This window comes from Neobacillus sp. NPDC093127 (genome assembly GCF_044754175.1).
Taxonomy (GTDB): Bacteria; Bacillota; Bacilli; order Bacillales; family Cytobacillaceae; genus Neobacillus.
Map to the genome: position 1 here is coordinate 56797 of NZ_JBIVOP010000014.1, position 52162 is coordinate 108958.

Here is a 52162-nt window from a genome sequence, read left to right on the forward strand (position 1 = left end):
AACTTGTTGCTGGGTACGAGACACTGCAGCGTAGCGAGAGAAAATCTGAGAGTAGTTAAATGACACTAGACGGTCATTGATCTCATTCTTTCGGAAAGTATCTTCCCCTTCTGGACGTGGCCGTGCAATAACCTTTAATTCAGCATCTGCAGCGATTGCCTCCGGAGTAGTTGTATCAAACCCACGGGTAACAGTAATCTTATCAGTCGCTTCATCAACGGCAGAAACACGTAATACCTCAAGGCCATTTTGAACCAAAGCGTTCACAGTAAACTTACGAGCCTCACCTGTTTTTAAAGTGATGCTGGTATCTGCAGCTAAAGCAGCCGTCTTAACTACTCCCATATCACTGTTAAGGTAATCATTCTGCCATTCGAATTTTGTTTGCATTAAAGCGTCTCCAGTACCGATTAAACCAAAAAGGACCGGTGCCTTTGCTAAAATCAAATCAACATTTGCCTGCATTTGACGAATTTGTTGTTGAAATTCATACGTTAATTGTACTTGTCCCATAGATAAACACTCCTAAAATTTTTATTTTTTCTTTCGTAATTCCAAAATCTCGTTAAATAGTTTGGTAACTTTTCCTGCCAATCTAGGATTCTTTAAAGCTTGTTCTTTCAGGTCCGCGAGCTCTTTTTCCTTCACAGTTAACTCATTCGGATTCGGATGCTTCGCAGGATTTCCCCCGCCACCTGCATCCGCACCAATTGCCGCTTTAAACATCCAAGGTTTCGTCTCCTTCAAGGCTTTTACGGCCTCTTCCACCCCTTTGACATCTCCCTCATCGTCAATTTCGATAGATGACTTATCAAGGAGTGCCAAGACATCGGTTGGATCATTAGCATTAAGCGCGCGGGCGATACTTTTAATCTCCGTATTTAAAATACGTTGATTAGCTGCTTCTTGGGCCTTTTTTACTTTTTCTTCCGCATCTAACGCTTTTTTATCAGCCTCTTCTTTTTCCAACTTAAGCCGCTCCGCTTCATCCATTTGTGACTTTTTACGGTCTGCTTCCGCCTTCTCAAGCTCTTCTAACTTTTTAGCCTTTTCGTCATAGTCTGCGAACTTCTTTTTTTCGCGGGCTAAACGATCAGCGACAATCTTGTCGAGCTCTTCCTGCGTAAATGTTTTTCCTGGTGGGTCTGCAGGCGGTGGATCAGCTGGTGGGTCGTTTGGATCTTCGGCAAAAAGCTGTAAATCCAAAGGCAACAGAAATGGTGACTTTTTCTTTTCTACAACCTCTTTTTCTTTGGAAAAGAGTAACCAAATACTCATAAAATACGATTTTATTAGCTTCATAACTTCCTCCCACGTTTTTAGTCCGAGTAGACTATTAGATTACTAAGCCGATAGTTTTTCGTCATATCGTAGGACATTATTCGGAACCATTAGAAAAGGCCCAACGACTGTCACGTTAGGCCCGGATTTATTTTATATGAGTACCTTCTACTCCCCGATTTTCTCTGCCCATTGTTCGTTTACGCAACCATAATAAAGCTTCTTCGATTTTAGTAATCGCTAGTGCATTTTCACGACAACGAAATTCACTATTCTGGAAACCTTCAAGTCGGGTTAATACCATAACGAGCAAATCCTCATTAGCGACTCCATTCACGCCGTTTTCTTTGATTGGGCCGCATTGGAAATCAATGTGGGAAAGAATATTCCCTTCATGATCTTGCACACTAAAATTATGAGGTGCGTTGAATAAAATTTTGTCCTGGTTCTCGTGAAAAACCTTAGTATATTTGTTAGTTAATAAATCGTGTTTAACTTCTGTCATTTCTTAACCGCCTCCAGTATTGTTATACGGATCCTGCGACTGCCGCATTAAATTTCGCTCCGCGATAATCTCCATGAGCTTGGCCTCGGCATTCTCTTTTCCAGAACGGGTAATCGCGCCCTTAATTGATTCAATTTGAGTAGCGATTTCCTCACCCAATTGCTCGACTAATGCTTTTTGGTCCTGTGGCAGCGGTAACCCAAAAATGATTTTGCTGTAATAATAATTGTCTACTTGAGCAAGCCACTCTTTGTCGTATTTAAAGCGTGGGTGCTCCTGGCGTGCTTTCATATAACGCAAAATATACTCGTTCAACGTCTGTAAACGAGATTGCCAGATAATCCAGGACCGCTGAGTTTTAGAGATAATAGTTGAGAATAATAGCTTCAATGCCATATCATTAATCCCACCAGTTTTCATATCACTGGTATTAACGACAGGTACTTCACTAATCTCATGCAGCGCCTCATACATACGGTCCAAATAAGCCTCAATGGTTTCCTTAAACTTAAAGCCACTTTCCAGCTTTTTAGCTTCTGGATTGTTGCCATCATCGCCGTCACCAAGGTTCCATTTAGCTGATGGGCTAATTCGTAAAGGGTTTTTCGGGTCCTCGTCTACATTCATTAAAAGCGTTATAGCAAACATCTCAAACCTTAAAGCATCCGAATAATCACTCATTTTCCGGTCAATCTCATCCGCTATATTGATCATTTTCTCCAACTCGGAAAAACCGTGTAAATCACCAGATAACTTTTCCGTAGGAATGGGAATCACAGGGATAAAATCAAGCCCCATCGATGAGCGTTCTACTATACTATCCACAACTTTTAACCCGGAGTCATAAACTGCTTCCTCGATTTCGCAATCATAAGCACCAGTTTCCTCATCGCCCTTCCAAACCAGGTAGTATGAGAGTTTCCACAACTTCGTTCCTTCTTCGTCTAACCAAGCAGAAAAATGGATAGCGTCCAGCTGATCCGTATCCCACTCATTGTAGATGGGAATGACCTCGTAGGAAGGGTGCCACAATATTTTTAATTCGCCGCGCCGCTTATCGTAATGTAAACGCGCATACACGCCAGTCCGAGAAATAGACCGGTCTTTTGCTGCGGCTAATAACTTTTCGTGCATCCGATTGTCATCCCATACCCATTGTATGAGGCGCTCCTTTGCTTTCGCCCGACTGTTTTCTGTTTGTTGTTTAGTGGAGGGCTCATACTCAGGTAACAACATGAGCGATGGGTCATCTAAAACGTCCGGAGCAACGGCGACTTTCGGCTCTTTTTCGAATTGCCATGCAGCTATCGTGTCAACTAATCTTCGTAAATAATTGATGTTTAATTGTGTCGGCTCATAGTCCAGGTCTTTCGGTTTTTCATAGCCTGTCCACACATTAAGTGAGCCTTCATAACGTTTATAAAGCTGTATTTCTTCAACAATTCGCTGGTATTCGTTATAACCAAACGCTATCTGCAAGGGTTGTTCAAAAACAAAGGGGTTCATTAAATTTCTGTCAGCTAAAACGATGGTAATCCCCTCCTTTCTCTAGTTTGCATATCTATAGGATCCGGCGTTACCGGCTTTTCGTTTCTTCCTTCCACCGGCAATAGAAAAAGCCATCTGCAAAGCATCTGGCCCGTCATCGTGATTATGGTTCGGATACAGCTCAAACATTTCGAGTAATAAAAGCTGACTTTTTTTAAATCGTATTTTCCCACTTTGAATATCAGGCAAAAGAGATTCAATCCGAAGCGCTTTTCGTGTTCGCTGCTTAATTTGTTTAAGTCTAGTTTTCGATGGGTAGCCTTCTTTCTGTAGCGCTTCCTCTAACTTTTCTGCCCACCACTCCTGAGCTTGCTGCGCTTCAACAGCCATACCCTCATATTGATATTTAAGAGTCAATTCCACTGATTTTTCTAGTAACCTATCAGGATGTACCCGCTCAATAAAGGCATCAACCACATAACAGATTTGCGTTTTTCGATTTCTGGCCAACGTGATAATCGCACCGTAGTCGCCTTTTTCTTTCCCCATCGCAAAGTCAATTCCGCAGAAATGGTCAAATTCTTTTCCCTCTAAATCTGAATCGACGTAATAAACTATTTGCTCCGGCTTAAATACCTGGGACTCCTCATCGATAGGGTTACCTTGATATTCCTGATTAAATGCCCGGGTACCCATATCCTCTCGTTTTTCCATAAAGTATTTATACGAGTAACGTTGCGGCCATAATACTTTCGTGTCTTTAAGCATCTCTTCTTCGTTTTCTGCATAAAAAGCATCAGCTCGTTCTCTCGAATCTTCACGATCTTCGTTGTACAGCTGTCGCCATTCTTCCCAAAGGTCTCCGCGTTCCGCCCAGGACAAAATAGCTGGAAACTTCCGCGACGTAAAATCTTTACGCTTGGTTAAAACGTGATTTAAAAGCGAATCGTAATGGACGATGGTACCCATATAAATGCACGTACCGCCAAAGCCTAAAGCTTCCAGCATTTCCGACCGAAACCAATGTAAATTCTTTTTTCGCATTTCCGGAGTGCCTGTATTTTCGCCAGATTCTAAATCATCGAGCAAAAACAGATCAGGTCTATAGGATAAATGCCGCAGGCCCCGCATCTGGGTGCCTGTTCCTTTGCCCTCTACTTTTGTGCCAGTTGATGTAATGAATTCGTATTTATTATCGACTTCATTCATCGCAGGCCGTGGATGCAATAATGGACCGAAATCATCTCGAAGTTTTTGATTAAACTTCAGCTGATTTACAGTCCATTTAATAAAGTCCCCCGCTACGTCGGTAGTCTCTGAAACCTCTACAATATATTTTTTATGTCTGAATACGACTTCCTTACACAAATAAGCATTAGAAAGATACGCTGTTTTCGCGTGATTCCGCCCCACTGACCAGCCTACGTTTGTATCAATCGTCCCTCTCGAAATTTCATCAAGGAGCCCGCAAAGTTCCTGATGAAACTCCGCAGCACCCTCTAATGTTTGCCCCGCAGGTATCAAGTTCGATTCATTCTCCGGGTTTCGGTCATCACTAAAATACTCATACGTCATATAAAGCGTATCAAACTCCGCTCGATGTACCCGTTTTAGCTTTTCCAGCAATTCCAAATTAAGTTCCAGCTGATCAAGGTCGAAATTTGTAGCATCTGGACCCGCTATTACTTTCTGAAGTAATTTATTCTCCTCTTCTAGATCATCGATGCGCTGTTGTCGCGCAGGTCGGTCGAGCCAGGTACCATCCACATACGCCAAAACAGCGCACCTCCTTTTTTAGACATCAGTGGCATCGCCATTAGACCCCAGACGCTCCAACAAAGCCGCTTTCCTATCTTCAAACGATACTTCTGAGCGCTTATCATTAATCGTAACCTCACTCTTGTCGTTCAATTCGCCCATACGCTTCAGGTATAATTCGATACCCTTCATCGAGCCGTTTCTGATGCCTTCTACCAATTTTGAGAAGACCAACGGCAGCTGGGAGTCAATAAAACCTGAGGCAAGATGGTTTTTATACGCGATAAAATTCTCGTCTTGCGTATCCCATCGATGGAGCTGCATACGAGTGACGCCTACTTCTTCAGCAATCTGATCTTTTGTTTTTTGCCGTTCTTTCCTCGGTGTAAACTCATATTCCACTAACAAAAGCGCCGCTTGCCGTTGCCCTGGCTTAAAATAACGTTCGTCAAATTTGAAACGTGGATTTACCATTATCCACCGCTCCTTTCTTAATCTGTGTTAACAATTATCTTTGCAGGTCCTTCTATCACAAAAGCGCCGCCTTCATAACTGTTGTCGATTCGAATTTCCGCAGTACCTCCGTGCGCATCGATAACATATCCTTTTACACCTGCACGTTTTGCCAACTCTTCATGCAATTCCGCAGTTGTAAAAAGGCTAATCAATCTGGTTTCTTGCAATGATCTTGTTAATGTATCTAGCCCTTTGATTACCCCATTTGTTTCACGCTTCAATGCTTTTAGCCCTTTTAAGGCATCCGATACATCAACGTCTACCTTTACACTTAAACCTTTGTTCGACTCGCGCTTATCTGCCATGTCACAACATCTCCCTTTCCCAAAATAAAAAGCACCCTTATTCGGATGCCACCAATGTTTTTAATCCGTCCATTCTTACCTTCAACTCGGACTTCATTTTTTCTAAAACCACGTACTGATCATCGATAGCTTTTTTGTACACTTCTTCCGACAAGCCAGTATAGCTTTTCTTTTTTATCTGCTCGTGGAATCGTTTGATTTCCTTCTGCATTTTCCGGGCTTGCTTATCTGTTACGAAAGAAATGTATTTGTGCCCGCAATTCGTGCAGCGAAAATACGTTTCGATGACGTAGCCTTTAAATCTATGGGCTGGATGCTCGAATTCTCGTAAATGGATCGTAAACTCTTTTTCGCATTCGTCACAGGTAACTCGTGTCACTATTTTCGCAGCTCCTTTCTAGTAAAACGCCCCCGAGGTTAAAAATTTTGGTAGAAATGTTCCGGTACCAGGAGAGTCAAAATATGTCGAAAACCGCCCCGGGGGTAATTGTCAGAATATTTTATGATTTAGAAACAATTAGGACGCATGTTTATTCATTGTTTTTGCATGGTATTTTTGCATAAAGATGTATATTGTATTCAACATAATTACGTAAAATAAATCTTTTCTGCAATTATGTCAATACACAAACGTTGATATGACAGCGTTTGTTCATTACGAAATATTATCTGTTATGCAACTTCTTATACACCGTTGATACGGCAGCGTTCCTTTACCCAGTTGCGGTGTTATTTCCCAGCTTTCTTGCATATGCTTCGATACACGAAACATCTATATCTTGCATAGAAAATGTATAGGCAACTCGTCCCACTGATCCAGACCCCCGAAATTTAGGACCTCTCTCCATGGTGAACGCAGAAGTTGATAGGATTGTAACGTTTAATTTTATAGTATGCCTAGTATCTACCTAATTATATAAGGGCTTTTTTACGTCGTTACAACACAAAAACCCCCTTCTATCTTTTGGTAGAAAGGGGGTTTTCATAGTATCTCACACTATCATTATAACTCTTTTATATAGACTTGTATCTGACATCTTTTTGACATGGAACCTAGTCGATAAAACGGATGCCATCCACCCCGAAAACCAATGACGTTAAGGCTTTGACAGCTTCCTTAATATCTCGGTGAACTGTGCGAGTTACGACGTTATGACATTTTGCTATATCTTCGACGGTCAGTTTGTCTTGGCCGATGTACAGTTGGTAGATGGTTTGACACTGCCTTATTTCCTCTTGGCGACCAGATTCTGCTGAAATAATCTCGTAAACTCTAAGCATTTTGTCAATGAATTTTACCATAGCCAGAGTTCGCCGCTTACTTCTTTTGATAGCTTCTACAGCCAGCTCATCTACGTCTAATTCAACAATTAACTCGTCATCACTTAATTCTAACTCGGCCTCTACATTCTTGCAGTGGGAAACGAAGGAACGATAATTCCGCAACAGTAGTTTAGTATTCCGGATACGACGATCGCGCCTTACTTTTTGCTCCTTTTTCTTTTCTTCTTCCAGGTAATCGAATGCTACTTTCACGGCTGTTTCGGCAGCCACTTTTGCAATGTTCTCCATTAGCTTAGGATTTCCTTTAGACATAAAAACTCCTTTCCCAGCCTTTTAGAAAAACTCCTTACATTAGTATTAATAAATACTATATATAACTATATAAATAATAATATTATATATAATATAAATAATATATAAGGTATATAAATCTTTCAGGGGGTATTGCTTTCTCTTTTCAGGCTGTAATCATTTTTTATCCTTAGTTACCCCTACCTTTAAAAAATGCCTTTATATATTTTTTCTCGCTTTACCACAAGCGGATAACCGCTGTAAACTTCCGTATTTCGTCATTTTCACTCGTTTTAGCTGATTTTCATTTCGTTAGTTCCCTAGTAAATTAAGAAAAACAAACTTCGATTTTCTCCCGTTTACTCTGTTTTTCTCCGTTTCTCATTTTCTACCGTACTTCGAATCTAGTTTTTCGCCTCCCATTTAATCATGTGTTACCTCCTACTAAGCGTCCCCCTACTGGCACGGTAACCGCGAGATCCACCGGCCAATGATACTGATACACTCTTCCCTGAACCGTTCCGCGCTTAATGCCGTTCCCTTCCGCGATGAGATAATCGTTTTCTGTAATCTTGGCTTTTCTTTCGTATTTACCTGGCAAGGCACTTGGAAATGCAACAGCCTCATCTGGACGCATCCCTTTTTTAATACGTCGGTAAAACGTAGCCATAGAAATCCCTGCTTTCTTGCACGGATCCTTATATTTCGAAAACAATTTTTTGTAAGACGTTACAGGCTTTGTAACAGCGTCCTCCACTTTCCAGCCGTTTGTGTAAAATCGTTGGTAGGCGAGTTTTCGGCTGATTCCATTGGATTCTGCTTTTCGGTAATCTTCTTCGGTCAAGTAGTTCATACGTCGACCCCTTTCTTCTTTAGAAAGTTTTTCGATACGTCGGTTAACTCGTAGGTGAAGGGTGTTTCGCCTTTCTTGATAAAACCCGCCTTTAACAACTGTGCCATCCATTCGTCTAGCTGGGTGCCGCTAATTGTACCACCAGCTGCGGCGATCGCTCTAAGAAGCGCTTCACTGCCTTTCATACGTCGTTTACAGTCTTTTTTACGTCGTTTTTTGTTGCCGACGTATTCAGGGCAAAGTCATATTTATAATGGCTTTTTCCGTGAAACGCCACACGCAGCAAGCCTTTCCCTTCCATTTCCGTTAATTTATTTATAAAGAACATGGAGGAGACTTTCCCGCCTTCTGCTTTGATGATTTGCGTAATGAGCGCTTCCGTTTTATTCATTACGCGCTGCCTTCCTTGCACTTAGTTACCGTGATAGGATCTATAACAGCCAGGCATTTATAACCACGTAGAGACAATTTCAGTTTTTTTAGTTGAGCCCTTTTTACGTTATCTGGAGTCACGACAATTTTCACCTCATCACCCGTTTTAGGGTGCCTGTACATATACCATTTTTCCATGAGATCACTTCCTTTTCTTAGGTCGGTATTGAATCGCTTTATATTTGGCGAGATAAGCTAGATACATGGCGTTAAACCCTTTTACCAGGTGGTAGTCTTTCGTAGTGCGGCTGCGCCAGTCCCAGAAGGAAGAGACAGCTTTAAAGTATGCTTTCTTGAGCTTGTCCACCTACAGCTTTCCCGCCTTTCGTAGCTTGATAATGCGCATTTCTATCCCTTTATAGGTGCGGTTTAGATTGGTAGCGATGACTTTGTAAGGGATATTTTCGTAGTACATTTTGATTAACAATTTGTCTTCTGTTTCTTGCCAGGCTCCTGCCCATCCTTGTTTCCCTGAACTGAACACGTGCTCCAGCTCTCGCACTCGCTGTAGGAGGGTTTCATAATATCCAGCAACCGGTTCTTCTACCTCGATAGTCGTGAAGCGGTGGCCGCAGGATACACACTCCCTGCGGCGCCTCTTGGTGTCTTTTACGTTTCGGCTGTTAACTGTTCTAAGATGCGATTCTTTACATTTAGGGCAGATCATGATTATTTACCGGCTATAAAATAGTTGCCAAAGGAGTCGCGGTCAGGGAATCCTGAATCAGCTGCCGGACGTTTCTTTAGCTCGGATTCACAGCTGTGACAAGCAATGATCTCTTCCTCAAAAGGCAGGTATCGTTTTCCTTTATTTCCGCAGTGAGGGCAATCGTAGCGGGTACGGTAACACTTAATTCCTTCTTTCAGCTTAATGCCTGTTTCCCAGAAACTCGTATCTTGCTCATCAGTCTTGATTTTGGCAGTTTCAGCAAGGCTAAACGTGTTACGGTCATTTCCTAACGGCAGCTGTCTAGGTCTGCGTTCTTCTTTTTTCTGCGCCTGTTCCAACCAAGAAGATTCAAGCACATTCACGACTGCTTCAGTTACCGGCTTAGTTTCCATAGCGACGACGATTCGGGAAGGATTCCGTAACTCGGTAATAAAACGTAAGTCGTTCACGGTAATGAAATCGAATAGCGCATGAGTGAGACGGTCAACGAGGTCCTCTTTGTTGTATTTGTCCATGCCGTATTCGTGTAAAATTCCATGAATCGATTCATGAAGCAGAACTTTGCTGGCGTATTCCTTTTTCATCTGATCAGAGAGCAGAATTTCCTGTTCCCAATAGCGTATTTCTCCTGTTACGTAATCACCGTTTGGTAGTTCTTTTACCATGCCTTCCATTACTTTAATTTCGTATGGAACTCCGCCGATAGTTAATGATTTTGGTAGATTCATTGTTTTACTTCCTCCCTTTTTTACGTCGATGAATTACATTATTACTTTTCTCCAACCACCTACGTTCGGTATTTTGCATTTATACCCAACGTTAATTCCATAATGTTGAATGTAATAAATACCGCATTTCTTACATTTCCATAGGTTTGATTGTGTAGTTTCATGCTCAGCAATACAGTTATAATCATGTTTACAAAAGCATTGTTTCAGCCCTAACATCATTTCACCTACTTCACCTTTTGTTCGAAGTATGAACTAACTCCACTGCTCAGCCATAGCTGCCGCAATACCTAGATAAGTTCGACTTCTTTCTTTCCACCTGTTTTCACCTGGTGGCATTTTATGAATACGATCTAAACGACCTTCAACAATATTTGTTGGATTTAACAAAGGCAAATTCTTAAGCCACAAACCTGTTTTTTTCGTTTCTCCATGTCCAAATTGCCAAGGCTGAATATATTGATCTGCTTTCCTAATCCGACTTGAAATAATCGAAACAGGGTTCTCTATAGCTATTTTTTCAATAGGTAAAGCCATAAGCCACCTAACAAAATCTAATGCTTCTTGTTGCTCTTTTTGTTTGTCTTTGAACCATCTAGCACCACTAATAGCTAAATGAGTACATGGAGGATGACAGACAGCCAAATCAAATTGACTCCAAAAACTTAAAGGTAGTTCTTTAACATCACCCTGGTAATGTGCTCCAGGTAATTCCGATTCAAGTAAATCAAAAGATACAGCTTCATGACCTAACCTGGTAAAAGCTTCACGAACAGTACCGCTAAATTCACAGATAACAGCAACCTTCATTTTCTTGTCTCCTTTACGCCTAAATTTCCGTCGATTGTGACTTACTTTTTCCGTCCCATTTCACTTAAAAAACCGAAGATGATTACTATCCAAATAGTTGTCCACCAAGGGTGTGCATAAATTACTTCCACTTTTTTCACCTACCCATTAAACTTAGATCCACGCTTGCCATTTTTATAATGAGGTTTCTGAGTCTTAGCAGCTTCATCTTTCAACTTTTTAACAAGTCTGCGGAGCTGTTTCACTTCTCTTTTCATGTTCAGATTTGCCCTTTTAAGTTGCTTATTTTGGAGAGTTATTGCCCCCAGCTTTTCTGTTAACGCTTGGTACGCTAAATCGTCCATGAGCCCAACCCCTTAGACTGTGCTTTATTTATTTGATACATCATCCTCATTAAGCTTTTCGTTTAGCGCCTTTTTCCAGCAATCTTCGCACAGGAAGTTTTGATAAGACGGGACATGACCGCCACATTCAACGCACTTTTTTGAACTATTCATCCAGAATCAACTCCTAGTATTTGATAGAAAATTTGAGTCATTCTAAGATGTTGGCATACATTACCGATTCAGCGGTCCCCTAACAAATTTGATATGGTACTCGCCTTCCGGTACCTCGGTCCACGTAATCCCATAAACGGTAAGCAGCGTTCGAAATTCCTCTGCGAATTCGTGCATGACCAAACAGCTCCCATAAAACATGAGTTCTTCATATCTCCTGCGCTGACGCCTCTCAACTTTTATCACATAACCGACCTCCGCTTTAGTGATTCCAAAAGGCTAAAAGTGACGAGAGTAATAAAACGACGCTAATCGAAAACCAAAAATAGATTCTTTGTTGTTTCTGCAAATACCGCATGTCCTTTATAAGGAAATTACGTTCCATCTTATAGGCTTCTTTCATCTGCTTTTCCGCCTCATACATATTCTTATAAACCTTCGCTTCCATATGAGCCTCTTGAACATCCTCTGTTAGGTTTTGCAGCTGTTGATCGTTTTGCTTCATTCCTTTTAGGCTTCCTTTCCGAACTTCCGGTGGTTGTTTCTTTTTGATTTTAGTAAGCTGGCGCTTGGTATTTTCTAGTTGCTTATCATTCTTACGTCGGTGGTACCCTCTGGCCCAGCTGTGTTCTTTTTTCATAACGCAGCCCTCCGATTTTAAATAAAATACTAAGCTAAAATTGCCTTTCTCCAGTCCTCAGCTGTTACTTTTCCACCCATAACCATTCGAATGATAAGTTTTAACAGCGCATCATTTTGGGAGATACGGCCCTTCATTTCTAGAAATTCAATCCATTCACCAATGTGAAGGCGTACAGCTTGGTTGGTAAAAAGCTCAATTCTTTGGTGTTTCCATTCATTTAAGGTAAATGGTTCGAACCCATAGTTAATAAAAGTGTTAACGAAAATGACGTATTGAACGGTATAGATAAACAGATCATCAACCGAATTACGAATCCCTTCGTCCTTTACTTGGAGCTCTCCACGCTTGATCCAGCTGCGGAGGCGGTCTAGCTTTTTATCCACTTCCCATGCCCAAAGCGTGCGAGCGTCAAGCTCCATCATTCCGCGCATAAAGCGGCTTTCGTAATCCGTATCTTTTTGGATGAACAGCGTAACAGCCTGATTAATGAACTGTGTCCAATTTTCCGCAACCTTTTCGCTTTTCTTCATCCGGTTAAATAGATTTTCATAATTATTTGTAGACATCACTAACCTCCTACCATTTTTTAAAACAGCTGTGAAATAAGCTAGCTTCATATTTTGGGAGACGCGTATTTTTAATCGTTTTCAGCTGGTCGACTACCTGGTTGTAATCTTTCCTAAACGGGCTTACAGTGAAATAAAGAATTAACGGGTTAAATGTTCCTGCCGGGTGATTCTCTGGCAGTCTTTCGATAACCCCGACGATACGACCAGGAGGCTTTTTAACATTACCTAAACGGTCATGCGCTTTATGAGTGGTGGTCAATTTTACGGCATTTTCTTTCATCACCAAAGCCTCCTATTTATAGCCTCGTACAGTTTCGGCCCATTTTGCGGCTACTGCAGATACTTGAATAAGTTCCATATACAAGTTGCTTGCATCGGTTGTCTTTTCCGCAGGGGTCCCTTTCTGCAGAGCCTGGCACACTTCCCCAACCTCTTCTACAAGAACGGCGAGCCAATCGGCATTTTCATTTTTCGATTGATGGCCGTACTTCGCAATTTGTCGCCATCGTTCCGCCGCTATGTCATCAATAACCTTTTGCATGGTACGGAATACTTGATCCGTACTTGGTGTCTTTGCCATTAGCTGTTCATCCTTTCATCTATCCATTTACCGAAATCGTTCTTATCACCCCAGCGGTAGCCTACTGAGGCATCCGCAATAATCGGCACAGGGAAATTCTTTAGAGGTTCTCTTTCCATACAGTCTTTCACCCAGTCACCGACTTTCTTTACCAGCTGTGGATTGTCATCGATTTCGAAAATGATTTCGTCATGGATTTGGGCGATCATGTCGACGTGGCCGTGTTGGAAAATCGATTCATTAACTATTTCACTAGCGGCAGCCTGTCCTAATTTCTGTACTTCTTTTTCCCACTCGCGGGCATTAAAAGTGTCTTCTCCAATTTTGTCGTATACATCGTTCTGAGCACGCTTCATGATATCTGCAGCGCTACCCTGAATTGGTGTGTTTGCTGCCTGCCTTTCCGAACCGCCACGTTCTTTACGGCCAGGGCTGTTAATTCCGGGGAGCATCCGAATGTAGCCGTATATCGTTTGAACGTAGCCTTTTTCCCTGGCATCCAGTACGATGTTCCGCTGGTATTCAGGAATTCGCTTATAGGCGTTCTTAACAGCGTTAACGATTTGTAAACAAGCATCTAAGCTTTTTCGAATTAAGTATTGGGTTTTAAATGTTGTTTGCAACGCGTGCTCCGTGCCGCCATATGAGATACCGAAGTTGCCCGCCTTGGCATCTGTTCGTTCTTTTTTCGTAATTTCACTTTCAGGTTTTCCTGTCATTACAGAGGCGGTACGTCGGTGCATGTCACCGCCTGTATTAAACAACTCTGTCATGACTTCGTCGCCTGATTTCCATGTCATTAATCGAAGTTCGAATCCTGAAAAGTCAATAAAGAAAAGGACTTTACCTGGTTTCGGTATAAAGAAGTTTCTAATTTTAAATTCATCGTTATCAGGTCGCGGAACATTCTGGCCATTCATTTGTTATGGTAGGGCTCTTTATCCCTACCTCTCCGGGTTTCCCAAACGGAGTATCAGACTATATCATCAACTTGTAAACTGCCCTTTTTCATTTCTTGGTCTTGAAGCATCGTGAATTTTCATATGTTCAGACCTATTAACTAGTTCAAGGTTATCGGGGTGGTTGTTCCATTTATCTCCATCAATGTGATGAACGATTTCATGAGGCCGTAATTTCCGACCTAATGTGTATTCCATAACTAATCGGTGTAACTCTATCCGTTCACCATACGAAGAAACCGCCAGGTACCCTTCTTTATGATCAATAACTCGTACTCCTCTGGCTGATCCTCTTCGTAAAATTACCAGCTTCGAAGCTTTGTGCCGAATAGCTGATTCTGTTTTTTCTAATGCCTCACTACAAAACTTGCATCCTTTTAATTCGTAATAATCTTGTAGAAACTTAATCTCCTGTTCTGTCCATTTCATGTTTCTATTCCCCCGAATAGTTATTTACAAGTGCCTGGCGCTCGTGTCGGTTTCTTCCGTTCTGGATTACTTCCGTTAGTCGTTGCACGTTCCCTACATCCCTGTAGGGCTTCGCTCATGATTAGCGTAGCTTCCGCCTTAGCCTTCCATGAATTCACCAGGTTTTCTTATGCAGTCACCCGCATAAGCCCCAATGTAGTTTAGGGTTAAAGCTGTTTGTTCTACTTGTTTCCGTAAACGTACTGTAGCCGGCATGAATACGTCCGCTACGATCATTAAAATACTTCTCTCGGCCTTTGATGTGGCTACTTAAAAGCGTCGAATATTTCTGGATTTTCTTCAGCTGCTCTAACAGCTGAAGTCCTGCGCCTTTATATGGATGTGGCTCCCGTTTGGCTATGCGGATTGACTGCCGTTCATCCTTACTTAAAGTAGGGTCCTGCTCTGGATCGATTTCCTCCCATCCTTTTGGTAGTTTCACACCTAGATATTTTTCTTCATCAATACTCATTAGATTGTTTTCGAGCATGAAGATCATATCGATGAGGCCTTCCTTATCTAGACTTGCGTCACCAGTCTTTTCGGACCATTTCGCGGCCGGAAGTTTCATCACATCAAAGATGACATGTTTTACTTCATTCGTTTTGCCTGCCGCGCCTGTGTTCACTTCTAAGCCGGTAGATTCTTTAATAATTTCTTTGATTTTGTCGGCCGCTTGTTGCTGCATGATTTCCGCTTCCTGCGCTTTTTGGGAGGCTAAATCTTTATCCCATGCCATGCCCCAGTATTCCATTAATCCGATGACCCGTTGGAACGGCATTTCGATTTTATGCAGCCATTTATCATACCGTGGGATCTGCTTTGCAATCTCGCGCCAGTAAAGATAATGCTGCAGACCGTAATCGCTGTCCTCTGCTGAATATAGAAGGCCATCTCCCTGACTTGCATCGATTTCATCGAAGAAATCAGCCTGATGTTTATATAAAAGAGCTGTAAAATCGTTCATGTTTACACCAAACGTGTTCTTTGTCGCCGGTTTTAACCCCCAACCTCTTGAAGGCTTTTTCGGGTCCTGTATTTTTTGCGGTGCTACCACCTGCAAGCAACGTACCCACATCATTAAGGGATCCGCTACAGGACCGACCACGTACCTCCCATAACGAGCCAGGTATTTACTTTCGAACGTGAAGTTAACGGCAATCTTGATAACTTCTTTATTCATCAAAATCATTCGTTCAAACGTATCCATGAAGACCTCACGGGCTTTATCACGGGTTAAGTGTGGCTCAAAGACTTGTCCCTTTTTATGGCTGATTGGAACGACTATTGCTTCATGTGGTTCAGCTGATATAGATGCTGTACAGATTTCGCCTTTCCATGGATCCAATGGAGTCCTAAGATACGCTTTCCGGATATCGTCAATTTCTCCATTTACCTCTTTAATCACAGCCTGCAGTTTTTTAATTTCCTTTGATATGGCATCCTTTTCCTTTTTAGTAGGCTGGGCATCTTCTTTTTTGAGAAGTTCATCCATTTCTGTTTCTAGGACCGCTGTTCGTGAAAGTAATGGTTCCACATCGATTAGATACTGTTTTCTCGTATCTTCATCAGCCGCTGTCTCCCAGTCAAAGCTGGCGAATCCTGTTTCCTGGCATTTCTTGAGATATTCCTCTAATTCATTTACGGAAAGGATAGGTCTGTAATCTTTCACCTGCTGCGGTTCAATTTTTGGCCAATTGATTTTAAATTCTCCTGGGCGCAGCTTGGTTTCCATTACCCCGCCTAGATTACTTTTAGGTGGGCTTTTTGGATTGCTTTTCGTTGTGCTCGCTAAGGTCTTCGGTGTTCCAAACAATGAACCTAATTTCATGAATTGCATCCTCCTTGTTCGATAACTTTTGTTATCACTTTAGGTAAAAAATTTTACCTACTTGGTTCTATTTTTACCTGCTTGTCCATAGAATCTATTAAGCTTTCTTTCTCCTAGCGCTAATTTTGCTGTATATATCAGCGATAACAATCCCAGTTTTGGTCAAATCCGCATCCTTGTGTATCAGGGCGCGCCTGTTTAGCACTGCCAGTTGTTTATTGGTTATGAGGATTAAATTATCTAACGCTAAGTTTTGTTTGTTCTGGTCCGCGAATAGTAAGACGTGTCCACGCGGGATTGGCCCATTAACTTCTTCCCACAGCACTTTGTGTTTATGTCTCCAGCGCTTGTGCCAAGGACCATCATCGGATACTTTGATTAAGAGGTATCCTTCCTGATCAATTCTTTCGCTACCAACAGGTTTATAATTGTTGGGGCGCTGTCCTTTTTTGAATGACGTTTCATTACCGCCGACATTGTACAGACCTTTTGTACCTTTGTTTGGAGGGGCTTTACCCTCGGTTCCTTTTAGCCCGCTTGAAAGTCTGTGTCTGTTCTTCCAAGCCTTGATCTGTTTCGTTGCGACTGATAGATTAAACGTTCTATTTACCAAGTCTGCTAATTCTTGATTAGATAGACCAATCACATTTTCCTGAATAAAAGCAACTTGCTCTTTTGAGAAAAGACGTTCAGGTTCCGTTCTTCTTTTTTTGGGGACGTTGCTTTGAATCTTATAATTAGCTTTAAAGCTTTTTATCTGCCCTTCTGTAACTTGTGCCCCAAACTTTTTATTAAACAATTCTGCGATTTCAGCATTGTATCTGCCTGGAGCAACCTCTCGAATAAAGTCCCGTTGTTCATTAGAGTACTTGTGAGGCATGGTTACCCCTCCAGCATTTTTGGTTTATCTTTTTCTACTACTGTACGCCCATCACCGTTATAAGCTACCTGAGCCTTTAAAACCAAATTGCCGTTTGCAATAACTTGAGAGGCAATTTTTGATACTGCTTCAGCTCTCTTGATTTCTTCAGTTAGCGCCTCACCTATAACGTCCTCGTCGCTTAGGCGCTCAAGCTGGGCGAACAGATGATTGTTCAAATCCCCCAGAGTGTTTTTCATTTATTTCATTCCTTTCTTTGACCGAGTGTTTTTCGTGACCCGTTAGCGGACGCTGCCATTTTATCCAAAATTGGTTTTCTACAAGAGGGGCACAAAACAGTGTATTTCCCCTTTTTTCGAGATAATTTCTTACACTTTTTGCAAGAAAAGAAATAACCCATTCTTGTCACTCCTTCAAAATATCAGTACCTACACATGGCCACGCTTCTTAAAATACTCAAACTGGCCTTTCCGTTTTAACTCATAAGCTTTACTTAAAACAGTTCCGTGTGTCCTACCAAGTGCCATGGCAATATCCGCTTTTTTCATTCCTTCCCAGCTGGAACACAAGAAAGCTAATTCTTTCACCGTAAAAGGCTTCCCGTGGTTCTCATGAAACTCTGGGTTGTACTTCATACGATGATTGGAAGCTGTATACTCGATTCCTTCACGAATATATATTTTCGGCAAACACGGTCACCTCCTCGTAGTTATTTTGCGATTGCCTGTATGGTACTGATCGTTTGTACCAATGATGCCATCGTACATAATCTCGCATTTCATAAAATTGATTGGCTTTATTGAGACAGAAATCTAGAAGATCATTTTTTAATATATACATTCTCCTACCATCCCTACAGTTCTTTTTAACAAAATAGTCGGACTACGTCACAACGCTTTATTTACTTGTTTGAATGTCAATGTCTGGAACAATCGACTCTGGACGGAATATAACTTTGTAGTGAAAAGCGTCCTCATATTTAGCGTCAGTTTGCTCCACGAAATAGCTCACGTTGTCACTCAATCCAAGGTAATGTTTTTTATATTGACCGTCTCCAACCTTACAAGTGACAGTTAGCTTCTTTGCACTATCAGTATTAAGTGAGCATAGTCCCTCAATCGTAAGCAGATATTTGTCGGTAATACCATTAAGGAAAACTATCTTTCTTTGTACTTGAAAATTGTCAGCTGACTTTGATAAGTTTTCTGAAACAGTGTCGGCTTCAGTACAACCGACAAGAGTAATAATTGACATAGCAATTACAAGAGTTATTACGAGTTTCTTTTTCATTTTCATCAACCTTTCGATTTTTATTAATTCGTAATTTCTGTCAATAGTAATCATCATTCATATGATCAAATAACCCCAGCTGCATAGCATAAGCGACAAACGCATTGAAGCGTGGCGTTTTCCGATACCCGCCGCTCGTCATGATGACCATCCGCATACGAACCAGTAAGTTTACGACTTTCTTCGCTTCATCTTTTTCGATAGAAAGCATGGCTTCTATATCTCCCAGTCTCAAATACTTCTGTTGAGCGAATAGTTTAATAAACTCAAAGTATTTATGGTCGCCTTTTAAAGTATCGATGCTACGTAGGTCCTTAGTTAATTTGTCATACCGTTCCTGCGTCATTTCCTCTTCTCGAAGGGCTAACTTCGCATAATAGTTTAGGCCGCACCCAGGGCTATTGTAGAGTGCCTTAAGGTATTCCTTAATAAACTCCACATGACCAGGCCATACTTGAATTCGTTCCCCTGACTCATCGACACTGTGAGTTAAAGCTGCAAGACCTACAACCAACCTGGCAATCTTATTACGCTGATCGGAAGGAGAAACTAAAGGTACGTCGGTCGCATTTCCGTACACCTTACTTAAGTACGTCGATACTTCTAATATTTTTTCGATGGTCCCATCCGTAAATAGAACTTCTTCTGGCGTTCTAGACCAAGCGAAAAGAATATTGTTTTTTAGTGATTGGCTGGTAATCATGTTCGGGTATGTCCCCAGCTGTTTATTATATAGATCAGGACTTACATCACTGGCTCTCATAAAAACAGCGAAATCGAATCGACGTATATCTTCGTTATTAAAGATATCCTTTAAGCTTTCTACACCTTGAGCGTAATCAGCTAACCGTTTTCCCTTAGGTACGTTCCCAGAAAGAATCGCTCGGACCCGGCAAGGTGTTTCTGCAGTAACCGCACGCTTAACTTCTAACTTCCCGTCTGATCTAGCTAAGGTCATTTCCCCGTATTCGTCTTTTGTAATGCCGGTAGCTTCATCGATCCAAATCATTTCTTTATCCGCTAATGGCCATGCTCCCCAAACGATATACCAAGCGCCGCCGCTTCCTGATTGCTCCATTTTGTAGGTTAGCCCGGTACGGCTGGTACTCTCTGCATTTACCCGAGCGCCAAGACCTGCGTATTTCATCATTTTTTCGATCAGAGCACTTTTCCCTGTTCCTGTATCCCCAACGACCTTAAGCTCTAGCCAGCCTCGGATTAAAGCATTATCCCACGGTACTTTAAAACGTAGTACGCTGTGCATCACCATAAGCACGCCTAGAAGGGTTTCATCCCTCTCGACAATATGAGTAACGTTATACGTCAAGTCAGTACAGATAGCACCAAGCTTTTCCTCTATGGCTGCCGCTGTATAATCCGCAGGCTGAAAAGATGCTAGGTCATTTCTAATTTCATCCGTCAATTCAAAGCTTTCCACGACATCCTGCAAGGGCTTCGCATCTTTAACCAGTATCGTGCTTTCCTGATTCTTTGGATGCGGGTACACATAACCGGTTAATTCGTAATATTTATTCTCCGATAAGGAGAGACCGCCAATCGAATAGACACGACGTAAAACATATTTCCCGTCCCCAACGTGTTCTTCTAAGCCCGACTTTTCCTCAGCCATTGGGATAACTAGAAGCTCGTCCACATTGGCATTATCCACGATTTCTGTATTGTATTTTGCGCAATTAGGAATCGTACTGATTTCTCGCAGGATCCCTTTTATGTTATCGTCGCCAATACCTGTCATCTGAATGAGCTCACGGTCCTGAACCCCAAGGTCTTTAAATAATGTATGGCTGGGAATGTCGTATAAAGGACAATGATACTTTTTGCATCCTTCACGCCCCCAGCAATGGTATTCGATTTTTTTCGGCACGATATACGGCGTATGTTTTTTACCGGCAATCATAACCCGTGTTTTGACAACCTTACCTGTTAGATCCGCATTACCTGTTTCCGCAAGGTGCATAAGGTCAGCCGCTTCTTCTGCCTCACTGTTTTTCTTGATGCAAGGACATAAATCACCAGCGCAGGCGACGCGCTCATATTCTTTACTACCTGGCTGCTTTTCGCCATGAAGGGAACGGATAAAGGCACACCCAAAACGGTATTCATTTTCGTCAGAAAAAACAGAGTCTACTACGCTTCGTGTGTTAGCGACACGTTGCTGCTTTTGGTACTCACTGTCTGCTGAAGTATGTTTAACAGCCCATTCTTCTAAAATCTTAAGCGCTTCATCACGCGAATGGCCGGCATCTTTGTAATAGCAAGCAAGCTGTACAGTAGCCTGGTTTCGGTCGCCGTCTTTCTTCCAGCCCCCCTCTAAAATGTCTTGCACACAGACTGGAGGTCTTCCTTTTTTAAAGTTATATTCTTCCTTTTCATAACGAGCGCTTTTAGTTGCTGCAGCTTGCGAGTGTTCATGTTTTTTGTCATTAAAAAAGAAAGATGCTTTTGGTCGTGCATCTAAACCATCACTTCGTTCTTGCCCGGTAAATGGGGCATCTTCTTTATGCCTTGGCCGGTTTGCTTTTTCTTTAATGGTTTCAAGTGGTAATGTTTTTAATTCATCGATACTCAGTTCAATCTTAAATAATTTTGTTTTTTGGTGAATTGAATTCGGTAATCTAAGCATTCGTGGCGCTGTATATACAACAAGATCTAAAGAAACAAGATTTAATCGATGTACTAGATAACCAGCTATGTGTTTAAAAATTTTATGCAGGTCGTTTCGCGGCGTGATCCCCATCGCCTGCGAATTGATTAAGATATGAAAGCCCTTTGACCCTGAAAAGTAGACCCAAATGTCACTTTCTTTTATGTCAAGTTCTTCTGTAAAAAACTCTAATAATTTTATAGCGTCGGCCTGGCTGATAGCGGGGTTTTCGGCATGATCTAAATCGAAGTACAGAGGGGAAATGAACGTTTCCCCTTTTGTCTTCTCCGACTTAGCAAATCGCTGTACGGTTGCGAAACAGTTATAGTTGTAAGCTTCTTCCTGCTGGAAACTTTTTACCTCACCTAACTCGATTCGCTTCCATGGAATACCTTTCCCGTTTTGGTCGCTATACCAGGCGTCGACGTATTTGTAGTCGCTCAGTTTTGGTTCTTTGTTTGCCATACGTAGACGCCCCCTAGGTCTTTACTTAAGCCTGTGCTGTGACAATTCCGTAGTCTTCTGGTTTAAATAATCCGACAGGCTTAAAGTTAAGACCAATCCAGCTTTGACTTGCGTTTGAACGGCTTTTCTTTTCTTCTGTTGTCAAGCGTACAACGATTTTATTAACTGCAGTACGAGATGGGATATTAAGAACTTTAAACTTCCCTTTGTATACGTCGAATGCGAACCTTCCCCAAACGATAGTGTCTGTAGGGCTGAAAGACATTAAGTAAATCTTAGGGAAATCATCCGGTGTCAAGCTGTCTACCGGCACAACATAAGCCATATAACGAAGGCTGATATCAGCAGCGCTATAACGGTCAGCGGCTTGAGGGTTTTCGTTTAACCAGCCGCTAAGTGCTTCTTCTGCCTCATCCTTTGTTTTATGAGCAACGATTAATTGACCGTCCTCCGGGCTTCCTTCTAACCCCCATAGAGACCAGCGCTGTTCACCAAATCCTACTACCACGTCGATTGTATCGCCGTACTGAACAGCCTCATCATCTTTCTCCTGGAAGTTACCTTTCTTGTTAACGGATAACCAGTCACCCATGCGGACGAAATCAAGATCAAGTCCTTGGTTGGCTTCGATAAACCCGTTTTTTGTTTCTTCTAAGATTTGAGTGATGTAATTGCTTCCTGCCTGCTGAACGACTGGAGTTTTTGCTTCCTCTTTTTCAGCGACTTGGTTCGTGTTTTGTTCAGTCATTAGTTATTCCTCTTTTCATTTTTTATATTTAATGAGTTAGATTAAACTATCGGACTTTTAAACAATTAGACTATTTTCTAAAAGAAGACAGCCACCTCCTTAACGGGGTAATTTATTTGAATTGTGTACTAACAATCTGGCAACAAAGAGTGCCATTGAAATTTTTCACAAAACAAATCGAATGGTCGTACCCAGATTTTATAGTTTGGATATAAAGCCATGTAAACAACCATCCATTCTTGCGTTTCGCTGTGAGTTGCAAAATTTACTATCCTATAAAGTTGTTTATTTTTCTTGTTTTTGTACGCGCCATTTATTTGCATATCTTCCCAAGTCATTGATTTCACTCCTTCGCAATATGAGTCAAGAATGACCGAGCACAGGTTTTATTTGTTGGTACTGTTCACTAGTAATAGTCCGAACCTTATTGACATGCTCCCAGTGGCCGCTATCCGTAAAAACCTTACGGAAATACGAACCAAATACCGGCACTAACAATTCAATCTGATCCGCTAGCTGCTCCATTCCCAGCTTCAGCTCCGGATTCGCTTTCGTCAGCTTCGACCGCATGCTGTACACGTACCGGAGGTTGAAGAAATCGATTTTCCATAGGGCATTCGAAGCAATACCTAGCGGCATCAATCCACGCTGCACGTCCTTTGCTAAACCGTTTTTCGCTGGCACCTGCGCGAATTTTTCTAAGACATAACCGAAAGGGGTAAGAATGAATTTTGTCTCGTTGTGGCCCATAAAAACTTCTGCAGGTAAATGATTTTCTAAGACTCCAAGTCTTTTCATAACCTCGTAGATTGGGATTACCTTATCCTGGTACCATTCAGAGAGTTTCACATTATCAATTTCCGCTAGTCTAGTAGAAAAACGAGTAATCCGATTATTGAAGGCAATAGCATGTGCATCCAGGTCATCCTGCGCGCCTCTATGCAATCCTTCTGTAAAGAAACTGATATCGATGTATTTCATTAAGGTATGATGCTTGTCTTCCATGGCTGCTTTAAAGGTTAATTGTAGAAGTCTCTCAAATTCAGCAACATCAGTTTCATAGTCACCCGTTAACTTACCAGGCGCACCGCCTAAGATTTCCATCTTCGCACTGTACTCTTCTTCGCTAGCAATGAAACCTTGCTGATCCGTTACGGCATACACTAGTCGCTGAATGTCTAAGGCGTTACCCCAGCTGTAATACTTCCCTTTTGACATCCTTAGACTCATTATTGCCTCTTCATAACCAGAGACTTTAAATAGTTTAAATTCCATGATTACCGTCCCCCTGAGACTTCTTCAGCTGTTTTATAGATAATCATGGCATTGTGCTCTGTTTTCGGAACCTTCAAGCCTGGAATCGAAACCGTGCTGTATTTAATGTCAATCAATTCCCCGCTTATTTCCTCAAAGAATCCATTCACCAGCTTTTCTAGTATTGCTGGGTGATTTGCGTTTACAACCGAAACTCGTGGCATGTTTTAACCTCCTCTTAAAGTGGTAAATCAAACATTGTACCTGAACCAAGGAAGTCTAAAATTTCATCTCTTTCAGTCCTTGGCTTTTTCGGTACCTTAATTCCTAAACGGGTATAAACTTTACGTCGGCTGTAGTACTGGTCTTTAAAAACTCCAACGTTGTAGTCAATGTAGTCATACCAGACAGCTTTTTTATTTTGGTTTTTTGGGTCAGGACGCATGATCCGTCCGATTTCCTGCTCTACTGCAGAACCGCTTGCATCCCCTTTTCGGTCCCCGCGTTTTGGCATCGCCATATGGCCCACTGTTAAATGCGGCATATCCAGTCCTTCGCGGGCTAACTGGGTAGCGAAAAGGATATCGATTTCTTTTCGGTCACATGCTGCTAAAATGTCTTTTCGTTGCTGACTAGATACTTGCCATCTCTTCATTTCTTCTTCGGTATACTGCTCTACCCTTACTTGCAGACGATTTAGGCGCTTATTCCAGCGGTAATTGTCATCGTTAACCGGAGCGAGATTGGTATTGTCTGTTACACGCCATGTATACCGGCTAATACCTCCATGAACTACAGCGGTTCTTAACGGCTTCGCGCCTGGGAACCGAGCTGCGAACATCCTTTTAACCAATTCTTCTAAAACGAAGCAATACCTAACCGATTCTGTGATGACAATCGCCGGTCCTAAAGGTGCTGCTTCTAAAATGTTTTCTGCGATTAACTTTGCCCGCTTTTCATCACCAATCAAATGCTTTATTAAATCAGAATAGTCGAGGTCATCTCCTCCGGCATCGACACTGTCGAGCGCATTTCGATTGGATGCCGTTTCATAATTAAATTCTGTATAAACGAATTTCAGTTCCGGTTTAATCAGTTCTCTATTGTCGTAAAGCGTATCCCGTTCTACACGGTGGAGCTGGGGGCCAATTCCTCGGTAGAGATAACACTGCAGCCCATCTTTTCGCTCAGGGGTCGCTGTCAGCCCAATCATCTTCGCCGCCCTAAACTTTCCAGCTGTTTCGACAAATTGCACGGCCGGAAAGTGATGCGCCTCATCGATGATAATGGCACCGATAAAGTCATTCATGGCATCTACGAGGTGTGGGTTAGCGTTTAATGTTTGAACGGTTGCAATTATCAGCTTACCGTCTCCCCAGTCGTGCTTACCGTCTCCAAAGAATCCAATTCTCCCTACTCCTTTTAGGGTTGCTTCTGCTTTTTTGGCTGTCTGATACATTAAATCTTTTGTATGCGTAAGCCACAGCGTCGGCCTGCCATAATCATGGATAAACTTCATTCCCATGATCGTTTTCCCACTACCTGCAGGAGCAATACCGACGCCGCTCTCGTTTAGAAGTGCCTTCACCATAGGCTGCTGGTAATCACGCATGATAAAGTCTTCGTTCCACGGTCCAAAGTCTACTTGGTGACCTTCTTGTTCTCTTGAAACGATAACTTTCGACGGCTCAATCCCAGCTTTTTTAAGTATGTCTTCAAGTTCTTTCCGAAAACCTCGGGGCGTAACGATATCCCCTTTGTCATAAACAAACAGTTCTAACTTCGATTCGATTCCCCAGGTACGTCGCCTTTTCCTTTTCGCTTCGACGTATGCGGGATTGTCATATGTTAAGGCCTTTGTAATGGTCGATCGTAACGGGGTCGATGCTCCGCGGATCCGGATGTTATTCGTTATAAATATTTGTAGCAAGTAGCCAACCCCCTTAAGTCGTATGTTTTATCTGAGTAAGATAAACGTGGCAGCTCAATCGCTAGTATCTTTTTAGCTTCTAATTCTTCTAGTGTGAGATATTGCCGGCTGTGTTTATGGAAGAACATTAGAGCATGGTGTAAACGGAAAGCGTAGGCTTTATCCAAGTGCTTTTTTGGATTATGAAAGCTTACTAGAACGAGTCCATAGTTCCGCTTAATCACCTGGTCAAAATCGATTAATCCCCTAATCTGATTCGGACGCAGGAAGCTTAAGTTAAACCGCTCCCCAGCTGTCCTTTTTAATTCAGATAGGATATTGACTTCCTCGCAAAGAACCAGGCGGTCAGCGGGTCTCGTACCCCCCCCGCCATCCTTTATGTGGATATGCCAGACGTTTGGAACATGTGGCCAGCTGTTTCGGATTTCTTCCTGGAAATCATCCCCGCGCTGTTGCCGCTCTCTTTGCTTGTTTCTTAATGTTTGTTGCTTTGGGTCCATTGGAACCTCCTTTTGCATGTAACAGATTATTAATGTATTTCTTTACTTCGTCCGCAGCTAATGAATTAACCATATGATCATCAATGATTCTGAAAATCTCACGTTTCCTTGACATGTTCTTTCACCTAACTTAAGAAATTAAGTAGGTTTCCTTGAACATGCGCTTTCGCTTTTACGAGATCAGCACCTTCTTTTGCCGTTTGGTACTTATCCTTTGCCTGCATAATCTTTACGTCGAGTTCAGCAAGTTGTGATTCGATTTGTGAAAGCTGGAGGCGTTCCTCTTTGGAATACGTTCGTGCATATGCCTTGCGTGTTTCTTCGTTCGAAAGAGCAACCTTTTCCCCGTCGATTATGACGTACTGGCTACGCGCCTCCCCACGGATCTGCATGAATGCTTCTGACTCTCTAAGCTGAACGGATGTCTCCAGCTGTGTTTTTTGTTTTAACAAACTACCACGTTCCCCGTAAGCCGCGTCTACTTCTTGGCCGGCCTTTACTACATCTGAAATAGCTGCGTCTACTGCTTGAATGGTGAAAGCAACTTTATCAGGCTGTGCTAGGCTGTCATAACCTGCAGGTAGTTTTTTGATGCTCGCGCTTAGTAATTGCTCAGCTGCGGCTACAACAGACTCCTTGCCGAAATGCCCTACTAAAATTGTTAGTTGATCAGTTAGATTGGTCATTTTTTGAAGCCTCCTTTTGGATTGTCAAAAATTCTATTGTTACTGATTTATGACTCCTGGTTACTTGGTCAATGGAGAATGTATCCGTTTCTATTGCACGGTCTTCTACATAAACAACATCTAACGAAAGTGGAGTAGAACCGGTAATAATAGCACTATACTTTTTTGCATATCTTCCATAATTGGTTCTTTCATCTGTAATAAAAACCGCTTTTCCCGGTGTTAACGAATCCGTATTAAACTGAGGTTTGTTTTGAGTAATTTCTGGCATTTTCCTAATCCTCCTTTTTGTTCCTTAGGCGTTATGGTTAATCTCAGCGATAGGCATACTGTTCAGCTCGCTATAAATTTTTGAAATGTCATAAAGATGAATCTTCCCATTAGCTGTATCGTCTGTGTAGTTGATGACTAACTCTTTGTCGTGAATCTCTTCTGGGTAAACACGGCAACCTTTAAGTTTAGAAAATGCCTTTAAATAAACCGTATAGTTAATGACAATATCTCCGATACGTACAGGAACAACCGCAGAAGAATACTTTTCTTTAGCTATCTCTAAGGCACCGAGCTTTTCACCAAGCTCATTCGGATAGGCGTTTTCTTTCCGTTTTTCTTCCTTGGCAGCCTTTTTCTCAGTTTCCTTCCAGAACTTTATTTGACTCTTAACGCTTTTAATTTCATCGGCTTTCCACTTAGCTATTTGCTTCATTTCCGCTTTTACTTTTTCGATACTTCCTTCAACGATTGCGAGCACTTACAGCCCTCCTAACTGTGTTTTCTGATTGGTAGAATCAAAACTAATAAGTTTTCATCCTCATTTGTTAATGTGAATGGCCTCATAGATCCGTAGAATCTTATCGTGATAGTTTCGCAGCCTGCAGCTTTTAATAGTTTTACAGCATCCGGTACATAGACCGCATTGGAGCAGATGGGCTCTTCAAAGCGTAACGGGTAAAATGAGTAGCTAATTTTCACCGCAAAATTGGTATAACCAATGGCGTCTTCTATAAAATCAAGGGCCGGAGGCTTGTACTCAGCTTTCGTACCCTCGACCATGCTTTTCTGTGCTATTCCACCGACGGCTGCAATCATATCCGCGGCACGAAAGAGCTCGTTCAACTCGATTTCAAGTGACTGCTTAGCGTACAAAGGATCCGGGATTAGCCTGGAAACATCAGGATAGTTTCCATCTACTATTTTTCCTCTTGGTGTGATCACGGCTCCATCATCCCGAGAGTGGAGTTCTTTTGCTACATAAAGTCTGTGACTATCCGTACAGATTAAATCACCGTTTTCTTTGTGCTTCACGCCGCTGAGCATTGGGCGTACACCAGCTGAAGGGCTTTTACAAACTTTTTCCGCGTGTTTCATAAATGTTTCATAAGTAAGCATCTACTTCACTCCTCGTTTTATATCCCAAGAAGGTTGATTCGCTTTTCCTCTACGCCCAGCTTCACTGGGGTCCACCTTAGGTGTGTTAATTGCCATTTCAACGTCCATACCCCTTCGGGTGCGATAATGTAGCATATTTAAGGTAACCCCATTCTCAGCTGCACGATCAATTTGCTCCGGTGTGAATTTACCCACTCGATTCACCTCTCTATAACCTTAAAGATTCTTTCGCTTGTGCGATTTTGTCTAAGGCTTTACGAACCACATCAGGTCGGTAATTTTCCTTATCGGCAATCGCTTCGATAATCGCGTTAATATCCACCAGGACCTTTTCGCCGTTCGTAGCCTTTATTAAGGTTGCGAATTCCTCCATAGCGTATTGCCGCTCGTTCTGTGCCTCGATAGCGCTGCGGTCTAGTATTTGCTCTCCAGGCTTTGCACTTTGCAGTGGGATAAGCTCCAGGTCGAAGTCCGTTTTACTCTTTACGTCGATAAGTAGGACTTCTACCTTTCTATTTATCTCCTGCTGGGAAGCGGACAGTCTACAAATCGCTCCGCAGTTAACAAATGTCTTACCATCTGAACGTTTATAGATTCCGTAACCGGTATGATCGTGACCAGTCAAAACTAAATCAGCTGCAGTATCCACGTCCCCGATGTACGTATAGCGGTCAAATGGCGGTGTGTGGTCCAATAGCATTCCATGAGCGACGTGAATTTTTAATCTGTCGTCATAGTTTCGTACATATTCGGGGCTGTAACCGTACCCATTCTTATCTATTTCTGCACTGTAAGGAGTAAAACTTAAAACTGCATTATCTCCGGAAATTACAGCCTTGCTAGGGTCATTAAATACGGTTAATTGTGGTACTAATTTTTCTAGTACTCTTAAGCTTGTCCTGTTGTATGTATCCAGGTTGTAACCGTATATATCGTGATTTCCAGCTGTAGTAAGAATTGGTACCGGTGATTTTTCTAGCAGTTCAGCGAATTCTAGCAGGACGCCTGTTGCGACCTCAGGAGTATGAAAGGTATCACCCGCTGTGACAATCGCATCAACCTGGCGATATTTTGCTAGGTTAAAAATTTCTAAGAGTTTTTCTTTAATAGCTTCTTTGTAATTGTCCGTACGGTTTCTTGGCGTAGTTCCTCTTAAGTGCCAATCACCGGTCCATAGCAATTTCGTCATATCAATGCACCTGACTGGCAGTATTCGCAGGAACGATTTGCCTTTTCACAATTTCCAGTGTTTCCGGATTAACATTATGGTCGTTCCATTTTTCTGTCTGCATTCCGTTTTGCCTGCATATTTCCTCGATAACAGTGTTTGTCAGTTTCGCCAAATCTCTATACTTTTTTTCGTACTTGCTGCTGACTGCCGCGGATACCAAATCTTTGCTTTTACCTAATTCGATTAAATGTTTCATTTCTACGTGAATTTGTTTCTCGAGCCGTTCCCTGGCCTCGACTAATTGCCTTACTTCATGAAGCTGATCAGGTGTCACTTTACCAACGACCGTATCAATGATCTCCATTCCTAAAGCTTCTGAGGTGATTCTTTGTACCACACACTTAATGCACATACTTTCTACTCTCCTTTCGCCTTATAAAGCTTCTACCTTGGATTTCCCGCCAATCTGCCGAACCTGTAGACTTACGTCGCCTATCTCAGCTAACACTGGGTTATGTGTGATTAAACAAATCTGACGATTAAACTTGCTGCTGAATTCCTTTAGGAAAAATGCTACATTCTGTGCGAATTCCTGGCTAACGTGTTTCCCAACCTCATCGAGGAATAACGGACCACGAATTCCACTTAATTCTCCAACAGCTAGTTTTAAAGCTAGGCTGACAACATCCGCCACACCACCGCCGCGGTCATAGTCAGGCGGCTTTAACTGTGTGGTTACTCCTTCTGACTCGAGGAAATATTCCGCTACTGGCTGATTAGCCTTTACCTCGATATTGACTATGAATCGGTAATCTTTTCCGAACACAACTGATAGAGCGCTGGTAACCACTTCTTCGATTTGTGTTTTAGCTTGCTGCCTTGCATATTCACTGGTTTGCTGGAGAAGAATCTGAACCAAATCGAAATCACGTAATTCGGATTCCGCCGCTTCCAGGCGGTTACGTGCTGCTTCTTTTTGTTGCCTTAACAAATCACGCTGTGCGATTTTAGAGATAACCTTCTCACTCGCCTGCCGAAGATCTGCTTTTACTTTCATTAGCTGGTACAAATTCTCTGCCTCCTTCTATCTCAGCCAATTGGTTAAATAGTTCTGGTAGAGATTCTTCTTCCCCGGTCTCCTTGCACACAAGATACAGACCGCCACCGCCTCCGTAAGAACCTTTCTTTTGCACCAATTCCACTTCGTTTCTTTCCAAAGTTTTGAATATAGTAACCGCTGTTTTTAAAATGTAAGGATTAACGGCCATCTTATTACACCTGAGGAATAAGCTTTTCGACTTTTTCTAAATCAGCACGAACCTGAGCTTCCAGAGTTTCGATTTCTTGCTTAATAGTTTCAGGAGTAACCCCGGCTTCCAGCATTTTTCCTTTGATTTCTTCCAGCCGTTGCTCAGCTGCAGTTTTTTGCGTTTCTGCCTGCACCTTTGCATTCTCCGCTTTACGAAGATTCATTTTTGCGATCTCAATACGATTTTTGATATCCATTATTTCTTAACCCCTTTCGGTTGATTACGTTTTAGATTAGGACTATTAGGCCCTTCATTTAGAAAAATAAGCGTTTCGTTTTCCGCTTCTTCTTTGGTCGTGAAGTATCCCAAGCTGTAGCGGTCACTTCCATGGTAAGGACGGCTTGTCCACTTCTGACTTCCTTTGTGGAAAGTGACTCCTTTAATTACTGGTTTGGGTACACTTTCTTCGACTGGCTCCTTTAGAAGAGTTACAGTGCCTTCCGTGTCTACCAACTGTATGTTTTCTTTTCGAAGATCTAAGGTGTTACCGTTTAGCCATTCCATACGGCTGCCTTTCGGTATGTCGAACAGGTGACGATGAAGGAGAACCTGGTCATTATTCTTATCGCTTCGAGCAAACTCCCGTCCTTTTGGGTCCTTATAAAGAACTAAACGCTGGATTTGTTCAGCTGCTGGCCAATCCTCTTTATCGATTAGAATCTGTTTTACGCCGACCTTACGGGTATGGATAAAGATGACTACTCCGTGATCGATATGTTCTGTTTGGTTAATCATCAGCAAGCGCCTCCAGCATGCGGCTGTTCGCATAGCGGGCAAATACCACCGGCACCTTCCCAGGCTTTGGTAAGATCTTCTTGATATGTTCTTACAGCAACGGCCGTACCGTTTAAATTAGCTTTTGTATTCTCTACAAGTAGCCACGAAATTCTATACTCATCGGCAAGTGTGTTTAGCTGTGTCAGCCTTTCATCCTTGAGCGATGCGCTGCTTAAACCAAATTCAGCATCTGTAAGACCTTCGAATCTTTCTAAAGCAGCCTGTGCTAATACTGAACGTCTAACAACGTCGTCTAATTCTTTACTAAGTGATTTAAGCCCTATCAGCCTTTCATTTCTAAGTGTCATTCCACTGAGAAGTGTTTCCGCCTCTGTTAGCCCAATAAATCTTTCTAAAGCATTACGGGCTAATTCTGAGCGTCTAGCAACGTCTTCATATTTCACATTTACTGTTTTTAAATCGTTAACAAAAGGATAGTTATGATTTTTGATTTGCCATAGACGGCTGCTAGCACTTTCCAAATCCTGTAGATGTAAAAGTATTTCGTTATTTTTATTTACGAGCTCGTCATATTTTTTGTATTCTTTGTATAAGCTAGTTAACAAAGACATCTTGTCCTGATTATCACTAATTACTTCCACGCTATCGGCTGCAACCGTTAAGCCAGAAAATACTGACATCTTAGACTGTAAAAGTGATATCATGGAATCAAGATGGTTATAGCGAGTTAAAAGGTCCAGTAGTGTTTCGAAGCGCCTCTGGGCTTTTTCTGTGCCGTTTAAAACAGCTGTTATTTCTGGAAGAACGGCTAGCTTGTCCAATTTTGCGGAAAAAATATCCTTTTGCCCTGTGTAGACGGCAAAGGATTGACGCAGCTCTTTTAAGTTTTCGCTTTTATTATGGTTTGACTCAATTTGTTGTAGTACCATTTCTGCAAGGTCAAGATGTTCTTTCGCCTCGTCGATGCCTGCGTACAGCAAGAGGTCACCGTTTATCCTCTCTACTTCCCTGTTAGCCTGGGATCTTTCATTCCGAAATGCGACTGTATCCTTATTTACTGCTTTTACAGCCATGTCTACAGCTTCAGTTCCCGCCAGCTTTCCTAGCACCTTTGCTCCGGCGCTTGCCGTTTCTGAAATGAGGAATGGCGGATCCAGCTGGAATGCGAAATTTAGCGCCGCTTCGAAATCTCCAAAAGTTTGTTTCGTTATTCCTAATACTGCTTTTACTTCCTCTGGTACTTCTGATTTTTCGAAAAGGCTACCATCATCGCCAGAATCTCGTTGGACAAGGTACGATGTTTTTCCTTTTCTTCTGCGTTTTGTAATGATTTGACCTGTGTCTAAAACAAGCCGCACTTCCGCTTCCCCTACGCTTTGATTCACGTAAGCCTCACCTGTAGGTTCATTTAACGAAACCCACCTTACTGCACGAATAATCGCTGTTTTACCAGCATCTGAAGGTCCTGTTATTACATTAAGACCTGGACAAAGATTAAACGTACTTTCTACGTGCGATTGGAAGCCCTTAATCACTACAGCTTCAATATTTGCCATAGGTTACTCCCCTCTTTCTGGTACTAAATCAAAAGCCCAAACAATTCCATGACCCAGCAACATTAATCCAGTGATTATAATCCCTGTCACTAACGCGCCCACCTATACATCACCCCCTTCAGATAGAACTATTTTCGTTTTGCAAATTTCGCAAAGATGTTAAAAAGAAGAGCCTGGTTAAGGCTTGTTAAGAATGCGTTAAATCTTGTTTCATATGGCTGACTAATTGCTCGTGCATCGCTTTTTTATATGCGAGCAACCTATATAAGCGTTTACTCCAGCGCTCATTTCTTTTTGTTGGGTGTACTGCGCCAAGCTGGACAATCTTCCTGGTGTAATACTGAATCCGAAGAACATGTTTGTTCATTTGCGAAACCTCCTTCTATTTATTAGGTTGGTTGGTTTTCAGCAGCCTTAGCCTTTCTTCTTTCAGCAATGATTCTCGGAATCGATGTTCTCATGAAAAACTTTGCCATTTCTTTCATTGTTTCCTCGCTGATCTGCGGCGGTTCGACTTCAAGTGTCCCCTTCTCCATGACTCCATCTCCCCATTAATTTTCTATTCGGCCCGATAACTTTTGCTATCACTTTCGATAAAAAAAATATCCTCGAATTGAGCACCAAGTTTTGTGTGAATATTTTTAGCAATTTTGGGACTTGGACATTTCTCATCATTGACGATTTGATTTAAATAGGGCGTTGTTATTTTTAATTCTTTTGCAAAATCCGCTTGAGAGTACCCGTTTATAATCAGCAATCTTCGAAGTTCATTTGGGTCCTTCACTTTTATTTTCACTGGCATCACCTCCTAGGTGGTTACAAAAGTTATCTGTAAATTCATATTAACTCATGTCGATAACTTTTGTAAACACTTTTTGAATAATTTTTTATAAAAAAGATAACAATTGTTAATATAATTTAGTTATAATTGAGTGCGGGAGGTGAAAATCATGTTAACGAACCCTAAAGAATTTGGATCGTATATTAAAGCCTTAAGAACAGAAAAAGGCTTATCAATCAGACAATTAAGAGATAAAACGGGGGTATCTAATGCTTATTTTTCTCACTTAGAAAACGGTAAACGCGGCATACCATCTCCGGAAATTCTGATGAAGATTCATGAGCCTCTTGGTGTTAGCTACGATGAATTGATGGAGAAAGCTGGGTATATCTCAGCGGAAACTAGGTTGGAATTGCTTCCAGAAACAATAAAAACGATGAAATCTTATAAGGATCTAATTGAGCTAGTAAATAACGCATCGGAAATGTTTATAGGTGCAATGTTCGATGATCCAAAAGAATTTAAACAGATACTGGTAAATGAGGTACAAGCAACGCATGCTGATATTAGCAGAGAAGAAATGGATGAAGTTATTAACAATCCTGAATCAATGTTCGAACATTTAACATTAGAAGAAAAAATAAGCTTTCTGAACGGGATAATTAAAGATTTTGTCCAACAGGGTATTGATCCCAGTGAAATTTTCAAAAGTAATTCAGAAAAAATTGATGACAACCGCCATCCCGTCTTGTTTGTCCCAGTGCTTGGGTACATAGCAGCTGGGCAACCCATCTTAGCGGAAGAACACATCGAGGAGTGGACAGAAATACCGAACATGTGGAACTTGAAAGAAAACGAGGCAATTGTTTTAAAGGTTAAAGGCGACTCGATGATAGGCAGCAGAATATTTGAAGGGGATAAGGTGGTAATAAAACTGCAACCTGAAGTAGAAAACGGGGAAATAGCAGTTGTAAATATTAACGGTGATGAAGCTACTTTAAAAAGAGTTAAAAAAACTGAAAATGGACAAGTCATACTTTACCCTGATAACCCGAACTACGAACCTATTTTCATCACAAATGAAAAAGCCCGAATTATCGGGAAGGTTGTTCAGGTTATGTTTGAACCAAAGTAAAGTAATTCAAGAAACGTTTTTGGCTGAATAAGTAAGAATTCTTTGTCTGCATTCGTCACAAGTTTGTTTAGCCTTTTTTTCATCCAAGATTCGCTTAAATGAGGTTTTGACAAGTAATGTTGCGATTGTTTTTTTGGTTTCTAATGTTAGTCTTTTCATTATGTGCAACCCCTAGAAATAATTTGTGAATAGAATAGGCGGTAAAAGAATGGCATACCGAATCGGGAAATGCCTTCTTTCTGAGAGACTGGACGAGCTGGAAATGACTCCAGCAGAATTAGCTAGACGACTAGATGTTCACCGGCAACAAGTGGATAAATGGATAAACGGAAAACAACGAATGTCTATGGAGTCTGCTAAAAACGTTGCATCCATTCTAGGTTTAGATCATGGAGATGAACTTTACGAATGGGTTTTAGTTAAAAACAGAAAGAAGGCATAGGAGGAAATGGTTTTATACCCTTTCCGCGATTCAGTTGTCAACCATTTAGCTTACAAATCAATCATACATCATTTAATTAGAGTTTTGTCGACAAACCTTTCGCTTTATTTCGACAAAACTTCCAAAAGGAGGAAATATATAATGGGTATTAATGTTGTTTCTGAACAGAGCTATACAATTGGAATATATATTCGGGTTTCGACTGAGGAGCAGGCAAAAGAAGGCTATTCTATCCCCGCTCAAAAAGAAAGATTAACTTCTTTTTGCGCATCCCAAGGCTGGAATAATTATAGGTTTTATATTGATGAAGGTGTGTCCGCCAAAGATATGAATCGTCCTAAGCTGCAGTTGTTATTGGACGATGTTAAGACTGGGAAAATTAATATCATACTGGTTTATCGTCTTGACCGTTTTACTCGTAAAGTTAAAGACCTACACAAAATGTTGGAGATGCTTGAAAGACACAGCTGTAGCTTTAAATCAGCAACAGAGCCCTACGATACAACAACAGCAATGGGGAAACTTTTTATAACTATTGTAGCTGCTCTTGCAGAGTGGGAAACAGATAACTTATCAGAGCGTATAAAGATGGCGTTAGAAGAAAAAGTTTCAAGTGGAGAACGTGTGGGCAATATCCCCTATCCTTTTGATTTAGATGAAAATGAAAAACTAATATCAAACAAAAAAAGAACAGCTGTTACTCTTGATATGGCTGATAAAATTGAAGCTGGAAAGTCCGCTAGTCAAGTAGCAAAATTTCTAACCAAAACGAATGATGATAAATTAGAGTGGCATCCTACTGCGGTTCTTAGAATTTTGAAGAACCCCGCGCTGTGTGGAGATACTCAGTGGCAAGGTAAAATTTTTGCCAATACTCATTTAGGGATTATAAGTAGGGAAAGATGGAATAAACTCCAACAAATTCTTGAAGATAATTCTTTACACAGAAACAGAGAAGTTGAGAGCATTTATCTATTCCAAGGAAAATTAATTTGCTCACAATGCGGAAGTATTCTTTCGGTTAACCGTTATGTAAGAAAAAGAAGTGATGGATCTGAATACCAGGGCGTTGTTTATAAATGTCAAGTTTGCTGGAAACAAGGACGGAAAATGTTAACTATTGGCGAGTATCGGTTTTTGGATGCACTATATGAGTACATGAGAAACGTGGAAATACATCATATTGAACTTCCTGAAGAAAAAGATGAAGTATCTGTTTTTAAAGAGCAATTACAACAGATCAGCAAAAGACGGGAAAAATATCAGCGAGCTTGGGCAGCTGATAAAATGACTGATAAAGAGTTCGATAAGTTGATGGATGAAACAAGAGAAATTATGGACGAATTAGAAAATAAGATTAATCAGATTCAAGTCCCAGTTCCAACCTTAGACATCGAAGAAATTAAACAGATTATATTTTATTTTAATGAAAATTTCCATAAGCTCACCGATGAGGAACGAAGAGAATTTATTTCGAGATTTATCCGAAAAATTAAATTTAAACTCATTGCACAGCCTCCTACAAGGCCGGATAAATACAAGAAGGGCAAGGATTTGGTTGTGATTACAGAAGTTTTGTTTTATTAGTCTTTATGAATCGCTACCAACCGGTAACGTTTTATAAATACAATAAGTACAAACCTTGTTGTATCAACAAAAAACGCCCATCACTGGACGCCTAAAAATATTTTTACTCGATAAGCCATCGTCTTGATCCGCTTTTTAAATGACCTCTTTTTCGGTTTCCTGATAATCACTTGAATCTTTTTCGGACAGCTGACGACAACCGGCTCACCTTTTCTCATTTCGATGACTACGTGTTTCATGCAGCATCATCCTCCCTTTACCGGGAAAGGCTCTTAGTCTGTGCGACTAGGAGCCTTATTACGCTGTTTCGAGTATCTTCTCGATCTCCTCGAAATGCCTTCCATATAATCTTGAGTGTCGTTTCGTAATAAAAGAATTGTCATAAGGCTGGTACCTTTCATACGAAGGTTTTAGCATCCTGACCATAAATGCTGGCTTTCGTTCGCCTCCAAAATTTAAGATGCAGATGGCATGCCTGGTCGTCTTTGTATTTGGGATGTTCATGGCATTCCCGATGGAGATCGGCTGCAGCTGTGTCTCCAATTTCTTAAAGGTGTTTTCATTGTCATTTTTAAACAGCAGCCAATTTACTCCGCCGGAAATTAGATCCTCAGAGATTTCTTTTAGCTGGCCTAAGTGATGGCAGGCAAAGATACTCCCCAACCTCTCTTTACGTCCCTGTACCGCAATCCTAGATAAAAGTTTAGCTAGACCTGTGTTCTCAGAAAGATACGTCTGTGGCTCGTTGTAAACGATAAACGCCCCATTGCCTTGATCAGCGACCGTCATCAACATACGAGTCATTAATACTTTTAATGTAATCCAATGTACTAGCGTTCTTACAGCCACAGTGGAAAGAATTCTGTCAGGCACCCTAAAAATAACGACCTTCCCTTCTTTCATCCACTGCTCCAGGTTCATTTCCTTTTTAGGAGGCTGGGCAAATATTTCAAATAAAGTTGAATCCCCCATAAATTCGTCTAAACGGTTTAATATAGCACTTGCTTTTCCGTCAATTGCTTTTTGGCCATCCTTCGTACATTTCATTTCTGATGACGTGACGTTACCCTGTTTATCCTTCTTCTCAACTAATTCATATTGACTTAAGTATTTACCTATCTCTTCTGCAATTCTTGGCTTGCCTTCTGCTCTCAACCTTTTTGCTGTAGATTCTCTAAATGACTCATCCTCCAGCAACATTTTTATATTGTATAAACTGCCGTTTGATGCCTGGGCAAAAGCCCTTAGTATTTTCCGACTTTGGCCCATCGATTCCACATCGCCGAAAAAGTCGATTAATTCATTTGCAAAACGGTCAGCACCTTTACGACCTATCTTCTCCATGACCTCAGTTAGATCCAGCGGCGGTAAATAGTTTTCATCGGATAAATCAATATCGATAATGCGTTCAGGCGGAAGGCTATCACGAATCCCGTTCGCCATACCCTGTAGCCCATCTTTGTTGACCTGGTCAATAATAATAAAACTAATATCATGATTTAAAGATGCTTCAGTAACAAAGTTCTGAATAAATGTATCTTTACCGCTACCCATTCCGCCCATTGCAACGTAGCCTTTATATGTCTCTTCTGGATTGTCTAAAGGAATACCTATTGGATATTCTTCTCCTTTGAATTCAGCGTGACCAACCAGGACGCTTTTACTTATTGTCTTACGTGATTTTAATGGCTTATTGTTAATTTTGATGTTATTGCTGCCGATGCTAATCTTAATACCCTCAATGACCACATGCTCTGTGGTAGGTTTGTGGATAAAGATAGAAGATATATCTGTCTCCACTTTTTTATTAACAGCTAACTCGTTTTCATATCGTTGCTGGATAACCGAAGTTGGCATTTGAATTGCTACCTTTGCCATTTCGTCACAGGATAAAAGAGACACGTCACCATCAGCCTTGGTTGTTTTAGACAAGTGCAATGTATTTAATTCCTGAATAATTTCTTGCCTCCTTCTTTTTGTTCGAATCTTATAAGGCAATAACTCGTTGTCCCCAGCTATTTCTGCGAAAGCACTGCTAATGGTAGTGGCTATGAGATCCGCACGTAGTTTATTTTCCGTTAAGGCTGCTACTCGGATCCTGGTCTTCCATACAGGTTCATTTATTTTATCAGTTGATTTTGTGCTAGGCTTACTGGAATTAAGTTCATCAATCAATGCAGCCTTCTTATCGATAAGTTTCTTTTTTTCGAAAGGTTTATCACTCTTAAAGAATGTGTTAGAAAGAGCGTTCATCGTATCATTTAGAACGTCGTATACCTCATTTGCAATAGTGGATATACTGCGTTTTAAAACCGTTTGAATTTTACCAGCTGTAATCCTGGAACGAACAGGAACAATCCCCTTTTGTATTTTTTCATGGGCCCAGTGACTATTCTGGGCCCATTGTTTACGGTCGTACGTTTCCGCACATACAGATAACCGGGCAAAGTCTCCATCCATAGCAATATCATCAAGTGCGGTTAATAGTGACGCGATTGGTGTGGTTTGCTCTGTAGCGTTAACTCTAAGTGAAAATATGTCATGCCGAGAAAGCCTGATTTCTTGAAGGACTGCATTACTACTGCTGGGAACTTCTAAAGCTTTTATTTCTACTTCCTCGACTGTTACTTTCATGTAATTCTCTAGAATTTCCCGGAACTTTTTCGCCCAAATTTCTGAGGTACTTACGTAGAACTCAACACGTTTTTCATTGTTTTCCTGTTTAAAGATAACGTCGAACCAAATGGTATCTTTTTCTCGATAGGTAAATTTAAAACCCTTCCGACTAATTCTAGAAGGTATTTTGTTATAAACTTCATACATTTTATGGAGCACTCTCCACATCTTCGAATTACTATTATTTGTAACCGACATATGGGGGATGATTCTATAAGTAACCATGGAATTTTTTTGGTAAGAAAAATACTCAGATACCTTAATTGATTTTATTTTCCTAAAATTAACCACGAAATCACCCCCATCATTGCGAATCCCCAGCGTGTGAAATATTTAGGAAAATTACCAGTAAACATAATCGCTATCCCAGCTGCAATTGTGATTCCGGTCCCAATCTCTGGCATTAAGTCCGTAATGGTGTGCCCTATATTCGTTAACCAGAGCTGTAATGTTTCCTGAAACGTTTCTTTTGTGGGAATCCCTACAGCGTTCATTTCGGCACCAATAACTTTGTCTGAAAATTTATTGTATTTGTCTAAGAGAAAATGACCAATATCACTAAAGTGAAATCCGCTGCCAGACATATTAGAAACATTTTCAGCTACTGGAGTAGGGTCCACCCAATTGCCGGTAACATCTTTCATGCCATAATGCAGGTGAGCGCCTGTCGAATTCCCTGTGTTTCCTGACAAACCAATTGAATCTCCTGAATGCAGATGCTCACCTATTTTTACTTTTATATCCGACATATGGCCATAAATGGAAAGAGTACCATCTTCGTTTCGGATAAAGACACCTTTACCAAGGTTCTTGGTTCCAAAATCCACAACATTTTCTACTACTCCGTCCATCACACTTCTTAGTTCTGTGCCTGATGGCATTGCCAAGTCTATTCCGTGATGAGGTATTCCGTTTCTAATTTCAGCCATCTCACCATACTCACTTGATAAACGAAATTTCATTTTTCTTCCCTCCTTTTTGAAGGAACGCGTTAAAGTTTACTGATTTAATCGGTTTGTTTTTAGCATACATACGATAAGCGACCAGACCTAACATAATTATCGTTTTAGTCCCCATATTTAAACCTCCTTAAAATAAATCTGTGAAATAGCTAAACATGTCAATCCACCAGTGATACTCGGCACTCCAGGCTTTACATGCAGCTTCGGTTATTTGATCAGTACTATTTAAATGACCTATGCAATTTTTTATTTCTTCTGTTACTCCGTTAATTTTTAAATTCATTTTTTACCCCCCTACAATTTTTTTAAGAAATCCCTAATATCAATCGCATGACGTGCTAGGATATACCCTGCTGAACCTCCTATGACTAATTCCAGTGCCTTAGGTCGATGACCAAACATCCAGGCTACCCCGCCGAACACAAATACCCCGACAACAATCCAATCCACGATATTCATTACCGCTTCCCATAGGTTTCCGAAAGTTTGATCAGCGGTTACCTTTGTTGCAGCAAAAGCTGATTTCGGAACCAAACAGAGCATCAGCCCCCCGCCGATTGCAACAACTTTCATAAACTTTTTATCCTCCAGCATTTTTATTACTTCATCGGTAGAAATTTTTTCGTTTTTTACGAAGCGTTTAAAATCAATCGTTTGGATTTTTGCCATTTTCGTCCCCTCCTGAATAAATTAATTTCCTTTGGCCATAATAGAAGTAACAAACTTTCTAAGGAGCTGATTGCATGTTCTTTTTAATCGGAGCTGTTGCTGGTGCTACCATCGGCATTTTGGTCAATATGCTTTCCTAAATATTTAATTCCTCCACTGGATTTAATTACTTGAGGCGCTTTTGGCGTCTCTTTTTCTTGTTCAAATTTGGATTTTTCGGCTAAATACTGCTCTTTTTTCTTCTGGTACTCACGGTCAACAAGCGTCTTTAGAAAGGCGCTGGTGTTTCGTTTCTTCCCATTTGGCAACCGAGTGATAAATTCGTATAATTCTTTTTGATCAGGGTCGTCTGTATTCAGGCATAAAGCTGGGTGCATGATAGGCAATACATCCTACCTCCTTCCTATCCAGTAAAGATTGAGAAGTAATTCTTACCTGCTTGATAAATAGATATGACCAGCTGCTTGTTCGATATTCCTTGTCCATCGAAATTTTTTTCGATTCATCGAAACATTAAAGGAATTAGGGTATTCTAATAGAAATAGATAAACGGGTGATAAGGATGGAATTTGAATGCCGACTAAAGGTAATCCTGGCAGAGGAAAAAATAAAGGATCAACGTTTTACGCAGCGTAAATTTGCAGAAAAAATAGGAGTCACTAACTCTACATTAAGTCTTATTGTGAACGGAAAAAACTTACCATCGTTTGAAGTGGTGTATAGAATATGTAAAGAGTTAAAAAGGCCTTTAGAAGAAATATGGGTAGAAAAATAAAAAAGCCCTCCAGGGTATAGCTGGAAGGCTTAATGACATGCTGTTTTATATATGCGTATAAGGGTGCTATAGAGCTCTCAGCGAGTCTTCGCTTTCACTGATAGCATATGCAGGCGTACAATGTTTTATGCTTATACATATCATTTTGTAACGAAATTGTAACAACTATTGTAAATTCTCAGTGTTAAATTCACACATTAAAAAAAAAAAAAATATATAATTAATTATTTTTTAGGTAGGGGTATCTAGATGAATGTAATTTAGGTAAACAGCTTTCAGTAAAACAAAACCCCCTTAAGAAAAGAAACACCATATATATTATTATAATAAATATATAAAATATTATTATTTATTATATATAGTAGTAGTTATTACTAATTACTATATAAGTATTAATTAGTAACACAAGGTTACGCCCAATTTATCACTGTAAGCTTTTGGCACTTAGGGCAGGTAAAATTTTCGGATGATTTTAGCACTGGCTGCTTCTTTTTACAGTGCGGGCAGGCTACCTGTTCTTTCCCCTGTGCGACGTAAATTAAACCTAGCGACGTAAAGAACAACCCAATCGCTGGGAATATCCCGATTATTGTAAGAAAGAGCAGTCCTGAAATAAACATTCCCAGCCCTCCGAACAGTAGCGCAAAGAACTTAGCCGCTCCCCGGGTCACGCTGTCCTTACGTCGTTTTATTGTTATTGAGATAGTCTCATTACTAAGTATTTCTTGCATCGTAGCACCTCCGCTTAATGTACCCACGCCCCACTGGCGTTTAACTTATAGCCTTGTATCGTAGTATTAGCGGCCATTCTCCCATCAGGGTACGAATAAAACCATTTGTCATTAACAAGCTTCCATCCGGTTGCCATGCCGCCGTAAGATTCTAAGTAATACCAGTTACGGTTCCAGTACAACCAACCCGTTTTCATGTCACCATTCGGGTTAAGGTAGTACCACTTTTTCCCGCGGCTATCCGTATATTCCATCCATCCAGTTACCATTGCCCCGCTTTTATTAAAGTAATACCATTTTTTACTGACCTGCTCCCAGGTATTGGAAACCATGGTGCCCATATTTTGTTTTTCATAATATGGTTTAAACTTATCTTTCAGGTAATACCATTTACTGCTGTCTAATAACCAACCTTTTTTATATGCACCGGACGTAGGATCGTTATAAAACCAATCACCGTCACTTTGTACCCAACCCTTTTTATTGACTGTTTTAACATTAACTTTTTCGCTTGCTTTCCAAACCCCGTGGCTGCCATACGGAACGACTTCTATTTCATATTCACGACCCGGTAAAAGCCCGATCACTTCGAAATTATCTTTCGTAACAGAACCGGTTAACTCCCCATCCTTGTAAATAGGAATCCCGTTGACATAAATTCTGTACTGGGTTAACCAGTATATTTTCCATTTGTTATAATAGATGGTCCAACTTAGTTTTACACCAGTAGGTGTTACTGTAGGTTCGTCCAGCTTAAATACGAATGCATCAGTTGGTTTAATAACTTCATCTTCTGCACTAGCCATAAAACTAAAAGAAAAACTTACAATCAAAGCTAGGAAAATAATTTTTAACTTTTTCAAACAAATACCCTCCCTTAAGGTTAATATATAGATATTTTACGACAGTTACCAAGATATGTATATACGTCGTTAGGAAACTACATTAACATTGAAATATAAATTTATAAAAAGGAGGAAGGATATGACCGTAATCATCGAGATACATTATTATGCTGCCAGTAGAGGATACAAAAAAGGAGCATTTCAGCTGAGGGGTCGCAAGCCAGAATATGCGGCATTACAATTCTGGAAGGAAATTAAGAAGGATTTGTCTTATCGGGCACAGTTAGAAAAAGTAATTGTGGAAGGTGACCAGGACATCACGGAGTTGGTGAAGGTCCTAGAGCGAGAAGAATTGAACAGAACGATGAATGATAATTTACCTTTTTAGCCCTAAATGGGCTTTTTATTTTGTCATAAATTAGTCATAAAGTTGAATAGGTAATGTGTGGAAATATGCCGAATATTGTATGGAGAAAGAGAGGTGATATAAATGATGTGGATAAACAGGTTTTGGGATTGGTTCTGGTATTTTAGGCGAGGAAAGGTAAGATATCGAGTGTGGGATCACGGTGATACTTATAACGCAATGGCATCAAATGGACAAATGTCGGTTTATAATTGTCACGGAAGCACACCTGAACAAGCATTAGAAATGGCAAAGTATAGATTGAAAAAGTTCTTGGAAGAAGAGCAAAAAGAATAATAGATAAAAGCCCCATCTCAATCGAGAAGGGGCTTTTGCTTAAGGCTTTAATGCTCCGCTCTTATCAACATTAAGCGTTACATTAATCCTAGTATTCTCGGCCATGCTGCCGTCAGATTGCAAGTAATATAGTTTTCCTTTATCCTCGATGGTGCCTGTGGCCATGGAGCCATCAGCTTTAAGGTAATACCACTTGCCTTTATCCTGCAACCAGCCAATGCGCATGTCACCGTTTGGATTGAGATAATACCACTTGCTGTTGATTTTAGCCCATCCAGTCACCATGACTCCGAACATATCAAGGAAGTACCAACATTCTTTATCTTTTACCCATCCCGTTTTTTTCGTGCCGTCTTGGTAAAAGTACCATTTTTCATTTTCTTTTTTCCAGCCGTTTTTGGCTGTGGTTACTTTTAAAGCATTTGCAACATCCGCTCTAAACATATCCATCGTCTTACCGTGCAATTTCCACCAGTGGTCAGGGTCACCGTGGTTGCTGGCAACCCCAAGCCCCCATCCCTCTTTATGCGAGATAATATTTTTTTCGGTAAGATTAAACATTTTGCATAGCATAGCATAGAGTTCAACTCCATTCGCCCAAACCTTTGCGAAATAATCCTTGTCGTTTAGGTCTTTCGGCTCGCACCATTCGATGCCAATGTGAGTGTCATTAGAGGATCCACCACCATGCCATCCCCGCCAATTCCAAGGTAAATACTGATAAAATTCATTTGCATCTAAAAACCCATGCACACATTTACCTGGGGAAAGACTAGGTTTGTTCCATCGGCTAAACCAATCCGCTGCAAAAATACCTGGGCAAGCGGTGCTATGAACCATCAGTCCTTTGACTGCAATCGTTTTTCCTGCTTTATAGCAATCATTCAGCGTCATTAATTTTTGCACCATTTTTAAAACCATAGTTTATCCACTCCTTTAATTTGGTTCGCGGTAATTTTTAGCCCTAATACTATCCTCCATGCCCTGTGTGGTTGGGTCCTGCACGACCCCGAGCATGGACAGTACACCAAAGACTGCATTGATCAGCAATAAAACCCAAGCCTTAATCGCTTCGGTTAACGCAAAATCCGTGATCCCAGCTGCATGAGCACCAACTAAAAGCACTTCAGCCAAAATAAAAAGCTGTGACATAAACGCCACAACCCACAAACGGTTTTTAAATCTGACTCGCCAGTTAATCATTTTACGCATCCCCTTTTGTTTCCAATTTGTCTATCCTTTTATGCGCCGCTTTGTTGCTTTCGTCGATCCGAATCAAACGCTCGGATAACTCGGAAACGTGTCTTTCGTTTGCCTTTATATCAATTCTGATCGACTCCACGCCTGAGTTAATAGCCTCCAGCTTGGTCTTAATTACTGCAGACTCCGAGGCGTCACTTTTAACATCTTTATCCCTGTTTCGACTAAAAGTTAATACGCTGATTAATACTCCAATGAGGGCCCCCAAGATACCGATTTGCACTTCCATTGACCAACCTCCTCTAAACTTCTTTTGGTGTAGCTAGTATTTGTTGTGCCTCTTGTTGAGTAATAAACCCTTTAACTGCATAACTATTAACCTGTGTTTCTGTTAGTTTGCCAAAAACCCACATATTGAGGATAAATGCGTACATCTTTACCACCTCCTTATATAAAGTCCATCAAGGAAACAATCGCCATTTCCGCCATTTCCAGGCGTAGTTTTAGGTCAGCGTTTTCTATTTTTAATTGTGCTAGTTCATCAACTTTCACAAACTGACTTTTTTTATCAAGAGCAATGATGTCATCCGTGACCACTTCACTTACCTCGACAGAATCTTCGAGCAACAAAAAAGGAAGGTTGTTCTCAACGGAACCGCCTTCCCAATCTACAATATTTCCGCTAACTTTTGGATGATTTATATCCTCGATTATGTCTACTACTTTTTTATCATTATCATAGACTACTATCCTCATTAATACGTCGCCTCCAACCAGCATTGGCCATCCATGATAGAATAATAACTGCGACTTGTAGACCCTGCCCATATGCCGATGCCCTTGTAAGAGCCGCTCTGGAATCCTGCGTACCATGTGGACGGGATATTAACCCAAGCGCCCTCACCCCAAGCTAAGTCCACATAGACGTTGTAAGTCGTCTCAAGAGCAAGTGAAGGATTATTTGGTGTAGCTGCCTTAGTCGCGAATGTATGAGGGTGGAAATAGATACGAGTTTTTCCAGAGCTACCGCCTGAGCTCGCTCTTTTAACCCAAATACGCATAGATTTAATGGTTTTGCCGTTTAACGTAGCTGCAAATGGCTGTGACTCAAACCACCATAAGCCCTTACGCTGACCGTACCCATAATCACCCTGGCGCGCGCCGCCACCTTGCCAGGAACTATAAGCAGTAGACCAGTTGTCTGCAATGTTAGACACCCATTGCGTGGTGGTCTGAGCCGATGGCGCTGGCTTGCCACCGCCTGTTTTAGCCCCGCTGTCCGCTACTGATCCATCTAAGGTCGTTCCTGATGCGTACCTACTTAATACAGCGCCAACTGTTCCATCTGGGTGTGAAATGTATGAATATACCCACGAACCTCTTTCGGATAATGCTCCACGCTGTGTTCCTAGGCCTTTACATTGGTACAAGTAAACTGTTGATAGTGAGTTTGCATAAATACCATACAGTACGTCATAAGCTTCACATTTTACTAATGTTAGTTTTGAACCTGCATCACTTAAAAATCCGGTTCCTGCTTTGTTTTGCCCGTATACCCAAACTGATACGCAACTAACATGAGAACTGTTATATACCTCAAAAGCATCGCCAATTGAAGTTACGTTAATAGTTAAATCATTCACGTTGACTTTATTTGTACAACCTTTAATAGAGATTCTTGAATTTAAATAATTGTACCAATTTTGACCATTAATATTAATTTCTCCAGAACCTGAGAAACCGTCAACAATTACATTTTCATAGTAATCTTGCCTAGTATTCGCTGCGGGCGCTTTTAAGTTGATATTAATTATCCCGTTATTAAATTTCGGGATTAAATCAATACAAGCCTGGATGGTTCTTTTCGCCCTAGCTGTACCAGATGCTAATCCGTCATTATTATCGCTGCCGTTTGGATCAACATAAAATGTCATGTTTTTTTCGTTGAAATTGGCAACTGTAGGGCTAAAAAAGTCACCAACGAATAGCTTGTCAAATCCGCCCTGCTCACCATCCAAAGTGATGATTGTCTCACCGCTTGGTCCGAGTACGGACATTTGACCAAACTCGTTATTTAAACCGCCCAATGTTAGGGTTACCCCTTGAATATTTCCTGAAATAATATTACCTAAATGCGCTGTAATTGCGGATAAATAGTCAGCAAATATTTTGCCGCTATCGACTAGCACTGTTCCAGATTTAACCCAGCTATCGGTGATAAACTCCCATTTATAATCACTTGGTATGTTTGATGGCGTTGGGTCAGATTTATTATAAGCAAAGCCTCTCCACAATTTCCCGGCGGGATTACTTGTAATTCCTGCGCCTTTATTGTCATTTGCGAACATGACCCATGTATATTTTGACTGGGCATCACTTCCTGGTGTACCGGGCTCTCCTGGTGTGCCTGGAGGGCCAGTATCACCTTTAGCCCCATCGACCACAATCGGAATAATCTTTTCGTCGAGCAAGGACCCTGATGGGGTGGATAGTTGCACTCTTACAGCTTTTATGCCTGGACTAGGTGTATAAGTTTTGATACTCTCATTTGACGAGCTTATATATTTATCTACATAAGTTGTCCCGTCGGTTGTTTCGGCGATAAAAAAGCGACCGGGATAAAATGTGGCAGCTGCCGTCGTGCCTTTCTTGCTGTAAGCTGTAGCCGTAATACTTTTAGGCGTATAATCACCCATATTCGACTTTGCAATTGTGCTGCTGTTTAGGGCTAACCAGTAAAGAGTTGCATCTTCACCGGGTCTACCTGGTGGTCCTGATTCTCCGTCATAAATTTTAGTAAATGTAATTTCCTCAGTTGCGAGAACTTTATCATCGAGCATGACATCAAGTTTAATTGTTAGCTTTTCGTCTACCTCTGGCGATTCGACCATAAATGATTTTAATTGGTCAAATCGCCCAATTATATTTCCAAACTTATCTTTCCATGTCCAGCAATAGTTATATCGGGTGCCGTCAAAGTCCGTTTCTTGGCCGGCCAAAAATACTTTGGCTGTTACCATTACTTCTTCCCAGTCATCATTTTTAAACACTGTCCCAGAAGATGTTTCGATTTTGCACGTAATCATTTTTGAGATTTTGTCATTGATAATATTTTTAAGATTCGCGATCTGTTTTTCTAGATCCGCTTTTTTAAACTCAATGAAGTTACCAAGCTTAAATCCTAAAATCTGCCTTAGAGAAACGTTTTCAGTCGTTTCTTGGAATCTAGCTTCTAAATATAAAGGAGGGCTGTAATAATCATCCTTAATCCGCATAGTTCGCCCCACGCGTACCTTTTCATGATCATGGCCAAAAACGTGTTCAAGCGAGTTAGCTTCACCTTCATATGATACGATTGCATCTACACGTTTTTTTAGTTCGGTCGTTGTAAGAGTCTTTAATCTTGACTCTGTCATATCTTGATCATCCGACTCTGGTTCGTACACCTCGATTAAATGCCGACCGTTTCTGCCCCAGCGTTGCAAAGCTGCTTCATCTGCAACCAGCACGGATAGGCGGGTTCCATCATCTTTTTGGGGGCCTAGTCCAAGCAGAGCGGTTACTATTCTGCTACTATCCTCGATGCGGTGGATACCGATTAAATCTTTGCCAAAAGTGATTTCTTTGCCTTCGAATCCAGCCATCTGTTTTTTCATGTCAACATATCGGCCGGTGATTTTATTGCCGCTTACTTCGATACGAAAAGATATTTCCAAGTCGAATGTAGTGGCAATCACTTTTAAAAAGCTGTAAGGATCCGTGTGCTGATCAATTGTAATACTTCGAATAAATGTATACTCAATGATACCCGGCTGCCACTCTGTGCTGGATAATGCAAGGTCTACAGCTGTTGATGAAGTTGCGCCTGTAAGGACTTGCGGATTTATGACTTTGGCTTTTTTTAAGCCAACAAAGCTTGCATTGGCTTTAATATCTTTTTCTTCGTGATTCACTTGTTCCGCGTAATGAATGATATATTCCTGAAAAATTCCGTCACTATCTTGGACAAGGAGTCGGTTTAGCTTTTCAAGATATTCAAATTTCTTTAAGGCGGTAAAGTCAAATGTATTTCGATTTTCGAGCGACGAGACTCGAATCGGTTCCTTCATCTCGCCTTTTTTACTGCTCAATGTATCGATGATGCTATCATCCTGCTTATCAAGAATGTGAACGAGCGCACCATTTCTTTTCTGATTGTTTCTTTTGGAATCATTGTTTCCAATGTACATACCTGCATGCTGAGTGATTGGCAATTTTGTCACCGCCTTTGCATAAAAAAAGAGCCCAAAAGTGGACTCTTAAAAATACTTTGTATATATAGCGCGTCTTTGCTCTCCGCGCATGTTTGCATAAATTTTTGTTGTTGATACACGGGCATGGCCGGCTAAATCACTGACCGCTTCAATGGGTGCGCCTCTGTCAACAAGATGCTGGCAAAAAGTGTGCCGGAACTTGTGAGGATAGATGTTTGTCTCTATCACGCGTTTTGCAATGTCTTTAACCCAACGCCTTAGTGTATCGACTGTTGCTCTTCGTGGATCTCTTAGTGTAACAAACAAAGACTCGCAATCATCTTTTCTACTATCCATGTATTCTTTTAGCCAGAGATAGGTCTTTGTATCAAAATATACTTCGCGCTCTTTGTCGCCTTTTCCAATGACGATGATTGATTTATGCTCCCAGTTGATGTGGTTGCGATTTAATTTGGCTATTTCACCGATTCTACAGCCTGTGGAGTACAATAAATTTATTAATGCTTTTTCTCTTGCTCCCTTGGCAGCTTCACGTATTAATTCAAGCTCTTCTTCTTTGATGTATTTTGGTACCCGTTTTGATTCTTTCGGCTCTTTAATTTTCCAAGCTGGATTCGTATCGATGTACCCTTCCTCGTGTGCCCAGCGAAAAAAACCGCGAATAAATCTTATAAGATGTGCTAAGCTGTTGTTTGTTTTTAGGGTATCTCTTCTTTTTGCAATGTATTTCTTTAAATCTGGTGTAATAATTGATTCAATTTTGATGTCACCCATGTGCCTAATCATTACGTTTATTTGGATTTCGTATTGCTCCAAGGTGTTGGCTGAATAACCTGCTATTTGCTTGTCCGGTAAATAAAGTTCCCATGCTTCTGATATTCTCAAAGTATTTCCTCCTCCTTTTATACGTTTAACGTATTGATTAAATCTAGTATATCGTTATACACTAAACGTATCAATAACTAAAACGCATAAATCTATTAAACAGGAGGAAAGGCCTATGAAAGTAATTTTAAAACTTGATAAGCTTTTGCAAGAGAGAAATATTTCACAGAACGAGTTGTCCAGGCTGACTGGTATCAGGCAACCATCGATCAACGAAATGTGCCGCAATCAAACTATCCGTTTGCCATTAGATAATTTAGCAAAAATCTGTGAAGTCTTGAACTGTAAAATAACCGATGTACTTGAATTAATAAATTAAAAAGGATGAATCTAATGGCGAATTTTTTCACCCAATATTTATTACCTTGGCTAGGAATATTTTTAAGTATTTACCTTATATACTATGCCTTTAAATATCAATTTTCTAAGAAGCCTTTAGAGGACCAACTCTACAAAGCTTATTTACCAATGTTTCTTCTCTTAGAACCAATCTTGTATAAAAATATCCAAGATATAGAAATGAATGAATTAAGAAAAGTATCTGAAGAACTTAATTCGATTGTAAATAATCACTACGAATTAATATCACCGTCAATTGTTCATTGGTCCCGACTTCTAAAAAGAGGAATCGAAAATAAAAGATCTTCTGAATTTTTACAAGAAATATTTAGTGACTTATGTCGTTATATTGATATTGAATTTGAACGAACACGAAGGAAAATGTTCCTACCGACTCGAAACATTTATTATCGGCTCAACAATAACCAATATAGATATAAGCCTAAAATGTATATAGACTTTATTCTTACTTTGATACCACCATTGTTAGGCTTTTTAATATTCAGCTTTCTACTTCTTTCCTTCATGTCATTAATAAGTAGATTCCTGTAGTAATTATTGCTAAAATCACAAATTCTTTAATAGATACTCGGCATAACATGATAATCACCTCCATAGAAATGACCACTCAGAATCGGAGTGGTCATTTTGGTATTTGTGCAGCTAAAGAATTGATTTTTTGTAATCTATCGACCTCATTAATTACTGATTCAGCCAAAGTTTTACCATCAACTTGAATAGAAATGGACAGATCCTCGCCCTCCAACAGTTCTAGGATTCTGTCCATTTTCTTTTCGATTCTGTCTAATTGACTAATTTCACCTGAAACCACCACTTAAATACCCCCCTTTTTTCATTTTCTTATGCAGCTTAAGAACGTCATAAGCGGTATAAAATTAAGGTTGTACTATTGGTGCATAAGAAACAACTTGATTTCCATTTTCATCTATTTGAATATCAATAATTACATATTCATTCCCAAAAATAGTAACAACGTCACCTATTTGCATTTTCATTACCTCCTTTAAGCACTAGTAGTCCATAAATCAATGTAATTAACTGTGTTAGCAGCGGCGGATTTATCTTGAACTAAAATACCGATATAAGGTGCTCCACCCCATTCTCCATA

The 52162-nt window shown here is 40.8% G+C and carries 79 protein-coding genes (2 of these 79 running past the window's edge); 7 read left to right on the forward strand and 72 right to left on the reverse strand.

The window, feature by feature from the left end:
- The 53 genes from ACIQCO_RS18510 to ACIQCO_RS18770 all read right to left on the reverse strand — a co-directional run.
- On the reverse strand, window positions 1-513 hold the 5' portion of the coding sequence (locus ACIQCO_RS18510; RefSeq protein ID WP_400431028.1) for an SU10 major capsid protein. 615 nt of this gene lie to the left of the window's left edge; 513 of the gene's 1128 nt are visible here — the first part of the coding sequence; it begins with the start codon at window positions 511-513; its stop codon lies off the left edge, out of view.
- 21 nt (window positions 514-534) lie between these two features.
- Window positions 535-1302, reverse strand: coding sequence for a phage scaffolding protein (locus tag ACIQCO_RS18515; RefSeq protein ID WP_400431030.1), 768 nt, complete (start codon window positions 1300-1302; stop codon window positions 535-537).
- A gap of 127 nt (window positions 1303-1429) precedes the next feature.
- Complete coding sequence (locus ACIQCO_RS18520; RefSeq protein WP_400431033.1) at window positions 1430-1786, reverse strand: Acb2/Tad1 domain-containing protein; 357 nt, start codon at window positions 1784-1786, stop codon at window positions 1430-1432.
- Between the two features lie 3 nt (window positions 1787-1789).
- Window positions 1790-3292: a phage portal protein gene (locus tag ACIQCO_RS18525; protein ID WP_400431036.1), complete on the reverse strand. Its 1503-nt coding sequence runs from the start codon at window positions 3290-3292 to the stop codon at window positions 1790-1792.
- A 42-nt stretch (window positions 3293-3334) separates the two neighbouring features.
- Window positions 3335-5041, reverse strand: coding sequence for a phage terminase large subunit (terL, locus tag ACIQCO_RS18530; protein WP_400431193.1), 1707 nt, complete (start codon window positions 5039-5041; stop codon window positions 3335-3337).
- 27 nt (window positions 5042-5068) lie between these two features.
- Window positions 5069-5506, reverse strand: coding sequence for a phBC6A51 family helix-turn-helix protein (locus ACIQCO_RS18535; protein ID WP_400431038.1), 438 nt, complete (start codon window positions 5504-5506; stop codon window positions 5069-5071).
- Window positions 5507-5523: 17 nt separating this feature from the next.
- Window positions 5524-5853, reverse strand: coding sequence for a BC1881 family protein (locus ACIQCO_RS18540; protein WP_400431041.1), 330 nt, complete (start codon window positions 5851-5853; stop codon window positions 5524-5526).
- Between the two features lie 37 nt (window positions 5854-5890).
- Window positions 5891-6232 (reverse strand): hypothetical protein, encoded by a 342-nt coding sequence (locus ACIQCO_RS18545; RefSeq protein ID WP_400431044.1) that lies wholly within the window; start codon window positions 6230-6232, stop codon window positions 5891-5893.
- Between the two features lie 674 nt (window positions 6233-6906).
- Window positions 6907-7425, reverse strand: a complete 519-nt coding sequence (locus ACIQCO_RS18550; protein WP_400431047.1) for a hypothetical protein — start codon at window positions 7423-7425, stop codon at window positions 6907-6909.
- Between the two features lie 430 nt (window positions 7426-7855).
- Window positions 7856-8281: a hypothetical protein gene (locus tag ACIQCO_RS18555; RefSeq protein WP_400431050.1), complete on the reverse strand. Its 426-nt coding sequence runs from the start codon at window positions 8279-8281 to the stop codon at window positions 7856-7858.
- Window positions 8278-8466 carry a hypothetical protein gene (locus tag ACIQCO_RS18560; RefSeq protein WP_400431052.1) on the reverse strand — a complete coding sequence of 63 codons (189 nt, stop codon included), beginning with the start codon at window positions 8464-8466 and terminating at the stop codon, window positions 8278-8280. The genes ACIQCO_RS18555 and ACIQCO_RS18560 overlap by 4 nt, the downstream gene beginning before the upstream one ends.
- On the reverse strand, window positions 8463-8672 hold the full coding sequence (locus ACIQCO_RS18565; protein ID WP_400431055.1) for a hypothetical protein: 210 nt from the start codon (window positions 8670-8672) through the stop codon (window positions 8463-8465). The genes ACIQCO_RS18560 and ACIQCO_RS18565 overlap by 4 nt, the downstream gene beginning before the upstream one ends.
- Window positions 8672-8851, reverse strand: coding sequence for a hypothetical protein (locus ACIQCO_RS18570; protein WP_400431058.1), 180 nt, complete (start codon window positions 8849-8851; stop codon window positions 8672-8674). The genes ACIQCO_RS18565 and ACIQCO_RS18570 overlap by 1 nt, the downstream gene beginning before the upstream one ends.
- 169 nt (window positions 8852-9020) lie before the next feature.
- Window positions 9021-9380: an NrdR family transcriptional regulator gene (locus ACIQCO_RS18575; protein WP_400431061.1), complete on the reverse strand. Its 360-nt coding sequence runs from the start codon at window positions 9378-9380 to the stop codon at window positions 9021-9023.
- A gap of 2 nt (window positions 9381-9382) precedes the next feature.
- A complete protein-coding gene (locus tag ACIQCO_RS18580) occupies window positions 9383-10111 on the reverse strand; it encodes a hypothetical protein (protein WP_400431064.1) in 729 nt (242 codons plus the stop codon).
- Between the two features lie 255 nt (window positions 10112-10366).
- Window positions 10367-10921, reverse strand: coding sequence for a hypothetical protein (locus tag ACIQCO_RS18585; RefSeq protein WP_400431067.1), 555 nt, complete (start codon window positions 10919-10921; stop codon window positions 10367-10369).
- Window positions 10922-11061: 140 nt separating this feature from the next.
- Entirely contained in the window at window positions 11062-11265 is a 204-nt protein-coding gene (locus tag ACIQCO_RS18590) for a hypothetical protein (RefSeq protein ID WP_400431070.1), read from the reverse strand.
- 24 nt (window positions 11266-11289) lie between these two features.
- The gene (locus tag ACIQCO_RS18595) at window positions 11290-11418 is read right to left on the reverse strand and encodes a hypothetical protein (protein WP_400431073.1); all 129 of its coding nucleotides are present in this window, start codon (window positions 11416-11418) and stop codon (window positions 11290-11292) included.
- Between the two features lie 60 nt (window positions 11419-11478).
- Window positions 11479-11664: a hypothetical protein gene (locus ACIQCO_RS18600; protein WP_400431075.1), complete on the reverse strand. Its 186-nt coding sequence runs from the start codon at window positions 11662-11664 to the stop codon at window positions 11479-11481.
- Window positions 11665-11680: 16 nt separating this feature from the next.
- Window positions 11681-12058: a hypothetical protein gene (locus ACIQCO_RS18605; protein ID WP_400431078.1), complete on the reverse strand. Its 378-nt coding sequence runs from the start codon at window positions 12056-12058 to the stop codon at window positions 11681-11683.
- Window positions 12059-12087: 29 nt separating this feature from the next.
- Window positions 12088-12627 carry a hypothetical protein gene (locus tag ACIQCO_RS18610; protein WP_400431081.1) on the reverse strand — a complete coding sequence of 180 codons (540 nt, stop codon included), beginning with the start codon at window positions 12625-12627 and terminating at the stop codon, window positions 12088-12090.
- Between the two features lie 10 nt (window positions 12628-12637).
- The gene (locus tag ACIQCO_RS18615) at window positions 12638-12910 is read right to left on the reverse strand and encodes a hypothetical protein (protein ID WP_400431084.1); all 273 of its coding nucleotides are present in this window, start codon (window positions 12908-12910) and stop codon (window positions 12638-12640) included.
- A gap of 12 nt (window positions 12911-12922) precedes the next feature.
- Window positions 12923-13210, reverse strand: coding sequence for a nucleoside triphosphate pyrophosphohydrolase family protein (locus ACIQCO_RS18620; protein ID WP_400431087.1), 288 nt, complete (start codon window positions 13208-13210; stop codon window positions 12923-12925).
- Window positions 13210-14130 (reverse strand): DNA polymerase, encoded by a 921-nt coding sequence (locus ACIQCO_RS18625; protein ID WP_400431090.1) that lies wholly within the window; start codon window positions 14128-14130, stop codon window positions 13210-13212. The genes ACIQCO_RS18620 and ACIQCO_RS18625 overlap by 1 nt, the downstream gene beginning before the upstream one ends.
- Window positions 14131-14196: 66 nt before the next feature.
- The gene (locus tag ACIQCO_RS18630) at window positions 14197-14598 is read right to left on the reverse strand and encodes an HNH endonuclease signature motif containing protein (protein WP_400431093.1); all 402 of its coding nucleotides are present in this window, start codon (window positions 14596-14598) and stop codon (window positions 14197-14199) included.
- 175 nt (window positions 14599-14773) lie between these two features.
- A complete protein-coding gene (locus tag ACIQCO_RS18635; RefSeq protein ID WP_400431096.1) occupies window positions 14774-16468 on the reverse strand; it encodes a hypothetical protein in 1695 nt (564 codons plus the stop codon).
- Between the two features lie 97 nt (window positions 16469-16565).
- Window positions 16566-17348, reverse strand: coding sequence for an HNH endonuclease signature motif containing protein (locus tag ACIQCO_RS18640; protein WP_400431099.1), 783 nt, complete (start codon window positions 17346-17348; stop codon window positions 16566-16568).
- A gap of 2 nt (window positions 17349-17350) precedes the next feature.
- Window positions 17351-17587: a hypothetical protein gene (locus ACIQCO_RS18645; RefSeq protein WP_400431102.1), complete on the reverse strand. Its 237-nt coding sequence runs from the start codon at window positions 17585-17587 to the stop codon at window positions 17351-17353.
- 189 nt (window positions 17588-17776) lie between these two features.
- On the reverse strand, window positions 17777-18037 hold the full coding sequence (locus ACIQCO_RS18650) for a DNA-entry nuclease (protein ID WP_400431105.1): 261 nt from the start codon (window positions 18035-18037) through the stop codon (window positions 17777-17779).
- A gap of 208 nt (window positions 18038-18245) precedes the next feature.
- Window positions 18246-18638: a beta-sandwich lipoprotein gene (locus ACIQCO_RS18655; protein ID WP_483874171.1), complete on the reverse strand. Its 393-nt coding sequence runs from the start codon at window positions 18636-18638 to the stop codon at window positions 18246-18248.
- A gap of 40 nt (window positions 18639-18678) precedes the next feature.
- Window positions 18679-21768: a DNA primase small subunit domain-containing protein gene (locus ACIQCO_RS18660; protein ID WP_400431111.1), complete on the reverse strand. Its 3090-nt coding sequence runs from the start codon at window positions 21766-21768 to the stop codon at window positions 18679-18681.
- Between the two features lie 25 nt (window positions 21769-21793).
- A complete protein-coding gene (locus ACIQCO_RS18665; RefSeq protein WP_400431114.1) occupies window positions 21794-22516 on the reverse strand; it encodes a hypothetical protein in 723 nt (240 codons plus the stop codon).
- A gap of 128 nt (window positions 22517-22644) precedes the next feature.
- A complete protein-coding gene (locus ACIQCO_RS18670) occupies window positions 22645-22854 on the reverse strand; it encodes a DUF1653 domain-containing protein (RefSeq protein ID WP_400431117.1) in 210 nt (69 codons plus the stop codon).
- A 25-nt stretch (window positions 22855-22879) separates the two neighbouring features.
- Window positions 22880-23791, reverse strand: a complete 912-nt coding sequence (locus ACIQCO_RS18675) for an FAD-dependent thymidylate synthase (RefSeq protein ID WP_400431120.1) — start codon at window positions 23789-23791, stop codon at window positions 22880-22882.
- 2 nt (window positions 23792-23793) lie between these two features.
- Window positions 23794-23994 (reverse strand): sporulation protein Cse60, encoded by a 201-nt coding sequence (locus tag ACIQCO_RS18680; protein WP_400431123.1) that lies wholly within the window; start codon window positions 23992-23994, stop codon window positions 23794-23796.
- Window positions 23995-24008: 14 nt separating this feature from the next.
- Window positions 24009-25700, reverse strand: a complete 1692-nt coding sequence (locus tag ACIQCO_RS18685) for a DEAD/DEAH box helicase (RefSeq protein ID WP_400431126.1) — start codon at window positions 25698-25700, stop codon at window positions 24009-24011.
- On the reverse strand, window positions 25682-26200 hold the full coding sequence (locus tag ACIQCO_RS18690) for a hypothetical protein (protein ID WP_400431129.1): 519 nt from the start codon (window positions 26198-26200) through the stop codon (window positions 25682-25684). The genes ACIQCO_RS18685 and ACIQCO_RS18690 overlap by 19 nt, the downstream gene beginning before the upstream one ends.
- Window positions 26139-26315 (reverse strand): hypothetical protein, encoded by a 177-nt coding sequence (locus ACIQCO_RS18695; RefSeq protein WP_400431132.1) that lies wholly within the window; start codon window positions 26313-26315, stop codon window positions 26139-26141. Before ACIQCO_RS18695 ends, ACIQCO_RS18690 begins: the two co-directional genes overlap by 62 nt.
- Before the next feature lie 10 nt (window positions 26316-26325).
- Window positions 26326-26886, reverse strand: a complete 561-nt coding sequence (locus ACIQCO_RS18700; protein WP_400431135.1) for a hypothetical protein — start codon at window positions 26884-26886, stop codon at window positions 26326-26328.
- A complete protein-coding gene (locus ACIQCO_RS18705; protein ID WP_400431138.1) occupies window positions 26870-27157 on the reverse strand; it encodes a hypothetical protein in 288 nt (95 codons plus the stop codon). The genes ACIQCO_RS18700 and ACIQCO_RS18705 overlap by 17 nt, the downstream gene beginning before the upstream one ends.
- Before the next feature lie 24 nt (window positions 27158-27181).
- A complete protein-coding gene (locus ACIQCO_RS18710) occupies window positions 27182-27637 on the reverse strand; it encodes a hypothetical protein (RefSeq protein WP_400431141.1) in 456 nt (151 codons plus the stop codon).
- Window positions 27638-27648: 11 nt separating this feature from the next.
- On the reverse strand, window positions 27649-28275 hold the full coding sequence (locus ACIQCO_RS18715; RefSeq protein WP_400431144.1) for a hypothetical protein: 627 nt from the start codon (window positions 28273-28275) through the stop codon (window positions 27649-27651).
- Window positions 28276-28470 (reverse strand): hypothetical protein, encoded by a 195-nt coding sequence (locus ACIQCO_RS18720; protein WP_400431147.1) that lies wholly within the window; start codon window positions 28468-28470, stop codon window positions 28276-28278.
- Between the two features lie 13 nt (window positions 28471-28483).
- Window positions 28484-29464, reverse strand: coding sequence for a metallophosphoesterase family protein (locus tag ACIQCO_RS18725; RefSeq protein ID WP_400431150.1), 981 nt, complete (start codon window positions 29462-29464; stop codon window positions 28484-28486).
- Window position 29465: 1 nt separating this feature from the next.
- The gene (locus ACIQCO_RS18730; RefSeq protein ID WP_400431153.1) at window positions 29466-29858 is read right to left on the reverse strand and encodes a hypothetical protein; all 393 of its coding nucleotides are present in this window, start codon (window positions 29856-29858) and stop codon (window positions 29466-29468) included.
- 21 nt (window positions 29859-29879) lie between these two features.
- Window positions 29880-30515, reverse strand: coding sequence for a chromosome partitioning protein ParA (locus ACIQCO_RS18735; protein ID WP_400431156.1), 636 nt, complete (start codon window positions 30513-30515; stop codon window positions 29880-29882).
- Window positions 30469-30714: a hypothetical protein gene (locus tag ACIQCO_RS18740; RefSeq protein ID WP_400431159.1), complete on the reverse strand. Its 246-nt coding sequence runs from the start codon at window positions 30712-30714 to the stop codon at window positions 30469-30471. The genes ACIQCO_RS18735 and ACIQCO_RS18740 overlap by 47 nt, the downstream gene beginning before the upstream one ends.
- A gap of 4 nt (window positions 30715-30718) precedes the next feature.
- Window positions 30719-30952 carry a hypothetical protein gene (locus ACIQCO_RS18745; protein ID WP_400431162.1) on the reverse strand — a complete coding sequence of 78 codons (234 nt, stop codon included), beginning with the start codon at window positions 30950-30952 and terminating at the stop codon, window positions 30719-30721.
- Window positions 30952-31491, reverse strand: a complete 540-nt coding sequence (locus ACIQCO_RS18750; RefSeq protein ID WP_400431165.1) for a hypothetical protein — start codon at window positions 31489-31491, stop codon at window positions 30952-30954. Before ACIQCO_RS18750 ends, ACIQCO_RS18745 begins: the two co-directional genes overlap by 1 nt.
- On the reverse strand, window positions 31491-33050 hold the full coding sequence (locus tag ACIQCO_RS18755; protein WP_400431168.1) for an AAA family ATPase: 1560 nt from the start codon (window positions 33048-33050) through the stop codon (window positions 31491-31493). The genes ACIQCO_RS18750 and ACIQCO_RS18755 overlap by 1 nt, the downstream gene beginning before the upstream one ends.
- A 187-nt stretch (window positions 33051-33237) precedes the next feature.
- Complete coding sequence (locus ACIQCO_RS18760; RefSeq protein ID WP_400431170.1) at window positions 33238-33417, reverse strand: hypothetical protein; 180 nt, start codon at window positions 33415-33417, stop codon at window positions 33238-33240.
- Between the two features lie 22 nt (window positions 33418-33439).
- Window positions 33440-33586 (reverse strand): hypothetical protein, encoded by a 147-nt coding sequence (locus ACIQCO_RS18765; protein ID WP_400431173.1) that lies wholly within the window; start codon window positions 33584-33586, stop codon window positions 33440-33442.
- A 23-nt stretch (window positions 33587-33609) separates the two neighbouring features.
- Window positions 33610-33846, reverse strand: a complete 237-nt coding sequence (locus tag ACIQCO_RS18770) for a helix-turn-helix domain-containing protein (protein WP_400431176.1) — start codon at window positions 33844-33846, stop codon at window positions 33610-33612.
- A gap of 154 nt (window positions 33847-34000) precedes the next feature.
- Here ACIQCO_RS18770 and lexA point away from each other — a divergent pair, with 154 nt between their 5' ends.
- On the forward strand, window positions 34001-34966 hold the full coding sequence (gene lexA, locus ACIQCO_RS18775) for a transcriptional repressor LexA (protein WP_400431179.1): 966 nt from the start codon (window positions 34001-34003) through the stop codon (window positions 34964-34966).
- Between the two features lie 6 nt (window positions 34967-34972).
- Here lexA and ACIQCO_RS18780 read toward each other — a convergent pair whose 3' ends face one another.
- The gene (locus ACIQCO_RS18780; RefSeq protein ID WP_400431182.1) at window positions 34973-35125 is read right to left on the reverse strand and encodes a hypothetical protein; all 153 of its coding nucleotides are present in this window, start codon (window positions 35123-35125) and stop codon (window positions 34973-34975) included.
- A 49-nt stretch (window positions 35126-35174) separates the two neighbouring features.
- On the opposite strand from ACIQCO_RS18780, the gene ACIQCO_RS18785 reads away from it, so the two are divergent.
- Both ACIQCO_RS18785 and ACIQCO_RS18790 read left to right on the forward strand, forming a co-directional pair.
- Window positions 35175-35408 (forward strand): helix-turn-helix transcriptional regulator, encoded by a 234-nt coding sequence (locus ACIQCO_RS18785; RefSeq protein WP_400431185.1) that lies wholly within the window; start codon window positions 35175-35177, stop codon window positions 35406-35408.
- 141 nt (window positions 35409-35549) lie between these two features.
- Window positions 35550-36995, forward strand: coding sequence for a recombinase family protein (locus tag ACIQCO_RS18790; RefSeq protein ID WP_400431188.1), 1446 nt, complete (start codon window positions 35550-35552; stop codon window positions 36993-36995).
- 80 nt (window positions 36996-37075) lie between these two features.
- Here ACIQCO_RS18790 and ACIQCO_RS18795 read toward each other — a convergent pair whose 3' ends face one another.
- From ACIQCO_RS18795 to ACIQCO_RS18825, 7 genes are all read right to left on the reverse strand, one after another.
- Window positions 37076-37234 carry a hypothetical protein gene (locus ACIQCO_RS18795; protein WP_400430928.1) on the reverse strand — a complete coding sequence of 53 codons (159 nt, stop codon included), beginning with the start codon at window positions 37232-37234 and terminating at the stop codon, window positions 37076-37078.
- Window positions 37235-37292: 58 nt separating this feature from the next.
- Complete coding sequence (locus tag ACIQCO_RS18800; protein ID WP_400430931.1) at window positions 37293-39896, reverse strand: ATP-binding protein; 2604 nt, start codon at window positions 39894-39896, stop codon at window positions 37293-37295.
- A gap of 44 nt (window positions 39897-39940) precedes the next feature.
- On the reverse strand, window positions 39941-40633 hold the full coding sequence (locus ACIQCO_RS18805) for a M23 family metallopeptidase (protein ID WP_400430934.1): 693 nt from the start codon (window positions 40631-40633) through the stop codon (window positions 39941-39943).
- Window positions 40611-40748 carry a hypothetical protein gene (locus ACIQCO_RS18810; protein ID WP_400430937.1) on the reverse strand — a complete coding sequence of 46 codons (138 nt, stop codon included), beginning with the start codon at window positions 40746-40748 and terminating at the stop codon, window positions 40611-40613. Before ACIQCO_RS18810 ends, ACIQCO_RS18805 begins: the two co-directional genes overlap by 23 nt.
- A 12-nt stretch (window positions 40749-40760) precedes the next feature.
- Entirely contained in the window at window positions 40761-40916 is a 156-nt protein-coding gene (locus ACIQCO_RS18815) for a hypothetical protein (RefSeq protein ID WP_400430940.1), read from the reverse strand.
- An 11-nt stretch (window positions 40917-40927) separates the two neighbouring features.
- Window positions 40928-41302 (reverse strand): glycosyltransferase, encoded by a 375-nt coding sequence (locus tag ACIQCO_RS18820; protein WP_400430943.1) that lies wholly within the window; start codon window positions 41300-41302, stop codon window positions 40928-40930.
- 83 nt (window positions 41303-41385) lie between these two features.
- Window positions 41386-41688, reverse strand: a complete 303-nt coding sequence (locus ACIQCO_RS18825) for a hypothetical protein (protein WP_400430946.1) — start codon at window positions 41686-41688, stop codon at window positions 41386-41388.
- 176 nt (window positions 41689-41864) lie between these two features.
- On the opposite strand from ACIQCO_RS18825, the gene ACIQCO_RS18830 reads away from it, so the two are divergent.
- Window positions 41865-42077, forward strand: a complete 213-nt coding sequence (locus ACIQCO_RS18830) for a helix-turn-helix transcriptional regulator (RefSeq protein WP_400430949.1) — start codon at window positions 41865-41867, stop codon at window positions 42075-42077.
- Window positions 42078-42487: 410 nt separating this feature from the next.
- On the opposite strand, the gene ACIQCO_RS18835 is transcribed toward ACIQCO_RS18830, so the two are convergent.
- Both ACIQCO_RS18835 and ACIQCO_RS18840 read right to left on the reverse strand, forming a co-directional pair.
- Complete coding sequence (locus ACIQCO_RS18835; protein WP_400430952.1) at window positions 42488-42697, reverse strand: transposase zinc-binding domain-containing protein; 210 nt, start codon at window positions 42695-42697, stop codon at window positions 42488-42490.
- A 125-nt stretch (window positions 42698-42822) separates the two neighbouring features.
- Entirely contained in the window at window positions 42823-43671 is an 849-nt protein-coding gene (locus ACIQCO_RS18840; RefSeq protein ID WP_400430955.1) for a hypothetical protein, read from the reverse strand.
- A gap of 121 nt (window positions 43672-43792) precedes the next feature.
- Here ACIQCO_RS18840 and ACIQCO_RS18845 point away from each other — a divergent pair, with 121 nt between their 5' ends.
- A complete protein-coding gene (locus ACIQCO_RS18845) occupies window positions 43793-44041 on the forward strand; it encodes a hypothetical protein (protein ID WP_400430957.1) in 249 nt (82 codons plus the stop codon).
- Between the two features lie 102 nt (window positions 44042-44143).
- Window positions 44144-44356: a hypothetical protein gene (locus ACIQCO_RS18850; protein WP_400430960.1), complete on the forward strand. Its 213-nt coding sequence runs from the start codon at window positions 44144-44146 to the stop codon at window positions 44354-44356.
- A gap of 39 nt (window positions 44357-44395) precedes the next feature.
- Here ACIQCO_RS18850 and ACIQCO_RS18855 read toward each other — a convergent pair whose 3' ends face one another.
- From ACIQCO_RS18855 to ACIQCO_RS18885, 7 genes are read right to left on the reverse strand one after another with little or no spacing between them, the layout of a single operon-like run.
- Window positions 44396-45277 (reverse strand): peptidoglycan recognition protein family protein, encoded by an 882-nt coding sequence (locus ACIQCO_RS18855; RefSeq protein WP_400430963.1) that lies wholly within the window; start codon window positions 45275-45277, stop codon window positions 44396-44398.
- Window positions 45278-45292: 15 nt separating this feature from the next.
- Window positions 45293-45559 (reverse strand): phage holin, encoded by a 267-nt coding sequence (locus tag ACIQCO_RS18860; protein WP_400430966.1) that lies wholly within the window; start codon window positions 45557-45559, stop codon window positions 45293-45295.
- Window position 45560: 1 nt separating this feature from the next.
- A complete protein-coding gene (locus ACIQCO_RS18865) occupies window positions 45561-45845 on the reverse strand; it encodes a hypothetical protein (protein WP_400430969.1) in 285 nt (94 codons plus the stop codon).
- Window positions 45846-45858: 13 nt separating this feature from the next.
- Window positions 45859-45990: a hypothetical protein gene (locus ACIQCO_RS18870; protein ID WP_400430971.1), complete on the reverse strand. Its 132-nt coding sequence runs from the start codon at window positions 45988-45990 to the stop codon at window positions 45859-45861.
- 13 nt (window positions 45991-46003) lie between these two features.
- The gene (locus ACIQCO_RS18875; protein ID WP_400430974.1) at window positions 46004-46312 is read right to left on the reverse strand and encodes a hypothetical protein; all 309 of its coding nucleotides are present in this window, start codon (window positions 46310-46312) and stop codon (window positions 46004-46006) included.
- A complete protein-coding gene (locus ACIQCO_RS18880) occupies window positions 46312-49809 on the reverse strand; it encodes a phage tail spike protein (protein WP_400430977.1) in 3498 nt (1165 codons plus the stop codon). Before ACIQCO_RS18880 ends, ACIQCO_RS18875 begins: the two co-directional genes overlap by 1 nt.
- Window positions 49810-49854: 45 nt before the next feature.
- Window positions 49855-50694, reverse strand: coding sequence for a tyrosine-type recombinase/integrase (locus ACIQCO_RS18885; protein WP_400430980.1), 840 nt, complete (start codon window positions 50692-50694; stop codon window positions 49855-49857).
- A gap of 115 nt (window positions 50695-50809) precedes the next feature.
- Here ACIQCO_RS18885 and ACIQCO_RS18890 point away from each other — a divergent pair, with 115 nt between their 5' ends.
- Window positions 50810-51013, forward strand: a complete 204-nt coding sequence (locus ACIQCO_RS18890) for a helix-turn-helix domain-containing protein (RefSeq protein ID WP_400430983.1) — start codon at window positions 50810-50812, stop codon at window positions 51011-51013.
- 663 nt (window positions 51014-51676) lie between these two features.
- On the opposite strand, the gene ACIQCO_RS18895 is transcribed toward ACIQCO_RS18890, so the two are convergent.
- Window positions 51677-51868, reverse strand: a complete 192-nt coding sequence (locus ACIQCO_RS18895) for a hypothetical protein (protein ID WP_400430986.1) — start codon at window positions 51866-51868, stop codon at window positions 51677-51679.
- Window positions 51869-52057: 189 nt separating this feature from the next.
- Window positions 52058-52162, reverse strand: the end of a protein-coding gene (locus ACIQCO_RS18900) for a hypothetical protein (RefSeq protein ID WP_400430989.1). The gene runs 363 nt beyond the window's last position; only the last 105 of its 468 coding nucleotides appear in the window; its start codon lies beyond the right edge, outside the window; the stop codon is at window positions 52058-52060.

What these genes read in the sequence shown, in the direction of transcription:
- ACIQCO_RS18865 (WP_400430969.1), bottom strand. Translation starts at nt 45,845, where the DNA reads ATGGAAGTGCAAATCGGTATCTTGGGGGCCCTCATTGGAGTATTAATC.
- ACIQCO_RS18620 (WP_400431087.1), bottom strand. Translation starts at nt 13,210, where the DNA reads ATGGCAAAGACACCAAGTACGGATCAAGTATTCCGTACCATGCAAAAG.
- ACIQCO_RS18605 (WP_400431078.1), bottom strand. Translation starts at nt 12,058, where the DNA reads ATGAAAAAAGAACACAGCTGGGCCAGAGGGTACCACCGACGTAAGAAT.
- ACIQCO_RS18695 (WP_400431132.1), bottom strand. Translation starts at nt 26,315, where the DNA reads ATGTCAAGGAAACGTGAGATTTTCAGAATCATTGATGATCATATGGTT.
- ACIQCO_RS18615 (WP_400431084.1), bottom strand. Translation starts at nt 12,910, where the DNA reads ATGAAAGAAAATGCCGTAAAATTGACCACCACTCATAAAGCGCATGAC.
- ACIQCO_RS18860 (WP_400430966.1), bottom strand. Translation starts at nt 45,559, where the DNA reads ATGATTAACTGGCGAGTCAGATTTAAAAACCGTTTGTGGGTTGTGGCG.
- ACIQCO_RS18550 (WP_400431047.1), bottom strand. Translation starts at nt 7,425, where the DNA reads ATGGAGAACATTGCAAAAGTGGCTGCCGAAACAGCCGTGAAAGTAGCA.
- ACIQCO_RS18785 (WP_400431185.1), top strand. Translation starts at nt 35,175, where the DNA reads ATGGCATACCGAATCGGGAAATGCCTTCTTTCTGAGAGACTGGACGAG.
- ACIQCO_RS18585 (WP_400431067.1), bottom strand. Translation starts at nt 10,921, where the DNA reads ATGAAGGTTGCTGTTATCTGTGAATTTAGCGGTACTGTTCGTGAAGCT.
- ACIQCO_RS18640 (WP_400431099.1), bottom strand. Translation starts at nt 17,348, where the DNA reads ATGCCTCACAAGTACTCTAATGAACAACGGGACTTTATTCGAGAGGTT.
- ACIQCO_RS18715 (WP_400431144.1), bottom strand. Translation starts at nt 28,275, where the DNA reads ATGCTTACTTATGAAACATTTATGAAACACGCGGAAAAAGTTTGTAAA.
- ACIQCO_RS18660 (WP_400431111.1), bottom strand. Translation starts at nt 21,768, where the DNA reads ATGGCAAACAAAGAACCAAAACTGAGCGACTACAAATACGTCGACGCC.
- lexA (WP_400431179.1), top strand. Translation starts at nt 34,001, where the DNA reads ATGTTAACGAACCCTAAAGAATTTGGATCGTATATTAAAGCCTTAAGA.
- ACIQCO_RS18760 (WP_400431170.1), bottom strand. Translation starts at nt 33,417, where the DNA reads ATGAACAAACATGTTCTTCGGATTCAGTATTACACCAGGAAGATTGTC.
- ACIQCO_RS18670 (WP_400431117.1), bottom strand. Translation starts at nt 22,854, where the DNA reads ATGACTTGGGAAGATATGCAAATAAATGGCGCGTACAAAAACAAGAAA.
- ACIQCO_RS18830 (WP_400430949.1), top strand. Translation starts at nt 41,865, where the DNA reads ATGGAATTTGAATGCCGACTAAAGGTAATCCTGGCAGAGGAAAAAATA.
- ACIQCO_RS18540 (WP_400431041.1), bottom strand. Translation starts at nt 5,853, where the DNA reads ATGGCAGATAAGCGCGAGTCGAACAAAGGTTTAAGTGTAAAGGTAGAC.
- ACIQCO_RS18595 (WP_400431073.1), bottom strand. Translation starts at nt 11,418, where the DNA reads ATGAATAGTTCAAAAAAGTGCGTTGAATGTGGCGGTCATGTCCCGTCT.
- ACIQCO_RS18755 (WP_400431168.1), bottom strand. Translation starts at nt 33,050, where the DNA reads ATGGCAAATATTGAAGCTGTAGTGATTAAGGGCTTCCAATCGCACGTA.
- ACIQCO_RS18730 (WP_400431153.1), bottom strand. Translation starts at nt 29,858, where the DNA reads ATGTGCATTAAGTGTGTGGTACAAAGAATCACCTCAGAAGCTTTAGGA.
- ACIQCO_RS18850 (WP_400430960.1), top strand. Translation starts at nt 44,144, where the DNA reads ATGATGTGGATAAACAGGTTTTGGGATTGGTTCTGGTATTTTAGGCGA.
- ACIQCO_RS18855 (WP_400430963.1), bottom strand. Translation starts at nt 45,277, where the DNA reads ATGGTTTTAAAAATGGTGCAAAAATTAATGACGCTGAATGATTGCTAT.
- ACIQCO_RS18805 (WP_400430934.1), bottom strand. Translation starts at nt 40,633, where the DNA reads ATGAAATTTCGTTTATCAAGTGAGTATGGTGAGATGGCTGAAATTAGA.
- ACIQCO_RS18790 (WP_400431188.1), top strand. Translation starts at nt 35,550, where the DNA reads ATGGGTATTAATGTTGTTTCTGAACAGAGCTATACAATTGGAATATAT.
- ACIQCO_RS18835 (WP_400430952.1), bottom strand. Translation starts at nt 42,697, where the DNA reads ATGTTTATTTCAGGACTGCTCTTTCTTACAATAATCGGGATATTCCCA.
- ACIQCO_RS18845 (WP_400430957.1), top strand. Translation starts at nt 43,793, where the DNA reads ATGACCGTAATCATCGAGATACATTATTATGCTGCCAGTAGAGGATAC.
- ACIQCO_RS18625 (WP_400431090.1), bottom strand. Translation starts at nt 14,130, where the DNA reads ATGAATGGCCAGAATGTTCCGCGACCTGATAACGATGAATTTAAAATT.
- ACIQCO_RS18655 (WP_483874171.1), bottom strand. Translation starts at nt 18,638, where the DNA reads ATGAAAAAGAAACTCGTAATAACTCTTGTAATTGCTATGTCAATTATT.
- ACIQCO_RS18580 (WP_400431064.1), bottom strand. Translation starts at nt 10,111, where the DNA reads ATGAATCTACCAAAATCATTAACTATCGGCGGAGTTCCATACGAAATT.
- ACIQCO_RS18690 (WP_400431129.1), bottom strand. Translation starts at nt 26,200, where the DNA reads ATGGACCCAAAGCAACAAACATTAAGAAACAAGCAAAGAGAGCGGCAA.
- ACIQCO_RS18795 (WP_400430928.1), bottom strand. Translation starts at nt 37,234, where the DNA reads ATGAAACACGTAGTCATCGAAATGAGAAAAGGTGAGCCGGTTGTCGTC.
- ACIQCO_RS18610 (WP_400431081.1), bottom strand. Translation starts at nt 12,627, where the DNA reads ATGTCTACAAATAATTATGAAAATCTATTTAACCGGATGAAGAAAAGC.
- ACIQCO_RS18675 (WP_400431120.1), bottom strand. Translation starts at nt 23,791, where the DNA reads ATGGAATTTAAACTATTTAAAGTCTCTGGTTATGAAGAGGCAATAATG.
- ACIQCO_RS18570 (WP_400431058.1), bottom strand. Translation starts at nt 8,851, where the DNA reads ATGGAAAAATGGTATATGTACAGGCACCCTAAAACGGGTGATGAGGTG.
- ACIQCO_RS18705 (WP_400431138.1), bottom strand. Translation starts at nt 27,157, where the DNA reads ATGCCAGAAATTACTCAAAACAAACCTCAGTTTAATACGGATTCGTTA.
- ACIQCO_RS18750 (WP_400431165.1), bottom strand. Translation starts at nt 31,491, where the DNA reads ATGATTAACCAAACAGAACATATCGATCACGGAGTAGTCATCTTTATC.
- ACIQCO_RS18810 (WP_400430937.1), bottom strand. Translation starts at nt 40,748, where the DNA reads ATGGGGACTAAAACGATAATTATGTTAGGTCTGGTCGCTTATCGTATG.
- ACIQCO_RS18515 (WP_400431030.1), bottom strand. Translation starts at nt 1,302, where the DNA reads ATGAAGCTAATAAAATCGTATTTTATGAGTATTTGGTTACTCTTTTCC.
- ACIQCO_RS18800 (WP_400430931.1), bottom strand. Translation starts at nt 39,896, where the DNA reads ATGGTTACTTATAGAATCATCCCCCATATGTCGGTTACAAATAATAGT.
- ACIQCO_RS18560 (WP_400431052.1), bottom strand. Translation starts at nt 8,466, where the DNA reads ATGAAAGGCAGTGAAGCGCTTCTTAGAGCGATCGCCGCAGCTGGTGGT.
- ACIQCO_RS18725 (WP_400431150.1), bottom strand. Translation starts at nt 29,464, where the DNA reads ATGACGAAATTGCTATGGACCGGTGATTGGCACTTAAGAGGAACTACG.
- ACIQCO_RS18575 (WP_400431061.1), bottom strand. Translation starts at nt 9,380, where the DNA reads ATGATCTGCCCTAAATGTAAAGAATCGCATCTTAGAACAGTTAACAGC.
- ACIQCO_RS18520 (WP_400431033.1), bottom strand. Translation starts at nt 1,786, where the DNA reads ATGACAGAAGTTAAACACGATTTATTAACTAACAAATATACTAAGGTT.
- ACIQCO_RS18525 (WP_400431036.1), bottom strand. Translation starts at nt 3,292, where the DNA reads ATGAACCCCTTTGTTTTTGAACAACCCTTGCAGATAGCGTTTGGTTAT.
- ACIQCO_RS18680 (WP_400431123.1), bottom strand. Translation starts at nt 23,994, where the DNA reads ATGCCACGAGTTTCGGTTGTAAACGCAAATCACCCAGCAATACTAGAA.
- ACIQCO_RS18665 (WP_400431114.1), bottom strand. Translation starts at nt 22,516, where the DNA reads ATGACTGAACAAAACACGAACCAAGTCGCTGAAAAAGAGGAAGCAAAA.
- ACIQCO_RS18535 (WP_400431038.1), bottom strand. Translation starts at nt 5,506, where the DNA reads ATGGTAAATCCACGTTTCAAATTTGACGAACGTTATTTTAAGCCAGGG.
- ACIQCO_RS18635 (WP_400431096.1), bottom strand. Translation starts at nt 16,468, where the DNA reads ATGAAATTAGGTTCATTGTTTGGAACACCGAAGACCTTAGCGAGCACA.
- ACIQCO_RS18870 (WP_400430971.1), bottom strand. Translation starts at nt 45,990, where the DNA reads ATGTACGCATTTATCCTCAATATGTGGGTTTTTGGCAAACTAACAGAA.
- ACIQCO_RS18765 (WP_400431173.1), bottom strand. Translation starts at nt 33,586, where the DNA reads ATGGAGAAGGGGACACTTGAAGTCGAACCGCCGCAGATCAGCGAGGAA.
- ACIQCO_RS18630 (WP_400431093.1), bottom strand. Translation starts at nt 14,598, where the DNA reads ATGAAATGGACAGAACAGGAGATTAAGTTTCTACAAGATTATTACGAA.
- ACIQCO_RS18875 (WP_400430974.1), bottom strand. Translation starts at nt 46,312, where the DNA reads ATGAGGATAGTAGTCTATGATAATGATAAAAAAGTAGTAGACATAATC.
- ACIQCO_RS18780 (WP_400431182.1), bottom strand. Translation starts at nt 35,125, where the DNA reads ATGAAAAGACTAACATTAGAAACCAAAAAAACAATCGCAACATTACTT.
- ACIQCO_RS18555 (WP_400431050.1), bottom strand. Translation starts at nt 8,281, where the DNA reads ATGAACTACTTGACCGAAGAAGATTACCGAAAAGCAGAATCCAATGGA.
- ACIQCO_RS18590 (WP_400431070.1), bottom strand. Translation starts at nt 11,265, where the DNA reads ATGGACGATTTAGCGTACCAAGCGTTAACAGAAAAGCTGGGGGCAATA.
- ACIQCO_RS18645 (WP_400431102.1), bottom strand. Translation starts at nt 17,587, where the DNA reads ATGAAAAACACTCTGGGGGATTTGAACAATCATCTGTTCGCCCAGCTT.
- ACIQCO_RS18820 (WP_400430943.1), bottom strand. Translation starts at nt 41,302, where the DNA reads ATGGCAAAAATCCAAACGATTGATTTTAAACGCTTCGTAAAAAACGAA.
- ACIQCO_RS18890 (WP_400430983.1), top strand. Translation starts at nt 50,810, where the DNA reads ATGAAAGTAATTTTAAAACTTGATAAGCTTTTGCAAGAGAGAAATATT.
- ACIQCO_RS18745 (WP_400431162.1), bottom strand. Translation starts at nt 30,952, where the DNA reads ATGGATATCAAAAATCGTATTGAGATCGCAAAAATGAATCTTCGTAAA.
- ACIQCO_RS18565 (WP_400431055.1), bottom strand. Translation starts at nt 8,672, where the DNA reads ATGAATAAAACGGAAGCGCTCATTACGCAAATCATCAAAGCAGAAGGC.
- ACIQCO_RS18700 (WP_400431135.1), bottom strand. Translation starts at nt 26,886, where the DNA reads ATGACCAATCTAACTGATCAACTAACAATTTTAGTAGGGCATTTCGGC.
- ACIQCO_RS18740 (WP_400431159.1), bottom strand. Translation starts at nt 30,714, where the DNA reads ATGGCCGTTAATCCTTACATTTTAAAAACAGCGGTTACTATATTCAAA.
- ACIQCO_RS18815 (WP_400430940.1), bottom strand. Translation starts at nt 40,916, where the DNA reads ATGAATTTAAAAATTAACGGAGTAACAGAAGAAATAAAAAATTGCATA.